Here is a 57357-nt window from a genome sequence, read left to right on the forward strand (position 1 = left end):
TTTTCAGATCAGGCTGCGCCGGAACAGGTGCGCATTCTAGGGATTTAGAATCTCCCGTCAACTACTTTTTGAAAGAAGCCGCATCATGCCTGCATGATCCAGCCCTCTACCCCCATGGCAGCCTGGCGCAGAGCCTCGGAGCGGGTTGGGTGCGGATGGCAAATCAGAGCGATGTCCTCGGACGATGCGGCGAACTCCATGGCTACGCAATACTCGCCGATCATCTCGCTCACACTCGGCCCCACCATATGCACGCCGAGGATCTCGTCTGTGCCCTCATCGGCCAGCACCTTCACGAAGCCTTCGGTTTCGTGGTTGATCTTGGCGCGACTGTTAGCCGTGAATGGAAACTTACCGACGCGGTAGGCACGCCCTTCTGCCTTGAGTTGTTCCTCGGTCCTGCCGACGCAGGCGACCTCGGGCTTGGTATAGATGACGCTGGGGATAACGTCATAGTTCACCTCGGCAGCCTTGCCGGCGATCTTCTCAATGCAGGCGATCGCCTCGTCTTCTGCTTTGTGCGCCAGCATCAGCCCTGAAGTGACATCACCGATCACCCATATGCCCGGGATAGATGTCTTGTGATGCTCATTGCTCAGCATGCCGCGCTTGTCTGTAGCGAGACCCACGATCTCCAATCCCAACCCCTCGGTGTATGGGCGACGCCCGATGGCTACAAGCACATAGTCAGCCTCCAGCACCTGAGCCGAACCACCTGCGGCCGGCTCGATACTCAGCTCCACCCCTTTGCCTTTCACTACCGCACCGGAGACCTTGCTGCCCAACTTGAAGCTCATACCCTGCTTGCTCAGCGAGCGTTGCAGCGTCTTGGCCGTCTCGTCATCCAGCCCGGGGCAGATGCGATCCAGATACTCGACCACCGTCACCTCGCTGCCAAGCCGGCGCCAGACAGAACCCAGCTCCAGGCCGATGACTCCTGCACCGATCACCACCAGGTGCTTGGGCACCTCCGGCAGCGACAGGGCGCCGGTCGAATCAAGGATGCGCTGGTTGTCGATGGTCACGCCCGGCAGCGGCGTCGGCTCCGAGCCGGTGGCTATGACTATGTCCTTGGCCTGCAGCTCGGTCTGGCTACCATCGGCCGCCGTCACCTGCACCCGCCCTGCCCCGGCCAGCTTGCCCCAGCCCTTGATCCACTCGACCTTGTTCTTGCGAAAGAGAAATTCGATGCCCTTGGTCAGCGCGGCAACGCTCTCGTCCTTCTGCTTCATCATCTGTGGCAGGTTGAGCTTGGGCTTGACCTCGATGCCGAGATTGGCGAACTCCTTGCCGGTCGCTGCTTCATACAGCTCCGAGGCATGCAGCAATGCCTTGGATGGCATGCAACCGACATTCAGGCAGGTACCGCCAAGCGTCTCCCGCCCCTCCACGCACGCGACCTTCAGTCCCAACTGGCCGGCTCGGATGGCCGCGTTGTAGCCGCCAGGCCCACCGCCGATCACCACTACATCGTATGCACTCATGAGGCACTCCTTGTCGAATCAGCGACTGGCCGACAACGGCGCGACGCTCGCGCTGCGGCTCAGCAAATGGAAGGCCGCGAAAGCCGCCGTGGCGAACAGGCCATGGAGAAGAACCATAGGCCAGGACGTACCGTCCTGCAGCAGGCCAAGCAACACGCCGGCCAGGGTGGCACCGATCATCTGCGAGAAGCCCATGAAGCCAGCCGCCAACCCAGCGCGATGGGCGTTAGGAATGACAGCACCCGCCACCGAGGCCGGCAGCACCATGCCGCCCCCCAGAGTGACCAGCACCTGCGGCAATGACAGACCAAGCAGCGAGAGACCAAACAGGCCGTGCACCAGCAGCGTCAACACCGCGCCGCTGCCCACCAGGGCAACGCCGATGGCAACTATGCGTTGCGGGCCCAGCAGCATGATCTTTCTCTGAGTGAACAGCGCACCGGCGATGAGGCCGGAGACGATGGCACCGAAGGTCAGTCCGTATTCCGCGGTGCTCAACCCGAGCAGCTTTATATAGACGGTGGATGACCCAGCGATCACGCAGAACATCGCGCCGTAGGTACAGGCCAGGGTAAGCGCGAAGATGCGTACCGAGCGCCCACGCAGCAGATCGCGGTAGTCGCCGGCCAGCTTCAGCAGGCGCCCTGCCTTCGGATCGAGAGTCACATTGCTCTCCTTATAGAAGAAGAGCACGGCCAACAACGCGACGGCGCCAACCGCCAAGGCGGCCAGCACTGGCGCCTGCCAGCCCCAGTGCTGGGTGAGCAAGCCGCCGAGCATGGGCGCGAGCGCGATAGAGCTGAGCATGCCGATCACTGTCAGCGCCAGAGCGGGACCAGCCTGGGCCTGCCACACATCACGGACCACCGCCCGCGCCAATACCAGTGCCGAACAGGCACCCAGTCCCTGCACCGCCCGCGCGACGATGAACTCGGCGAGATCACTGGCCAGCAGCATACCCCCCGTCGCCAACAAGTAGCCCAGTAGTCCTGCGATCAGCACCGGACGCCGACCGAGGCGATCGGACAACGGCCCTAAAATCAGCTGCCCCAGGCCAAAGGTGGCCACGAATACCGACAACGCGGCCAGGCTCGCCCCTGGCCTGGCCGTGAAGCCCTGCTCCAGGTCAGCCAGCGCAGGAATCAGCAGCTGGGTCGAGATCTCGCCCAGCGCCGTCAGTGTCATGAGCATCAGCAGCAAGGCTCTGGAGGGTTTCGGCATGGCATTTCTCCGATATCGCTAGCGACTCTGCAACGGAGTCAGATATTTATATTTCAACCATAATATGAAATATTGAATGAAGTCCATCATCAAAATCCTGAAGGAGAAGCCCCATGCAAACCACGTCACGCGAACAAACTCTGGAAATTTGGCTGGAAGCCGAGCGCAGCGCCCGCGCCAGACTTGGCGAGCCGGGTACGCTGACGCTGAAGCAGGTGAGCGAGTTGACCGCCCAGGAATTCTTCGACCGCATCGGCAGCGGCGAACTGCCCTGCCCGCCCTTCGGCCATCTGGTCGACTTCGTACCACTGGAATGGGAGCCCGGTCGCTTCTTGTTCCAGGGCACGCCAAACGCCCGCCACTACAACCCGCTGGGCAGCGTGCACGGTGGCTATGCGGCAACCCTGCTCGACTCCTGCATGGGCTGCGCGGTGCATACCCGCCTGCAGCCCGGTCAGGGCTATACCACGATGGATCTGCGCATCAGCTACGTACGCGCCATCACTGCCAACACCGGTCCGCTGCGCGCCGAAGGGCGCATCGTCCATCTCGGCCGCTCCAGCGCGCTGGCCGAAGGCCGGCTGTATGACGTGGACGACCGCCTCTACGCAGTCGGCTCCACCACCTGCATGATTCTCGATTTCCGCAGCTGACCGCCTAAGGAACGGCCTGCCCCCATAGGAAAGTCGGGCCACCTGCTCTTCTACCGATCAGCACCATAGAAATCGGCAATCGTTAAATGACGGTCGACATGTATGCGACCGTTTGAATTACTCCTATCATCTTTCTACGGACGGCGAATCCTCGCCTCCCCCACCACAGGACCTCAGCCATGACCTCCATCGTGATCGCCGGCTACGCCCGCTCCCCCTTCCACTTCGCCAAGAAAGGCGGCCTGATCAACCTGCGCCCCGATGACCTGGCGGCCCAGGTATTGAAGGGGCTGGTCAACAAACTCGATCTCGATCCCAGCCTGCTGGAGGACGTGATCATGGGCTGTGCCTATCCCGAGGCCGAACAGGGCATGAACATCGCCCGCATCGCCAGCTTCCGCGCCGGCTTCCCTGAAACCCTCGGTGGCGCCACGGTCAACCGCTTTTGCGGCTCATCCATGACCTCGGTGCACTTCGCTGCCGGGCAAATCATGCTCGGCGCCGGCGAAGCCTTCCTCTGCGCGGGCGTGGAGTCCATGACCCGCGTGCCCATGGGCGGTTTCAACATCTCGCCCAACCCGGCGCTGATGAGCAGCTTTCCGCAGGTCTACATGGCCATGGGGCACACCGCCGAAGAAGTGGCCAAGCGCTTCGAAATCAGCCGTGAGGAGCAGGAAGCCATGGCCGTCGAGTCCCATGCCAAGGCCGTGCGTGCCCGCGAGCTTGGCTACTTCAAGGATGAGATCCTCGCCGTAGAGACTCCGGATGGCGTGATCAACGAAGACGGCTGCATCCGCCCCGGCACCAATGCCGAAGCCCTGGCCGCGCTCAAGCCGGCCTTCGGTGGCAGCGTGACTGCCGCTACCTCCTCACCACTCACCGACGGCAGTGCCGCGGTACTGGTGTGTACCGAGGACTTCGCCCGCCGCCACAAGCTCGACATCCTGGCCCGCATCAAGGCCGTTGCCGTCGGCGGCTGTGCTCCGGAGATCATGGGCATGGGCCCGGTGGTGGCAACCCGCAAGGTGCTGGAGCGCGCCGGCCTGAGCATCGACGACATCGACCTGGTCGAGATCAACGAAGCCTTCGCCAGCCAGTCCATCGCCTGCGTACGCGAGCTGGGCCTGGACATGGCCAAGGTCAACATCGATGGCGGCGCCCTCGCCCTCGGCCACCCGCTGGGCGCCACCGGCGCGCGCATCACCGGCAAGGCCGCGTCGCTGCTCAAGCGCACGGGCGGCCGTTATGCCATCGCCACCCAGTGCATCGCCGGCGGCCAGGGCGTGGCTACGCTGCTCGAAGCAGTCTGACGCCCAACTGGGGCTACTCAGCAATCAAAGCGATCCGGGATGGAATGTCCCGGATCGCTCGTTGTAAGCCCCAGATCCCAGCCATTCCAGCTCATTTCGCAAGCTCGAAAACTCTCCCCCCTGAAGGACGCGGCGGACTGCCGCGCCCGCTCTCGTCGATCCGAGTGTAAGATTAAGGTCAGCATTCCAATTCCTGCCTGGAACTGACTTCTTATGCGCTACCCCGAAGACCACAAAGCCAAGACCCACCAACGCATCATCGACGAAGCCGCCCTGCGCTTTCGCCGCGACGGTGTGCTGGCCACCGGGCTGCAGCCACTGATGAAAGCCCTCGGCCTGACCCACGGCGGTTTCTACGCCCACTTCAAATCCAAGGACGATCTGGTCGAGCAGGCGCTGCAGCAAAGCGCCGACCAGCTCAAGGATGGCCTCAACGACCTCGACCAGGCAGCGCAGCCGCTGCAGGAACTGATCAAGCGCTACCTGTCCGCCGGCCACTGCCAGTCACCAGGCCTCGGCTGCCCGCTGCCGACCATGTCCGCAGAGTTGGGCCAGCGCGGCCAACCCAGCCCGGTCACCGATCGGATCGTGCGCGATCGCCTGCAGATGATTGCCGGCAGTCTTCCCGGCGAAGATGCCGAGAAGCAAAGCGCGTTGATCCTTTCGGCAATGGTCGGCGCCCTGGTGCTCTCGCGCAGCGTCACTGACCCCGAGTTGGCGGAGCTGCTACGCGCCGGTACCCGCGACTTGCTGTTGCAGCAAACCGAGGCCTGATTCGCGCCCACAAAAAAAGCCCTCGCGGTCTCCCGCGAGGGCTTTTTACTTTCCGACCTCAGCGCTTGTAGCGCGGCGCCGCCTGGTTACGCGACAGGTTCGGCCCCAGCGCGCCGCGAGCGGCGACAAAGGCCTGCCAGTCGGCGGCATCCGGCAGCGAGGGGATGGTAATCAGCTCACGCTGATCGAAACCGGCCAACGCCGCATCGACCATCTCGCCAACCTCCATGATCATCTCCGGTGGCAGCTTGCTTTCATCCATGCCACTGCGCTCCCAGATCTCGGTGCGGGTCACACCCGGCAACACGGCCTGCACCTGCACGCCCTTGCCCGCCAGCTCGCTGTTCAGGGTCTGGGTCAGGCTCAGCACATAGGCCTTGGAGGCGCTGTACACGGCGTTGAACATCTCCGGCGCCAGCGCCACCACCGAGGCAACGTTGATGATGGCGCCGCGTCCACGAGCGCTGAACTGCTTGGCAGCCACAGAAGCCAGACGGGTCAGCGCGACCACGTTGAGCTGAATCAGCTTCTCGGCCAGGTCCAGATCGGCCTCGGCCAGGGTGCCGTTGGTGGCGATGCCGGCGTTGTTCACCAGCAGGCCGATCTCGGCGTCGTTGTACAGGCGCTCTTCCACCGCGCTCAACTCGGACTTGTCGCCCAGGTCAGCCTTGAGCACATCGACCTTCACCCCGTACTCCTGGCTCAGGCGACCAGCCATGGCTTCCAGACGTTGAATATCGCGCGCGACCAGCAGCAGGTCGTGACCGCGACGCGCCAGGCGCTCGGCGTAGGTGGCACCGATGCCTGCAGATGCGCCAGTGATCAGCGCCTTGCCCAGTTGTTTGCTCATCTTCGTCTCTCCGCTTCTGTGTGGTTGGCCAGCACGTGCTGGATTACGGTCGTCATATTATATTATAGGCGTAATCAAACAAACGCCTTTTCTCAATGGCCACGATAGAAGCCCACAGCGAAACGCGACTTATGAATATAAAAATAGTCTAAAAAAGTATTTATCTATTCCATTTTTATCAATTAGCTTTGCCCTACCGGACCACCGGACAACCCCAAGAAGAACGACATCTGTCCAGTGGCTCGACCTTCCCCGGAACGGTACGCGCCCGCCCGAGGAGCATCACCATGAGCATTCCCTTCGCCCGCCGCCTGCTGGCGGTACTGACGATTTCCAGCCTGAGTCTGAGCGCCCAGGCCGCCGACTTTACCGTTGCCTACCAGACCACCGTCGACCCGGCCAAGGTTGCCCAGGCCGATGGCGCCTACGAGAAAGCCAGCAAGTCCGAGATCGACTGGCGCAAATTCGACGGTGGCGCCGAAGTGATCACCGCCGTGGCCTCCGGCGACGTGCAGATCGGCTACGTCGGCTCCAGCCCGCTGGCTGCCGCGGCCACCCGCCAGCTGCCGGTACAGACATTCCTGATCGCCACCCAGATCGGCGCCGCCGAGGCCCTGGTCGCCCGTGACGGCAGCAACATCACCAAACCGGAAGACCTGGTCGGCAAGAAAGTCGCAGTGCCCTTCGTCTCCACCGGCCACTACAGCCTGCTGGCTGCGCTCAAGCACTGGAACATCGACCCGGCCAAGGTGCAGGTCCTCAACCTGGCGCCGCCGGCGATCATCTCCGCCTGGAAGCGCGGCGACATCGACGCCACCTACGTGTGGGACCCGGCCCTGGGCGTGGCCAAGGAAAACGGCAAGGTGCTGATCACCTCCGGCGAGCTGAGCGAGCTGGGCGCACCGACCTTCGACGCCTGGATCGTGCGCAAGGACTTCGCCGAGAAGCACCCGGAAGTGGTCCGCGCCTTCGCCAAGGTCACCCTTGATGCCTACGCCGACTACCGCAAGGACCCAAAAGCCTGGCTGGCCGACAAGGACAACATCGCCAAGGTGGTGAAACTCTCCGGCGCCAAGGCCGAGGACATCCCGCTGCTGCTGCAGGGCAACGTCTTCCCGCTGGCCGCCGACCAGGCCACCGCCCTCGGCGCGCCGACCACCCAGGCCATCACCGACACCGCCAAGTTCCTCAAGGAGCAAGGCAAGGTCGACGCCGTGCTGCCGGACTACGCGCCCTACGTCAGCAACCAGTACGTCACCAACTGAGCATCGGGCCCTCGCCCGCGATCCTGCCAAGGCCCGCGGGCGAGGTTCGGCGGCGGCAAGGAGGCCGCCGCCGGATGCACCCACATTAAAGAGAAAGACATGGCCCTACTCGAACTGGAGCGCATCGGCGCACAGTACCCCGGCGCGGCCGAACCGGTACTGCAAGACATTTCCCTGACCCTCGGCCCCGAGCAATTGCTGGTGGCCCTGGGCCCTTCCGGCAGCGGCAAGACCAGCCTGCTCAACCTCATCGCCGGCTTCACGTCCCCCAGCAGCGGGCGCATCAGCCTCGACGGCGTGCCCGTCACCGGCCCCTCCGCCGAGCGCGGCGTGGTGTTCCAGGACGACGCCCTGCTGCCCTGGCAGAACGTGCTGGATAACGTCGCCTTCGGCCTGCAGCTGGCCGGTGTGCCACGCGTGCAACGCGAGGCCAAGGCCCGCGAGCTGTTGGCCCTGGTCGACTTGGCCGGCTTCGAGCAGCGGCGCATCTGGGAACTCTCCGGCGGACAGAAACAGCGCGTCGGCCTGGCCCGCGCCCTGGCCGCCGAACCACGCGTTCTGCTGATGGACGAACCCTTCGGCGCGCTGGACGCCTTCACCCGCGAGCAGATGCAGGAGTTGCTGCTGCAGGTCTGGCGGCGCACCGCCAAGCCAGTGCTGCTGATCACCCACGACATCGAGGAAGCGGTATTCCTCGCCACCGACCTGGTGCTGCTGGCACCCAATCCGGGACGCATCGCCGAGCGCCTGCACCTCGACTTCGGCAAGCGCTACGCCGCTGGCGAGAGCGCCCGCGCCATCAAGTCCGATCCCGACTTCATCGCCACCCGCGAGCATGTGCTCGCCCAGGTCTTCGCCGAGCGCCAGAGGAGGCACGCATGAGCAGCTACGAGTTCGTCTACGCCAAGAGCGAGACCGAGCAGCACACCGCCCGCGCGCCGCGCCGGCTCAGACTGCTGGCCCTCGGCCTGATCAGCATCGGCAGCCTGCTGTGGGCCTGGTGGGCGGTGACCGCCGCCGGGCTGATCGAGCCGCTGTTCCTGCCCAGCCCGCAGACCGTGCTGGCGCGCGGCTGGAAACTGATCACCGAGGGCTACCTGGACGCCAGCCTGTGGCAGCACCTGGGCGCCAGCCTCGGGCGCATCGGCCTGGCTCTGTTCTTTGCGGTGCTGACTGCCATCCCGCTGGGCATCGCCATCGGCCGCAACCGCGTGGTGCGTGGCCTGGTCGATCCGCTGATCGAGTTCTACCGGCCGATTCCGCCGCTGGCCTACCTGCCGCTGATCGTCATCTGGTGCGGCATCGGCGAGCTGTCCAAGGTGCTGCTGATCTACCTGGCGATCTTCGCCCCCATCGTCATCGCCACCGCCACCGGCGTGCGCAGCGTCGACCCGGCCAAGCTGCGCGCCGCCCAGGCCCTCGGCGCCACGCCGGGCCAGCTGATCCGCCATGTGGTGCTGCCCAGCGCCCTGCCGGACATCCTCACCGGCGTGCGCATCGGCCTCGGCGTCGGCTGGTCGACCCTGGTAGCCGCCGAGCTGATCGCCGCCCAGCGCGGCCTCGGCTTCATGGTGCAGTCGGCGGCGCAGTTCCTGGTCACCGACGTGGTAATCCTCGGCATCCTGCTGATCGCCGTGATCGCCTTCGCCCTGGAACTGGGCCTGCGCGCCCTGCAACGCAAGCTGGTGCCCTGGCACGGCCAGGCCCACTGATTCGGAAGTAGCTGCATGAGCCTCAATATCACGCCCCTGAGCCCGGCTCTGGGCGCCATCGTCGGCGGCATCGACCTGCGCCGTCCGCTGACTGACGCCGACCAACTGGCTATCGAAAAGGCCCTGCTCGAGCATCAGGTGCTGTTCTTCCGCGCCCAGCCGATCGAGCCGCCGCAACAGGCGGCCTTCGCCGCGCGCTTCGGCGACCTGCACATCCACCCGATCTACCCGAACATCCCCGAGCAGCCGGAAGTGCTGGTGCTCGACACGGCCGTCACCGACGTGCGCGACAACGCCATCTGGCACACCGACGTGACCTTTCTGGAAACCCCGGCCCTCGGTGCCGTGCTGGCCGCCAAGCAGCTGCCGGCCTATGGCGGCGACACGTTATGGGCCAGCAGCAGCGCCGCCTTCGAGGCGCTGTCGCAGCCGCTGCAACGCCTGCTCGACGGCCTAACCGCCAGCCATGACTTCACCCGTTCGTTTCCGCTGGAGCGCTTCGGCAACACGCCCGAGGCGCTGGAGCGCTACCACCAGGTGCAGCGCCAGCATCCGCCGGTGACACACCCGGTGGTGCGCACCCACCCGATCACCGGGCGCAAGGGCTTGTTCGTCAACGAGGGCTTCACCACGCGGATCAACGAGCTGGAACCGACCGAGAGCGATGCTCTGCTGCGTTTCCTGTTCGCCCACAGCACCCGTCCGGAGTTCAGCATCCGCTGGCGCTGGCAGGAGAACGACGTGGCCTTCTGGGACAACCGCATCACCCAGCACTATGCGGTGGACGACTACCGCCCGGCGCGGCGGGTGATGCATCGCGCCACCATCCTCGGAGACAAGCCCGCTTAGAGCCTGTCCACGATCTCCTGGCTCGCGGCCATACGGCGTTAAAAACGCCCTCAGAATGCTCATTTACCATTCGTAAACTGCGCTTCCTCGGGCATTTTTGCCTTGTCTGGCTCTAATCCAGAAGCTCGTAAACAGGCTCTAGGGCTTGTTGGCGTCCGGCGCCGCATCCTCGAAGCGGTCCACGGTGCGCAGGCTGCGGAAGCCCCACATCCAGCCACCGACCACGCCGAGGGTGCACAGGCTGCCCAGCACCGCCGCCGGCACCGCGCCGAACCAGGCGGCGCTGCTGCCGGCGCGGAACTCGCCCAGCTCGTTGGAGGAGCCGATGAACAGCATGTTCACGGCATTCACCCGGCCGCGCATGGCGTCCGGGGTGGAGAACTGGATCAGCGAGGAGCGGATGTACATGCTCACCATGTCCGCGCCGCCGGCCACCATCAGCGCGAGGAACGACAGCCAGAACAGACTGGACAGCGAAAACACCAGGTTGGCCACGCCGAACACCGCCACCGCGATGAACATGCGCATGCCCACATGGCGATTGAACGGCCGCATGCTCAGGTAGAAGCCCACCGTCACCTCGCCAATGGCCATGGCGCTGCGCAAGATGCCGAGGCCGGTCGGGCCCACGTCCAGCACCTCATGGGCGTACATCGGCTGCAGCGCCACCACGCCGCCGAGCAGCACGGCGAACAGGTCCAGCGAGATGGTGCCGAGGATGATCGGCCGCGAGCGGATGAAGTGGATACCGGCGGTGAAGCGCGTCCAGGCCGTGGCCTCGAGCGGCTTGCTCTCCTCACGGAAACGTACCTGGACGAAGGCCAGCATCAGCACGCCGGCGGCGAAGAACAGCAGGCACAGCGCGTAGGTCAGCTCGCCGCCACCGATGGCGTAGAGCACGCCGCCCAGCACCGGGCCGGAGATGGTCGAGGCGCGCACGATCATGCTGTTGGCCGCGATGGCCGCCGCCAGGCTCTCGCGCGGCACGATCTGCGGCAGCAGGCTGGACAAGGCAGGCCCGGTGAAGGCACGGGCGCAGCCGTAGGCCACCAGCACACCGTAGAACGCCTCGACCGGCCCGTGGATCAGCGACAGCCACAGCAGCACCGCGGCGCAGATCGCCTCCACGCCCCAGCTCAGGCCGAGGATCCACTTGCGGTCGAAACGGTCGATCAGGTCGCCCGCCGGCAGCAGCAGGAACAGCATCGGCAGGAACTGCGCCAGGCCGACATAGGCCAGGCTCATCGGGTCGCGGGTCAGGTCATAGACCTGCCAGGCCACCACCACCGCGAGGATCTGCACGGCGAACATGGCCAGCACACGGGCGGCGAGAAAAGGCAGGAAACCGGGCTGGCGATAGACGGAAAGTTCGGCGGACACGGCGCAAGTCCCGAGGCAGATAAGGAAACGGCGCAATCTACTGGATAAAAACCTGTCCGAGCAAACAACTCTCGGGCACATGCATATATCCAGATTTCACTTATGGAATAGCCCCCAGTCAGAGGGCTATAAAAACCGCCGAGTCGCTAGCGGCTCAGCTCGTAGGCGCACATGTTGACGGTGGAGGCCAGGTTCAGCGACTCGATGGCACCGCAGCCGGCGATGGTGAACGGCTGGGCGCCGAGGGCACTGAGCTGCTCACGCGGCACGCCACGGGCCTCGTTGCCGAACAGGTAGCAGTCGAAGCCCTTGAAGCTGGCGGACTGCAGGCTTTCGCCCTGCATATCCAGGCAGGCGATGCGCGGGAAGCGCTCGACCAGGGAATCCAGCTCAACATCCAGCTCCAGCGGCGCATGGAAGATGGCGCCCATGCTCGAACGCACGACCTTGGGGTTGTATGGGTCGACGCTGCCGGGGCTGAGCAGGCAGCGGAAGCCGCCGAACCAGGCCAGGGTGCGCAGGATGGTACCGAGGTTGCCCGGGTCCTGGATCTCATGCAGGTAGATGGCGCGCTCGCCGGCAGCCACCGGCGCGGCGCCTTCCGGCATCGGCACCACGGCGACTATGCCTTGCGGCGTCTTGGTGTCGGACACCTGCGCCATCTGCCGCTCGCTGATCACATGGGTCTTGAACGGGCTCTGCCAGTGCTCGTGGGCGGCGGTCACGTACAGCTGGCTGCGCTGCAGCAGCGGGTTGTGCGCGGCCGCCTTCTGCAGCTCCAGCACCAGGTGTTCGCCCTCCACCAGGAAATGGCCGAACTCGGCGCGGTACTTCTTCTGCTGCAGCTTCTTGATGTCGTCGAGTTTCATGCTCAGAGGCTCTGCCCGGACAACATCGACTTGGCCACCGCCTCGGCGACCTTGATGCCGTCCACGCCCGCCGAGAGGATGCCGCCGGCGTAGCCTGCGCCCTCGCCGGCCGGATACAGGCCCTTGAGATTGAGGCTCTGCAGGCTCTCGTTGTCACGGGTGATGCGCACCGGCGAGCTGGTACGGGTCTCGATGCCGGTGAGGATCGCGTCGTCGCGGTCGAAGCCACGAATCTGCTTGCCGAATGCTGGCAGCGCCTCGCGGATCGCCTCGATGGCGTATTCCGGCAGCGACGGCGCCAGGTCGCCCAGGCGCACGCCGGGCTTGTAGGACGGCTCTACCTCGCCGAACTCGCTCGACGGTGTGCCGCGGATAAAGTCGCCGACCAGCTGCGCCGGGGCGCAGTAGTCGCGCCCACCCAGCTCGTAGGCGCGCGACTCCAGACGCTCCTGGAACTCCACGCCGGCCAGCGGGCCGCCGGGGAAGTCCTGCTCCGGGTTGATGCCGACGACGATGCCGGCGTTGGCGTTGCGCTCGTTGCGCGAGTACTGGCTCATGCCATTGGTGACCACGCGCTCCGGCTCGGAGGTGGCAGCCACCACGGTGCCGCCCGGGCACATGCAGAAGCTGTACACGGCGCGGCCGTTCTTGGCGTGGTGCACCAGCTTGTAGTCGGCGGCGCCAAGCTCCGGGTGCCCGGCGTACTTGCCCAGGCGGGCCTGGTCGATCATGCCTTGCGGATGTTCGATGCGGAAACCGATGGCAAAGGGCTTGGCCTCGATGAACACGTTCTGGCGGTGCAGCATGCGGAAGGTGTCGCGCGAGCTGTGGCCCAGCGCCAGCACCACATGACGGCTGCGGATGGTCTCGCCATTGGCCAGCACCACGCCTTCCAGTTGGTCGCCATCAATCACCAGGTCAGTAACCTTGCTCTCGAAACGCACCTCGCCGCCCAGGGCGATGATCTCCTCGCGCATGGCGGCCACCACGCCGGTGAGGCGGAAGGTGCCGATGTGCGGCTTGCTCACGTACATGATCTCGTCCGGCGCGCCGGCACGAACGAACTCATGCATCACCTTGCGGGCGTAGAACTTGGGATCCTTGATCTGGCTGTACAGCTTGCCATCGGAGAACAGCCCCGCGCCGCCTTCGCCGAACTGCACGTTGGATTCCGGGGTCAGGACCTTCTTGCGCCACAGCGCCCAGGTGTCCTTGGTGCGGGCGCGCACATCCTTGCCGCGCTCCAGCACGATGGGCTTGAAGCCCATTTGCGCGAGCAGCAGCGCGGCGAACAGGCCGCAGGGACCGAAGCCCACCACCAGCGGGCGCTCGCCCAGCTCGGCCGGCGCCTGGCCGACCGGGTAGTAGTTGGTGTCCGGGGCCGGGCGGATGTGGTGGTCATCGGCAAAGCGCGCCAGGACCGCCGCCTCGTCGCGCACCTCGAGGTCGATGATGTAGATGAAGAGGATGACGCTGTTCTTCTTGCGCGCATCGTAGCTGCGCTTGAACACGGTGAAGTTCAGCAGGTCGGCCTCGCCGATACCCAGGCGTTTGACGATGGCCTGGCGCAGTTCATCGGCGGAATGATCGAGTGGCAAGGACAGTTCGTTGATGCGAATCATGGCGGTAATCCTGGCCGGTCGACCCGGCAAAGGAGGCAAAGAAGAAGGGTAAGGCGCCAATTGTAGCCGCGGCCACCCTGCCCTGTCAGGCCGCCAGCTGAGCCGCAGGCCCCGTGGATTTAACCTGCGGCGCACTATCAGCTTATAATTGCCGCCACTTTGCGGCCCGCTGCCCGTGCAGCGGCCCGCACCCCACCTGATTTTCCGTGCCTGGCCCCCTCATGAAACGCTCCAAAAGCAGCAGCCGCTGGCTGAACGAACACGTCAACGATCCTTACGTCAAACGCGCGCAGAAGGACGGCTACCGCTCGCGGGCCAGCTACAAGCTGCTTGAGCTGAACGAGAAGGACAAGCTGATCCGCCCCGGCATGCTGGTCATGGACCTGGGCTCGGCGCCCGGCGGCTGGTCGCAGGTGGCCGGCAAGATCGTCGGCGAGAACGGCCGCGTGATCGCCAGCGACATCCTGCCGATGGACCCGCTGGACAACGTCGACTTCATCCAGGGCGACTTCACCGAAGATGCCGTGTTCCAGCAGATCCTCGCCAAGATCGACGGCCGCCAGCCCGACCTGATCATCTCCGACATCGCACCGAACATCAGCGGCGTGGCCGTGTCCGACCAGGCTGCCTCGATGTACCTGGTCGAACTCACCCTCGACATGGTGCGCCAGGTGCTCAAGCCCGGCGGCAACTACGCGGTCAAGGTATTCCAGGGCGAAGGCTCCGAGGCCTTCCTGAAGGACGTGCGCAGCTCGTTCGAGAAGGTGTCGATCCGTAAGCCTGAGGCCTCGCGCCCGCGCTCGCGGGAGGTCTACCTGGTAGGCAAAGGCTTCAAGGGCTGAGCCCAGCCACCATGATCGACCCGAAAGCCCCGCTCATCAGCGGGGCTTTTTCTTGTCGCTCATTCAGCGGCCAACCCCTGCAGGTAGCTCCAGGGGTAGATGCCCTTGTCGTGACCATCGCTGAACACCAGCTGCACGCCGTAGCCCTGCTGGCTGATGGCGCGCAGGCGCACTTCGCTCGGCGCCGCATCGATGCGTCCGTGCAGGCGCGCCGCGCGGCACTGCGAGCAGGGACAGGCAGCGCGCAGGCGGGCGTGGCTGAGCTGGCTGACCTGGCCATCCGGCCACTCCAGCCGCAGCTGGCCGGCGGCGCTGCGCAGGGCGCTGGGCGCGTTCATCAGGCCACTCCCTGCAACTGGCCAAGGGCGATGCGCACGGCCTTGCGTACCTCGGGGTCGCCGTCGTTTTCCGCCGCCTGCAGCGCCGGCAACGCGGCCGGGTCGGCCAGTTCGCCCAGGGCAAGGGCCGCTTCCTTGCGCAGATTGCTGATGCTGTGGCCGAGCAGCTCGATCAGCGCACTCAGCGCGCCGGCGAAACGCAACTTGCCCAGGGCTCGGGCGGCGCGCAGGCGCACCTGCCAGTAGCCATCGGCCAATGCCTCGACCAGCGCCGGGCCGGCATCGCCCTGGCCGACCTTGCCGAGGGTAGTGGCGGCCTCCTCGCGCACCTGCCACTCGCGGTCACGCAGGGCGGCGCGCAGGGCCGGCAGCACGCTGGCGTCGCTGGCAAGGCCCAGGGCACCGGTGGCGGCGCGGCGCACTTCGGTATCCGGGTCGGTGCTGGCCAGGCTGGCCAAGGCTGGCAGCGCCTCGCCGCGCTTGAGCCAGCCGAGGATGCCGACCGCCTCGCGACGCACGAAGGCATCGCCATCACCCAATGCGGACAAGGCCAGCGGCGCGGCCTCGGCCAGGCGCAGCTCGCGCAGGGCACGCAGCGCGCTGGCACGGACGAAGGCATCGGCATGGCCGACCCAGGGCAGGATCACCCTGCCCGCCTCGGCGCTCTTCAGCTCGGAGAGGCTCTGCGCCGCAGCAGCGCGCACGCCCTCGTCAGCATCGGCCAGGGCGGCACACAGGGCGGCGACCACCTCGGGCTCCTCCCAGGCTTCCAGCAGGCGCGCGGCCTCGGCACGCACCTCGGCGGCGGGATCGTCACCCAGGGCCTGGGTCAGCCAGGGCAAGGCGTCTGGGTCTTCCAGGTCGGCCAGTTCGATCAGGGCGATGCGGCGCACGCCGGCGTCGGCATCGGCCAGGCGCGGCTGCAGGTCGAGGATGTCCGGGTTGTCGGTAATCAGGTCGGCGATGGATAGCGTGGTCATAGGGCGATTCGCAGTGGCGGATGTTCGGTGGTGGGCAGGCCCAGCGGCGTGAGGCGCGGCAGTTCGCGGCCGTCCTCGTGGCGCAGCAGCTCCAGGCAGTGGCGCTTGAGGTGGACGAAGCCGGGGCTGGTCAGCAGGTTGGCGTTGCGCGGGCGCGGGAAGTCCAGGCGCAGGTCCTCGATGAAGCGGCCCGGGCGTGGGCTCATCACCAGAATGCGGTCGGCGAGGAACAGCGCCTCGTCGATGTCGTGGGTGACGAACACCACGGTGGTACGGATGCGCGTCCAGATATCCAGCAGCAGCTCCTGCATGCGTGCACGGGTCTGCGCGTCCAGGGCGCCGAAGGGCTCGTCCATCAGCAGCAGGCGCGGCCGGTTGATCAGCACGCGAGCGATTTCGGCGCGCTGCTGCATACCGCCGGAGAGCTGGTTGGGCCAGCGCGCGGCGAAGTCCTGCAGGCCAACCAGGCGCAGCATCTCGGCGGCCTGGCGATGGCGCTCGACCTTGCCGATGCCCTGCATCTTCAGGCCGAAGGCGACGTTGTCCAGCACGCTGCGCCAGGGCAGCTGGGTGTGATGCTGGAACACCATGCCGCGCTCCGGCGATGGGCCGGCAACTGGCGCGCCATCCACCAGCAGGCTACCGCCGGCCGGGCGCAAATGGCCGGCCAGGGCGCCGAGCAGGGTCGACTTGCCACAGCCGGACGGGCCGAGGATGCACACGAACTCGCCCGGCTCGACGGCGAAGTCCAGCGCCTGTACCGCCTCGAAGGCGTCGCGGCCCTGGCCGAGGCGGATGGACAGCTGGCGGCCGTCGATGCGGCCAGGCTCGGGGGCTTTCTCGTAGACGCTCATCGCTGTGCTCCGCTGCGGTACCAGGGCGTGGCCAGGCCGCCGAGGCGCTTGACCAGACCGCTGCTGGCCATGCCGAGCAGGCCGATCAGCAGCATGCCGACGACGATGTCCGGGTAGTTCTGGATGGTGTAGGACTCCCAGGTGTAGTAACCGATGCCGAACTGGCCGGAGATCATCTCGGCGGTAACCAGGCAGAACCACGAGGTGCCCATGCCGATGGCGAGGCCAGTGACGATGCTCGGCGCAGCGCCCGGCAGGATCACCTCGCGCAGGATCGCCAGGCGCCCTGCCCCCAGGCTGCGTGCCGAGGCGACCAGGCGTGGGTCGACGCCCTCCACCCCGTGCACGGTGTTGAGCAGGATGGGGAACAGCGCGCCAGTAAAGGTGATGAACACCATCGACAGCTCCGACGAGGGAAACATCAGGATGGCCAGGGGAATCCAGGCCACCGCAGGAATCGGCCGCAGTACTTCCAACGGCGGCAACAGGCTGTCCTCGGCCCATTTCGAGCGGCCGATGATCAGGCCCAGCAACACGCCGATCACGGCGGCGGTGAGATAACCGGCGAACACCCGGCCCAGGCTGCTGCCGAGGTGCGCCAGCAACTGGCTGGAGTGCAGCAGCTGCCAGGCGGCGCCGAGCACGGCGCTGGGCGTGGGCACGTAGGTGAAGGTGAGCAGGCCCAGGTCCAGCCGCGTAGTGGCGGCCACCTGCCAGAACAGCAGGCAGGCGGCCAGCGAGGCTAGGCGCAGAGGCCAGCGGTACAGATGGTTCATGGGGCTCTCCAGGTTATGGACCTCCCTTCCCCCCTCGGAAGAAGGGCCGGGGATGAGGCTCTATCTGGCAAAACCGCCCTCACCCCAACCCTCTCCCGGAGGGAGAGGGAGTCGTTCAACCATCAAAGGCTGGCAACGGCCTGCTGGTTGGCGCTGACGAAGTCCAGCGCGGTGCCGCCGTGCTGCTGGGCGTAGGCCTCGGCCTGGTCCTTGAGCAGGAAGGCGCTCAGCTCACCCTTGCCGTTGCGCACGAACCAGGCCTGGTTGGCCAGCAGCTTGATGCCGCTATCGGCCGCCTGGGCGTAGATGGCGCGGATGTCCTTGCCCTCCTGCTCCAGCGCGGCCAGGGCCTTGAGTGCGGCTTCCGGCGAGCTGTAGTGGCGCACCTTGTCCTCGCCGCGCACCCAGATCTGCGCCAGGCGCGAGACATCGGTGATCGGTTTGCCGGTCAGCGCATCGTTGGCCTGCAGCGGCAGCGGCTGGTAGTCGGCCAGGGCCTTGTCGTAGTCGCGGCCGGCCTGCTTGAAGGCGGCGCGGATGTACTGGTCGTCGACGAACTTGTCCACGTCCAGGCCGCGGTCGGTCTTCTTCAGCAGCTTGAGGGTATCGATGGAGGTGGCCAGTGCCTTGCGGTATTCCGGCTTCCAGGTCAGGTCACGGGTCTGCAGGCCGAGCGGACCGTGGAACAGGTAGTTCACCTCGGCCTCGATGCCGGTGACCTTCTCGATCAGCTCGCTGTACTTCTCCGGCGACTCGGCGAACAGGCGGTCGGCCTCGAGGCTGGCACGCAGGTAGGCGGTGACCACTTCCGGGTACTTCTTGGCGTACTCGGCATCCACCAGCGCACCGTGGAAGGTCGGCGCGTTGGCTTGCGAGCCGTCGTAGATCTTGCGGGCGAAGCCTCGGTTGGGGAACAGCTCGGCGAACGGCACGAAGTCGGCATGCGCCTCGATGCGGTTGCTGCGCAGGGCCGAGCCGGCAATTTCCGGGGCCTGGGCGATGATGCGCACGTCCTTCTGCGGGTCCCAGCCTTGCGCGGCAACGGCGCGCAGCAGCATGCCATGGGCGGTGGACGCGAACGGCACGGAGATGGTCTTGCCCTTCAGCTCGGCCAGCGACTGCACGCTGGAGGATGCCGGCACCACAATGCCGTTGCCGCTGCCGCGGGTGCTGCCGGACAGCACGCTGAGGAACAGGCTGCGCTTGCCGGCGTCGAGGTGGGCGACGCCGTTGAACGAGCCGGGGAAGTCGGCCATGGCGCCGAAGTCCAGCTTGCCGGCGACCATCTCGTTGGTCAGCGGCGCGCCGCTGGTGAAGTTCTTCCACTCGATCTCGTACTTCACGTCCTCGTACTTGCCGTCCTTCGGCAGGTACTTGTCGAGCAGACCCAGCTCACGGATGAGCAGGCCGCCGGTGGCGCAGTTGATGGTGGTGTCCTGGGTGCCGATGGCGACCCGGATGGTCTCGGCATTGGCGTGAACGGAGGCGATGGCCAGGGCGAGGCCGGCCAGGGTAGTACGCAAGCGCATGGGTGTTTCCCCTCGAATCATGAGTGTTGGAATCGTCTCCGCCAGTCGGTTGGCTGGTGGGAAACGAGGGGGTGGTGCATCAGGCGTCCGGCGGTGGCCGGTGGCATTTCTTGCTCTTGTGGATCAGCGCAGCAGGTAGGGAATCTCCACCTTGACCGCGCCGGTCGGGCAGTCCTTCTCGCAGGGCATGCAGTACCAGCACTCGTCGAAGGCCATGTAGGCCTTCTGCGTGGCCGGGTTGATCGCCAGCAGGTCCATCGGGCAGACCTCGACGCACACGGTGCAGCCCTTGTGGGCGATGCACTTGTCCTCGTCGATGGTCACCGGCGCATTGCTGCGAAAGAAGATTTCCTGGGGCTGGTAGGCCATGTCACGGTTCCTCGGAGCCTATGGCTCTCTCGTTTCTGCGGCCCCTGCTCGGGGCCTGGCACGCGGTTCGGTCAGGCAGCGTCGCTACGCACCCGCAGGCGCTCGTAGGCGTGTTGTTCCTCGTCGTCCAGCGGGATCAGGTAGGGCTCCACCGGCTTCTTGAAGCTGGTCATGGCGCCGTCGTCGCCCTTCTTCAGGTGGCAATGGGCAAACCACTCGGCGTCGTTGCGCTGCGGGTGGTCGACACGGTGGTGGTACAGGCCCCAGCGGCTCTCGGCGCGGAACAGCGAGGCGCGCGCAGCCATCTCGGCGCAGTCACGGATCACGCTGACTTCCAGGGCGCGCATCAGCTCATGCGGGTTGTTGGCCTTGAGTTGGTCGAGGTCGCGCTGGATATCGGCGAAGCGGGTCAGGCCGATCTCCATCTTCTTGGTCACCTTGGGCGGCTGCAGGTAGTCGTTGACCATGCGCCGCAGCTTGTACTCGACCTGGGCCGGCGGCAGGCCGTGCTCGCGATTGAGCGGCGCATAGACCCGCGCCTGCTCGCGCTCGACCTGCTGCGCATCCACCTCGGTGAAGTCACGCCCGGCGATGTACTCGGCGGCGTTGACCCCGGCGAACCAGCCGTAGGTGAAGGCGCCGAGCATGTAGTTGTGCGGTACTGCGGCCATGTCACCGGCGGAGTACAGACCCTTCACGCTGGTCTCGGCCTTCTCGTTGACCCACACGCCCGAGGCGCTGTGGCCGGAACAGAAGCCGATCTCGGAGATGTGCATTTCCACCATGCCGGTGCGGTAGTCGGTGCCACGGTTGGCGTGGAACTGGCCGCGGCTGGGCCGCTCGTTGCTATGCAGGATCTCCTCGATGTTCTGGATGGTCTCCTCTGCCAGGTGGTCGAGTTTGAGGAACACCGGGCCGTTACCACCCTCCAGTTCCTGGTGGAACTCCCACATCATCTGCCCGGACCAGTAGTCGCACTCGATGAAGCGCTCGCCCTTGTTGTTGGCGGTGTAGCCGCCGAGCGGGCCGGTCACGTAGGCGCAGGCCGGGCCGTTGTAGTCCTTGATCAGCGGGTTGATCTGGAAGCACTCCAGATTCGCCAGCTCGGCGCCGGCGTGGTAGGCCATGGCGTAGCCGTCGCCGGCGTTGGTCGGGTTCTCGTAGGTGCCCATCAGGTAGCCGGAAGATGGCAGACCCAGGCGCCCGGCGGCGCCACAGGCGAGCACCACGGCCTTGGCGCGGATCAGGTGGAAGTCTGCCGTGCGGCAGTCGAAGCCCATCACGCCGTTCACCGCACCCTCGGCATCGGTGAGCAGGCGAGTGGCGATGACCCGATTGGTGATCTCCACCCGCGCGCGCTTGAGCTGGCGGTACAGCACCTTCTTGATGTCGTGCCCCTCGGGCATCGGCAACACGTAGGCGCCCATGTGGTGGACCTTCTTCACTGCGTAGTCGCCGGTCTCGTCCTTCTCGAACTTCACGCCCCAGCGGTCCAGCTGCTCGATAGTCTCGAAGCTCTTGGTGGCGTAGGCGTACACCGCCGCCTGGTTGACGATGCCGTCGTTGGCGATGGTGATTTCCTTGGTGTACTGCTCCGGCGTGGCGTGGCCGGGGATCACCGCGTTGTTCAGGCCGTCCATGCCCATGCTGATGGCGCCGCTGCGCTTGACGTTGGCCTTGTCCAGCAGCAGCACGCGCAGCTCGCGATTGGCCTCCTTGGCCTTGATCGCGGCCATCGGGCCGGCGGTACCGCCGCCGATCACCACTAGGTCGTATTCGCGCTCGATCGTGTTCATGCGTGGGAGCCCTTGTTGCGGTCGATGCGCAGGCGGTACTGGAAGGCGTCGCCGCGGTAGTAGAGGTATTCGAAGTCCAGCGGCGTGCCGTCGGCGGCGTGGGTCAGTCGTTCGATGCGCATGATCGGCGCACCCTCCTCCACGCTCAGCGCGCGGGTCAGGTCGGCATCGGCCAGTACCGCGTCTATGGCCAAGTCGGCGTGGCCGAGGGCGATGCCGCAGTCGTTCTCGATGATCAGGAAGATGTCGCGGGCTACCAGGTCGGCTTTCTCCAGCTTCTCGCCGACGGCGCGCGGCACGTAGGTGACTTCCAGCGACACCGGCTCACGATTGACCAGGCGCACGCGCTTGATCTCGGTCACCGGCGCGCCCTCCTCCAGCCCCAGACGCTCGGCGACGCGGGCATCGGCCGGCAGATGCTTGAGGCTGTGCAGACGGTTGATCACCTCGTAGCCCATCTGCGACATGGACTCGGCCAGGCCCTGCAGGGTGCTGACGTTCTGGAACGCCTTGGGCTTGGCGACGAAAGTGCCCTTGCCGTGGATCTTGAAGATCAGCCCTTCCTTCTGCAGATCCCCCAGCGCCTGGCGCACGGTGATGCGGCTGACGCCAAACGCCTGGCCCAGCTCGCTCTCCGAAGGCATGCGGCTATGCGGCGGATAGGTACCGTCGAGGATGCGCCCACGCAGCAGCTCCTTGAGCTGGCTGTACAGCGGCACGGGGGACAGGGGAAGCAGTTCGGCCATGTTCTCGTCTCTGATTTCTACTTGTCATAACAAGCTGTGATGAGAAGATAGCGAGCATAAGAGAAGACTTAAAAATACTTTTATTGCATAAGCATATGGCTCGAAGCGGCCTACACCGGCTCCAGTTGCAGATGCACGCTGAGCGTCACCCCACGCTCCGGCGGGCTGGCGGTGACCAGCTCACCCTGCAGCATTTCGATCAGGCGGCGGGCGATGGTCAGGCCCACCGGGCTGTTGCTCTCCATCTGCCGTGCAGTTTCATCCGCCAACTCCGCCAGCGAATAGATGCGCAAGGGGTCGGCCTGCTCGCGGGGTGAGCCGCTGACCTCCAGGCGTACGGCGATGCGCTCACCTTCTGGCTGGGCCTGCACGCCCAGGCGCACCTTGCCGGTGGCGGTATTGCGCAGCGCATGCAGCAACAGGTGCCGCAGCGCCTCACCCAGGCGCTGCGGGTCGGTCAGCACCGGCTGCTGCGCCGCCTCGGCGACCCTCAGCTGCAGCTCCAGCCCTCTCGATTCGACCTCCGCATGCAGACTCTGCGCGACATCCCTGACCAGCTCGTCCAGCCGCGTCGCCTCGAGCCGCACCCGATCGAGCCCCTCTTCGACACGGGCGATACCCTGCAGCTCGCCCACCAGCCGCAGCAGATCGCGCGCCGTGCCGGCGGCGAAGCGCAGCGCCTCGCCATCCGCCTCACCCAGCTCGGCACGCCCCAGCACCATGTCGAGCATGCCGCAAAGCGCCTGCAGCGGCAGGCTGAACTCGTGGCTGGCGCTGACCAGGAAATCCAGCTTCTTGCGATTGCCCAGCTCGGCCTGTTCCTTGGCCGCGCGCACCGCCTGCAGCTGGTCCTGCCGCTCGGTGATGTCGGCGCTACCGCAGACCATGCCGAGCAGATTGCCGGCCGCATCACGGTAAGGCGTTCCCCAGTGATGAAGGATGCGGCGCCGGCCATGGATACGCACTTCGATGTCGCGAGCGAAGGGCTTGGCCGCGGCGATGGCCTGCAGGAAGAAACCTTGCAAGGTCGCGGCATCGGCTGGCGCGTACCAGTCCACGTCAACCGCCCGCGTACCCCGCACGGCCTCCATCTCCACCTCGTACAGGCGCAGGAAGGCCGCATTGGCGTATAGCAGGCGGCCACCGGTATCGCGCACGTAGAGTGCGGCCGGCACGCCGTCGATCATGGCCTGCAGCAGGTTGTGCTGCTCATCGTCAATCGCTACAGGCGCCGTCGCGGGCTGCGCGCCGTGCCCCTCGACCAACTGGTTGCGCCGGGCGAAATCGATCAGATCCGGCAAGGTGTGCAGGTTGAGCTTCTGCTGCAGGCGCGTGCGATAGGTGCTGACCGTTTTCTCGCTGATGGTCAGCTCCTGGGCAATCGCATGGTTGTTCAGGCCGCTGGCGAGGAAATACAGCACGCTCAGCTCGCGGTTGGACAGATGGGCAACCCGCTGCGCCTCGCCCTCCCGCAGCTCCGGCAAATTGACGCTGCCCAGCAACTGGCTGGGAAAGTAGCTGCGCCCACGCAACAGGGTCGATACGGCCAGGCTCAGCTCCTGCAGGTCGTCGTGCTTGCTGACGAAACCAGCCGCACCCGCCTGCAGAAAGCGCCCGGCGATGTGTTCGGAGTCCTGGGAGGAGAATCCCAGCATCGGCACCTTCATGCCGCGCGCATGCAGGCGGGCCATCACGTCGAGGCCGTTCAAGCGCGACAGCTCGATATCCAGGATCAGCAGATCCGGCGCCAGCTCCAGCACCTGGCGTACGGCGTCGACACCATCCTGCGCCTCGCCCACCACCTGATGCCCCTGCCCCTCCAGCAGCAGGCGCACGGCATGGCGCGTGACGGGATGCCCGTCGGCAATCAGTACTCGGCTCATGGGCCGCCCCCGGAGAAGTCCATTCCCGCTTTTACGCTAGAGCATTCCCGGCGCGCCGGGTAATTCTTGTGGGAAATTTCCTACAGAAGACTCAAGGCTTTCCGATCTTCGCCCCAGGGCCATCCGAGAAAAATCCAGTCATCGCCACGCGCAAAGCGCCGGCCACGACCAGGACTCGAGGTGGACATCATGAACAAATCGCCCTCGCAACAGCATGCCAAGCACCCGCCCTTCCTTCCTACCGTGCTGGCGGTAGTCATCACCGCGGTGAGCAGCACGTCGGGATTCGCCCAGGATTACAACAGCCCCGAAGTCTTCCAGCCCTGGGGCAGTAATCCCACCAGCGAACTGCACGATGCCCACTTCGAGGTGGATGCCAGTAACGCGGCCATCACCGTGCAGGGCATGGACTTCAGCATCGACCACAGCGATGTGCACAACGCTGGCAACGGCGCTGGCGTGCAACTGGACCTGTGGGACGCCAGCAAACATGTCGACCTGGACACCGTGCACATCGAAACCGACGGCAACGGTGCCGGCCTGCTGGAGAATGGCGGCCAGGCCAGCATGAGCGACTCCAGCGTGATTACCCACGGCGCCGGCGCCGCGGGCCTGGATGTGCAAACCGGCGGCAAACTCAGCTACAGCCACGGCAGCGCCGAAACCGAGGGTGACAACGCCGCCGCCCTGCATGCCCACAACAACGGTACCGTGCAGCTGGAAGATGCCCAGCTGAGCACCCACGGCGAACACAGCGCAGCGGTGCAGATCGACAACGACGGCAGCCTGGTCGTGCACGGTGGCACGCTACATACCGAGGGCGCCGACAGCGCCGGCATCAATGCCAGCAATGGCGCGCAGCTGCAGGTCGACGGCGTGCAGATCGATACGCTGGGCGATGGCAGCTACGGCATCCACATCTCCAGCAATGGCGCCGACTACCACATCGACGACTCCAGCATTCACACCCAGGGCGTCGGCAGCATTGGCGTCATGGTCAACAACGCCAGCGGCGCAGCCGTGCTCGACAACACCCAGGTCAGCACCGACGGCACCGGTAGCCACGGTCTGTACACCAGCCAGGGCACGCACATCGACCTCACCGCAGGCAGCCGCGTGCAAACTCTTGGCGACTCGGCCGACGGCGCCTGGACGGCAGAAGGCGGCAGCATCGATATCATCGACAGCAGCCTGAGCAGCGCCGGCAAGGATTCGTCCGCCGCGCACGCGCTGGCCGCCGGCAGCCTGGCGATCGAACGCAGCGAACTGCATAGCTCCGGCGAACATGGCGCAGCGCTGCATCTGGACAACGGCGGCCGTGCCACGGTCATCGACAGCCAGATGACCAGCAGTTCTGGCTCCGCGCTGCTGTTCAGCCAAGGCAACCAGTCATATGGCTCCGCAGAGGTGGACCTGAGCGGCAGCCTGGTCGAGAGCGAAGGGGCGCTGGTCCGCGCCGAGAGCGGCAGCGTCGGCAATCTGCGCATCGCCGACAGCGAGCTGCACAGCGGCAATGGTGTCGGCTTCGCCATCGCCCAGGGCGCCAAGCTGCAGGCAACCCTCAGCGGTTCCAGCCTGGACACCGGCGCCAGCGGGCTGCTCGCCGAGGTGCTCGGCGACGGCAACCTGAAACTGAGCAGCTTTAGCAGTGACTTGCGCGGCGATACCCAGCTGCAGGACGCCAGCAGCGGCACGCTCGACCTCGACCTGCACAGCGCCACCTGGCGCATGAACGGCAACTCCAGCCTGAGCAATCTGGACCTGGAGAACGCCCACGTGGTCTTCAACTCCGCCAATGGCTTCCACACCCTATCCATCGCTGGCGACCTCACCGGCTCCGGCAGCTTCCAGATGAACACCGACCTTGCCAGCGTGCAGGGCGACCTGATCAGCATCGGCGGCCACGCCGAAGGCCAGCACACCCTGGTAATCGCCGACAGCGGCCGCGAAGCAGACGGTACCCAGTTGCTGGTGGTAGAGACCCATGGCGGCGCCGGCCAATTCGGCCTCTACGGTGGCCATGTGGACGCCGGCGCCTATCGCTACAGCCTGGAACAGAAGGGGCAAGACTGGTATCTGGTCGGCGCGAACAATGGCACCGGCCCGGTGGACCCCATCGATCCGATTGACCCGGTGGATCCTACCGATCCAGGCACGGACCCAGGCACGACCGATCCGGATGGCCCCGGCGGCAATACAGGCAAGCCAGGCGGCTCCGGCAACGGTGGCAAGCCATCGCAACCGGACATCCTGTCGAAAGGCTCCAACGTTGCCCTGGGCATGCAAAGCGCTGCCGCCAACCTCTACTACAGCGAGCTCGGCACCCTCACCCAACGCCTCGGCGAGCTGCGCCTGGGTCATGACCAGGGCGGCGTGTGGGTACGTGGCATTGGCAAAAGCCTGCACATGAACGAAAACCACAGCCGTGCCTATGACCAGAACCTGAGCGGCGTGGAGATCGGTGCAGACCGTGCCATCGCCCTTGAGCATGCCACGCTCTATGTCGGTGGCATGGTCGGTGCCAGCCGCTCGGACATGGACTTCGGCGAGCGCAGCTCCGGCGACATCGACAGCCGCATGCTGGGCGCCTACGCCACCTACCTGCGCGACGACGGCTGGTACGTCGACAACGTGATCAAATACAACCGCCTGGACGGCAACACCAAGGTGGTGAGCAACGTCGGCGACAGCGTGAAAGGCGACTACTCGGGCAACGCCATCGGCGTGAGCGTGGAGGTCGGAAAACAGATCGATCTCGGAGACGGCTGGTTCGTCGAACCCCAAGCCCAGCTCGCGGCCACCCACCTGGAAGGACCGCAGTACACCAGCAGCGACGGACTGAAGGTGAAAGCCAGTGACACCGATTCGGTGCAAGGACGCCTCGGCGTACGCGGCGGTCGCACCATGCAACTAGGCTCCGGCATGCAACTGCAAAGCTACCTTGTCACTTCCTACATCGACGAGTTGGCCGGCGATCAGAGCGTGACCGTCAACGGTCACAAATTCGACAACGCCCTCCCCGGCTCCCGCACCGAGATCGGCATCGGCAATGCCCTGCAGATCAGCCCACAACAGAAAGTCTCGCTGGAAGCCAGCTACGCCAATGGCCACGACATGGAACAACCCTGGGCGGTAACCCTGGGCTATCGCTACCTCTGGTAAACGCAGGACAAACAAAAAGGCCAATCATTCCTGACTGGCCTTTTTGTTGGGATTATTTGGTCGGGACGGAGTGATTCGAACACTCTACCCCTTGCACCCCATACAGGTAATTATCCTTCCAAAAGCGTCTAAACAAGTTCAACAAATCTTCGAAAAGCCCTTATTTTACTGGCCTGCAGCCGCTTTATCGTTCAAAATCGCCCGAAGCAGTTCGAGGAAATCCGATCTTAATTGGCAACGAATTGGCAACCACAAATCTCAATTGGCAACCAATTGGCAACGGGAAACCGAACATATGGCCAAGATCACAGACCGTCAGATGACAGCCAAACCTGGCGCGAACGACAAATGGCTGAGCGAAGTAGCCATCTGGGGGCACGGCAGTTTAGTAGCCCGCATCACCCCAAGCGGCGAGCGCCTTTTCTATTTCCGCTACACCAACAGCAGTGGTGAGCGCATCACTTTCCCCATCGGGACATATAGCCGCGATGGCAGCGAAGGGACTATGACACTCGCCGAAGCGGGTCAACGGGCTAAAGAGCTCGCTGGGCTTCATAAGTCAGGTGCCAGAGATGTAAGAGAACACCTCGCGGCAGAGGAAGCAGCGAGGGTGGCAGCACGTGATGCCGAGCTTGTACGGATTGCTGCAGAGAAATGCGCGCTGGAGGCCGCTCAGGCTCGGCAAGCTGCCAGAAAAACTGTCCAACATTTGTTCGACCACTGGGCCAAGGTCGACCTGATCAACCGTAAAGACGGTGGCTCAGAGGTGCGCCGCATGTTCGAGAAAGATGTGCTGCCATTTCTCGGGAAAATGGCCGTCGAAGATGTGAAAAAAGGTCACATTACCGAAGTAACGGACGCCCTGCTTGCTCGCAGTGTCAACCGAATGGCGAAGATGATCTTCAGCCTGATGCGCCAGATGTTCCGATTCGCCGTAGATCGGGATCTGATTGATCACGATCCGACTGCGAGCATTCGCAAGGCCAAAATTGGCGGCAAGGACGTGGAGCGAGATCGCGTATTGAGCGAGGAAGAGATCCGCGCATTAGCAAGGCTCACTCCGCAAGCCGGCCTACTCCCCTCTTCAGAGGCTGCAATTTGGATTGCTTTGTCTACCTGCTGCCGCATCGGAGAACTGCTAAGTGCCCGATGGGAAAACGTCGACCTTATCAAAGGCAACTGGCACATCCCTTCAGAGCAAAGCAAAAACGGTAAGGCCCACAACGTAACCCTCTCACCGTTCGCCATCCAGCAGTTCAAGGCTGTCCTGGCAGTCAGCTCTGCCAGTGAATGGTGTTATCCCAACACCCAAAATAGTGGCCCTGTCTGTTCAAAGACAGTGACCAAGCAGCTTGGAGATAGGCAGCGCCTGCCCGGACAAGGGATCCTGAGCAACAGAAGCGCCAATGCTCAGGCGTTACTCCTCCCTGGAGGAAAGTGGACACCACATGACCTTAGACGAACTGGCGCCACGATCATGACAGCCCTTGGCGTCCTTCCTGAAGTAGCTGAGCGCTGCCTTAACCACACCGAGGAAAACAAGGTTAAGCGCATCTACCAGCGCCATAGCTATGCGAAGGAGATGGCGGAGGCATGGAAGACCCTCGGTGAGTATTTAGGCCAAGTAGCTTCCAGTGCTTCGTTTACAGAGAACTCGCACCCTTCGGAGTATCGCAGCACATCGCAAGGGGCAGGAGATCGCCCTTTGTAGAGGGCGGCTAAGGCATTACACGTGACGAGGTAAGAACACTCAGGGCTTCCCTCCACTTGAGGATGTAAAATGGATATGAACCAACTTCTGGCACGATCAGCAGAGCTCGAAGCTCGCGTCGCAGATTTCCTTGGCCTCCCCCTATTTGATGACTCCAACCGCCTCCTGGCTGTTCGCTCGGTTGCAAGCCTCGGCTTCGAGCACGCACAGAGCCTGAAGTACCTAACCGCGGCTGGGCTCTGCACATCAGCCTCGGCTCTCCTGCGTGTGCAATATGAGTCGCTGGTACGCGCGATCTGGATGCATCACTGTGCGACCGATCAAGACGTGGAGCTCATTTTGGCCGAGCTGACGCGCGAGACTGCTAAGCAGGCGAGCAAGATCCCTATGCTCAGCCGGATGCTTGATGAGATCGAGGCGAAAGCACCTCACGTACCAGTGGTCGGCTTGCGCGAGTTCAAGCATTACTCTTGGAAGCCCCTGAGCTCATACGTGCATGGCGGCATCCACGCAGTGAACCGGCATGGGAGGGGCTTTCCAGTTGAGCTTGCCCTCATGCAGATCCGGCACTCCAACGGTCTGTTAGGGCTAGCCGGCAATCTGCTGCTGATCATCGCCGGCTTTCCCGCCGACGCAGGGATCATGGGGAAGATTTACAAAGAGTTCGCCGACTGCCTGCCACCCGCCGAACCGCCCTGCCCGCGCACGACTGAGCCTGCGCACTAGCAGACACTCAGTGACATCAGGGGTACAGAGATTGGACTGAAAATCCCAGTAACGCCCTTGCTTTAATTTCGATTGGTAGCCAATTTAGCTTTCACTAAACATTCAGTAACCCATCAAGGCGCCGCAATCTGAAGACCCCTTGTTATATCTTTCTGGAAGTAGAGGAACTGCGTTCTACAACATTGACGGAAAAGGTAAAGCGCACTTACCAGAAGTACAGCCACGCTAGTCGAGGCTTGGCAAACCTCGATCACTATTTAGCATAGAATCCTTACAGCGGAGATCACGAAATTGCCCATTACGATAGAACCGATCAAAAACATAAAATACAACAAAAAACGAGCATCCCGACAAGAAATCTACAACTGCCTGACACGAGTCGTCATAAAATTATGGAGCGGTGAGAGCCATCGCGACATAAGTAAAAAAATTCTAGAACTAGAAAAAACCGAGAAAATAACAACGAAAAACGCTTTGGCATGCTGGTCAAACCACCCGCCCATTTTCAAAGAGGAAAGCAACAGCGAAGTTAGAGAAAAATTATTAGAGAGTTATTTATGCGCAACACTATATTCCGAGCACACAAGAGACTGGAACGAACTCGAAATTAATGCAAGCTTACTGAACTACGCACTGTACCACCTAGGCGCCCTAGAATGGCAAATTGAATTATCAGAGATTACGAAAAGGAATAAAAAAAGGGCTAGCTCCGGAGGTAAGGCCAAGAGAAAAAAATCTATTCTTGCTCAAGAGGAAATTGCAAAATTGCTTACCTCACCACCAGCTGGAGGCTGGCCATCCATAGAAAAAACTGCTGAAATTTTAAGGCCGAAAATCGAAAACCTCATAGAAGAGTTCGAACTGGAAAAGTACACTGGCGATGCTTTCAATTTCATAAAAAAAGAAATATCCGGAAACAGCAAAAGCATATACTCAGAGCACAAATCAAAAAACAACCGCGAAATCCAAGGCAACCACTAACGCCCTTTTAATTTGGTATCATCATACCTGCGCCGAGACTTTGACCTAGTGGAAACACCAACATATTTCACACCATCCTCTCGCCATACATCAATTTTATCAGACAAAATATCCAAAGCTATTTCCAAGTCCACTTTCTTCCTTGTCGAATTAGGACCATGATTTTGCAAATCACTCATACGAACTTTAGTTACACCTCCATCGAACCTCTCATATAGCCAGAGCAGCAACGTCTCTGCGGCCCTCTCTTCTTTTGTAGGGGAAGTAAATAGCAACTTGAACTCGGTAGAGCACCAGAGGCATAGCTCAATAGCATCAAGCAAGGATTCTTTTGATATTTCGACACTTCCAAACTCAAAATAACTGAGCACCGCTGCCACGCGTGAAACATTATCCGCAAGCTTAGAAGCATGATCAGCAACTCTATCAAAGTAGCCCCCGGGAGCAATTTCTCGCTCTACAAAATTAAAAAAATTTATCCATGCAATGCTAGCCTCCCTAGAAAATTCCAACACCTCTCGTCCCTCGCCGCACTTATAACCATTGATACCCTTTTCTAAAATTTCTTTTATCCGTCTATCAAACTCATCCATCGCCGTCCAACTCTGCTCAGGACTACTAATAAATCTATTGCCTCTAGTTGACTTCGGATTAGCCACAATGAATCGCGCCCACAAGCCTGAAGCCCTCGCTTCCTCCCCCCGACGCTTCAAATAGTCACCGAACAAATCCCCCTGCACCATAATCCCCACTGTCAGGCGGGCATTCGATATATGGGTGCTCCCAGAAGAAACACGATCGACCACGACATTCTCTCCACTCCAAAATGCATTTTGCTTTGGAAGATCATTAAAAGCACGACCGCTAAGAATCTCTTTACCCTCACTGGTAATCAGACCTGCGTATGGATAAATTTGTAGCCCACTGAGCAGCGCCGGAGAGGTAGAGTCCTTATATAAAAATCTAATAGCACTAGGCACATGAGGCCGACTTTCTTCGTGACAGATAAGGCATTTCCTCAACTCTTCGCTCTCAGATGCATCTTCAGCCCTAGCCAGACGCCTCACCAACTGCCGTCTTTTCTCGAGCCAAACATCGTTTTCCAAATTATAGGCTGCCAAACCCTTATTCGATCTTTCTATTTCCTCACTTTGGATCTCTCTAAATATCTTCAGAAATTTGTCTTGTACAAAAGACTTTCTTTCACCAGAGTCGCCGAGAACTAACGTCATTAGGGAGACAGGTGTGACTTGACCTATGGGTGTTCGCACATCAATAACCCCTTGCACTGCCAGAGAGACGGCAGATAATGCCGAAATATAAACAAGCGGACGTGGTGCCTGAGTATTATCCTCCACCTCATTTACCGCCATTGAAAATAGCTTGGCATTTGAAAAGATCGGAAATCCCTGTTGCGCAGAAATAAATGAACGCTGTAGTTTTATGTAGTCCTTATTCACTATAAGATTCTCGAGCTTATATAATATTTTTGGATAATTCGATCCGGTTACGTAACCAGGCATCTATGTCATCCTGGACCCAGCCGATAGCAGCCCCGCCTAAATAAATCGGCCGAGGAAACGACTCGTCATACCTTGGGGAGCGAGGATTCATCCGGTCATAAATCGTCGACCGTGACAATCCGATTCTCTCGCTCAACTTCTTGAGCCGGAGAATGCGAATATCTGATGCACCTATGTCTGCCATGTTTTTCACCTGCGCGCTCATTTCTAACGACAGAGCCAGGTTAAAGGTGTTCATCAGCCACCTCACCTGTAGTGCTTAGATCTACATCGCACGCACAAGCAGGTGGATTGACAAGTCGTAAAACCCAAGAAAGTGGCGATCGGAACGCTACAATCGAAGCTGTGAACCATTGCGATTCCTGCGATTTTTCGCAGGAATCGCAACTGGAAAGAGCGTACTCACATATTTCCCAATCAGCGCCAGCCTCGCTCCGACTCAAAGAAATCTCAATCACACATCACAGCAATGACACCCCCACTATGGAGCCTTCACCCATGTCATTGCATTGCCCTAGATGTGGCTCACCCCAAACCACTACGCGCTACACCGCCATGCGAATCGCCGCGCTCATGGGCATGCTTGGCGGCGCGCTCCGTGGTGCTGGCACCATTCTGCTTAGTAACTCGACTAGTGCCATCAGCAGCCTTACCAAGCCCCCCCACGTAAACCTCAGCGCTCTTTCATCTGCCATTCTCAGCGGTCTTGTCGGTGGCGCTGGCGGCTGCGCGATGGGGGCTCAGCTTGGCGAAAAGCTCGACCGCCATGTGTTGGCCAACAACCTCTGCCTGCGCTGCGGTCACCGCTTCAATCAGCCGGTCTGATCCGGCCGCCCTCTTCTCTCGCTCATCTCTGATTGCTGGTGCTGCGCTATGCGCAGCGCTTATGCCGGCTATTGCATAAGGAATCTCAAATGGCTCACCTCATCGAACAAATGGCCTATGTCGGCGCAACGCCCTGGCATGGCCTGGGCAACAACCTGCCTCGCAAGCAGCCTATCGAAGTCTGGCAACGCGAAGCTGGTATGGACTGGCAGATCCAGGAGTCGCCTGTACATTTCAAGGCCGACACCATCGGATCACTCGGCACCATCCACTCTTTCCCGGAGCAAAAGGTGCTTTATCGCTCGGATACCAAGGCACCACTCTCTGTCGTCTCCAGCCGCTACCACACCGTGCAACCGCGTGAGGTATTGGAGTTCTACCGCGACCTGACCGAGGTCTCTGGCTACGAGCTGGAAACAGCGGGAGTACTCAAGGGCGGCCGCAAGTTCTGGGCACTCGCGCGTACGGGACAAAGCACCTCAATCAAAGGCAATGACCAGGTCAACGGCTACTTGCTACTGGCCACGTCCTGCGATGGCACCTTGGCGACGACTGCAACTCCGACCACCGTTCGCGTGGTGTGCAACAACACCCTGACCGTCGCATTGGATGGAACCTCCCGCGCGATCAAAGTGCCGCACAACACCCGCTTCGACTCCAACCCGGTGAAGAAGCAGCTCGGCATTGCCGTCTCACAATGGGATGACTTCATGTACCAGATGCGTGCTCTGGCTGAGCGCAAGGTGCAGTGGCATGAAGCGCTAGGGTTCTTCATGAACGTACTGTGCGACACCAGCCCTACCGGTGCTCTGCCCGAGGTACTGCCGAATGAGCGTGCGCTGCGCAAAGTGCAGGAGCTATACGACGGCCGAGGTCGCGGCAGCCAGCTGGACTCGGCGCGAAGCACCGCATGGGGCCTGCTCAATGCAGTGACCGAGTACGTCGACCATGAACGACGTGCACGCAGCACCGAGTACCGCCTCGACTCAGCCTGGTTTGGCCAGGGCGCGCAGATCAAACAGCGTGCCCTGAATGCGGCCCTGCAGATGGTCGCCTAACGCGTCTTCATCCATCCCATAACGCCCGATCAGCTACTGCTGCTCGGGCGTTTTGTGTCCGCAAGGTGAACATCCATGAAAGCAACGTCATTGAACGGCGGCACCGACAAGAAACGTCCCGCCCTGCGCCTGATCAACACCAAAGAACTGCCCCGAGAAGACTGGTTGCAGATTCGCAAGCAAGGCATCGGCAGTTCAGATGCTGCGGCAGCGGTGGGTCTCAATCCGTACAAGTCTCAGCTGGAACTGTGGCTGGAGAAAACCGGCCGCGATACCACGCTGCCAAAAACCGATCGTCATGATGAGGAGAGCCCAGCTTATTGGGGCAACGTGCTGGAACCCATCGTGGCTTGGCATTACAGCAAGCGCACGAAGCACAAGGTACGCCGTATCAATGCCGTGCTGCAGCATCCCAACCTAGAGCTGCCCTGGATGCTGGCCAACATAGATCGCGAGGTGATCGGTGCCGACGATGTACAGATCCTTGAATGCAAAACGGCCGGCATAAATGGGGCACGCCTCTGGAAAGAAGGCGTACCCGAGTATGTGCAGTTGCAGGTGATGCACCAGCTCGCCGTTACCGGCAAGCAGACAGCTGATGTCGCAGTGCTACTCGGCGGCCAGACACTGGAGATCCATCGCATCGAACGGGACGAGCAAATGATCGCCCGTCTGATCGAGCTGGAGCGCCGCTTCTGGCACTACGTCGAAACTGATACGCCACCGCCTGCAGATGGCAGTGCGTCAGCTGAACTAGCGTTGCGTTGCCTGTATCCCCAGGACAGCGGCCAAGTCGTTGAGCTCAGCGGCCATGCGGGGCTAGCGGCGGCTTTCCTGGAGCTGAAGGCCGTGCGCCAATTTATCTCCGACAAGGAGAAACGCGAGGCAGAGCTCAAGCAGATGCTGCAGCAAGCCATGGGCGATGCCAGCCGTGCAGAGTTCTCCAGCGGCTATGTGAGCTGGCGAAAATCCAAGGACAGCACCGTGCTCGATGTCGATCGGCTGCTCAAGGAAAAACCCTACCTGCAGGCGCGCTATCCCAAGCTCAAAGAAGGCAGCCGGCGATTCCTGATCGGTTGATCACCCTCCTCTCTCTCAAATCTTCCCCCTTGGCCAGCCCGTGCAGCTTGCGCTGTGCGGTTGGCCTTTTTCATTTCCAGGAGAACTACCATGCTCAAGGGGCTCGCAATCACTCCGCCTGTTCTAGGGCGTATTTCCATTGGCAAGGTCATCGAGAAGAACGGCAAACGTCTGCCGGAGAAGGATGACCAATTCACCATTACCTCTCAGGTGCAGACCAAGGATGGTTGGCTGCTGCATCCGCTCAACGATGAACTACGCCAGGGTAAGGACGATAAGCTGCGCAGCATTCCCGTGCGGTTGCTGTTCAACGAACCGGAGCTGAATTTTCGAGCCGACTACACCCTGTTCGACCGACAGAGCGGACGGCCCGTTTGTGTCGGCAACGGTGAGACCTGCAAACGTGTCACCCAGGACGGCATGCAGTCGCTGCCCTGTCCTTCTCCCGCTGCCTGCCCGCTGGCCAAGGGCGGCGCGTGTAAGCCCTACGGGCGACTGAACGTGGTCATTGGCGACGACGATCTACTGGGTAGCTTCGTGTTCCGTACCACCGGCTTCAACAGTATTCGTACCTTGTCGGCTCGCCTGCATTATTTCCAGGCCATTTCCGGCAATCGCTTGGCCTGCCTACCACTGGAACTGCGCCTGCGTGGGAAATCGACTCGGCAAAGCCATGGCACACCGATTTTCTATGTCGACCTGACGGTACGCAGCGGCATAGACATGGCTGAAGCGCTGCAGACCGCCAATGTTCTTGATGCTCAGCGACATGCAGCAGGCTTCGACCAGGCCGCACTGGATGAGGCGGCGCGTCATGGCTTTGGTAACGGCGCCTTCGAGGACAGCGAGGAGGACAGCCTCGCGATCGCCGAGGAGCTTTACCCCGCCGTGGAAAGCCCATTGGCAACTCCCCAGGCTCGTCAGCTTTCATCCACAGCCAGCCTGACTGAGAAACTGGACGCGCAAGCCCAGCGCCAAATCTCACTCACTAATCACCATCTAGGAGCCAATAAAGCACCTGCACAAGCTGAAGGCCAGTGAGCCGAGCGGTACCTACCTGTGAGGAGGAAATGTAGATGAAGCTACTACGAGTCGTTGCTGCAGCGTTCCTATTCGTCGCCATTCTCACCGGCTGCCTGGTGCTTCTGCTACTGGTGATTCTGATGGTGCGCTTTCCGCCGCTGCTGATTGCCGTGGTGCTGGCCTGCTGGATCCTCAGCAAGCTGCTGAAGGTGCTGGATATACCGGATTAGGAACAGATCGAGAACACCACTACATCCAAGCAGTAATCCCACCATGTTCAGCAGCCAGACAAGCACTGGCTGCTATTACCCTATTAGGAGACTGAACGATGAACAGACAGTGCTTAATCTGCGAATCTAAGGCCGTAATACCCCGTGACGCGGCCAGGGGCCTTGCGCTGTTAGTCGGACTGATCGACGGAGCGATTCAGAGAACCCAGCGTACACACGAGAGACGCAGCCGTACTGATCTTCTCAGCGGACTGGCAGCAATTATCCCGGCTTATTCTGCAGCACGAGATGCGGCTGAAGATGTCGCCCGCTATCACTTTGCGGGCTTCGATTGTCTGTGCTTGCGCTGTGGGGCTTTGTTCGACATAGGCCTCGAGAATCAGGAAGACCTCAACCGTGGCTGAGGCGACCCACCAGACGCTCCACCATTTCCAGTACCAGCGTCCGGTCGTCCGCCTTCAAGGTAGTCAGTAGGTTCTGCAGGCGCCGCGCCTGGTCTTCCGGTCGCGAGCTACCCTCAGTCAGCAACTCGGCTGTCTCACAGCCGAAGATCGATGCCAACTCAACCAGCCTCTCCACGGTGGGCATGACAATCCCGCGTTCAATACGGGATACAGCCTCACCACCTATCCCCAGCCTCTCTGCGACCTGTTCCTGCGTCAGCTCGCAAAACACTCGCTGCCTGGCAATCGCCAAGCCAATCACTTTAGCGAGATTAGTTTGTTCAGACTTCGGCATCGCACCCTCCAGGCCAACCTGAATGGTCGAATACCACCCTCTTGACATGAAGGGCCCCAGAGGTTGTTATCCACCCCTAAAGGTTGATATCAATCCAGAAAAGTCGACTCCACATCCTAAACACACGAGATCCTTCCATGACACAACTGACCTTTGAGGATCTGGCCACCGCCAAACTCTCTCAACTCATCAGCCGCAAGGAGTCTTTCGAAGTAGTAGGCCTAGGCGGAAAGCTCATGGAATCCATTCGCTTAGTGGAAAACAAGATCGAATCAACGGGCATGACGTGCCGCGTTTACACGGTTGGTCGAGTGGGGTTGATAGCAGGCAGCTTCGCAGGTGGCATCACCGGAGCTCTTGGATTGCTCTCAGCCACAGGAATCGCATTGCACAACCTCGTGACCATCAATCCCGACTACGAAATAGAGAAGTACCCGACCTACAACCGAATCGTGGTGCGTTACAAAAAGAAGAAGTAACGCTTCACGACGGTCAATCACTGCACGCCCAAGCCTGGGCTCCCCACTCTCAAACGAAAGGAATTCGATCATGTTAATGACCGGAAAAAGTACCCTATTCCTCGGCCTCGCTGCCGCACTCTCAACCACGGTAGTTGTCGGTTACTACGCGACCGCTAAAGACGCGCAAGCCGCTTACGTTGCAGGCGAAAACGTCTATGTCTGCCCGAAGGTTAAAAACAAGAACAGCACCTTTGATTGTCGAGTGGCTGGAGAGGCCACACCGCGCTTCAAACAGCTCCCATTCGTCGACCGGGAAACCGGGGAACGCTACCTGGAAACCGTTCACGGCTATCTGCCCGTGTATTGCTCTGATCTAGGTTGTGCGGTTGTGAACGACTGGGATGGATTTAAACAAGGCACCCTTGTTGGTCGAGGAGCAAAGGCTCACTACCTCATCGATTCAGGTTGGTACCTGGACTTCAACTCCGATGGCGACACCACAGCCTATCGAAGTGACGTCGGCCCCCAGCAAGGTCAAGATGCCTATGCATCGAGCAAGGCTCTTCCAGCCAACTACGGCAAGGAGTCCTGTTACGACGAAGAGGTAGCAAGCATTCTGGAAGACAACCCAAACTTCCCCATCAGTTTCGACATGATGAATGAGATCCGGGTTGGCTGTGGACTACCTAAAGAGGAGTGACATGCCCTGCCGTAGGACATTCCAGTCATAGCTGAAGATGCCTGCCTCCTGGGGCAGGCATTTTATTTTTCTTAAAGAAGAGACTTTGAGACATTCGGAGCCGGAGGCACATCTGCTCTCTGATCGGCAGTTGCAGCCGTTCGAGAATTGCCCGAGGCGATCTGATGAACACTCGGTCGGTAGGTACGTGGCGCTAGCCGATCCATAGCCCATGCTCGCTTCAAATCTGATGAAGCACGACCACTGACTACTCCATTGATCACTCGCGCTGTCAAAGGAACTGCGGCGTACCCTTCACAATTTCCCTTTACACTGCAACCCAGCTTGAAATAGGCTGAAAAGGTGCCCATCGAGGCATAAAAATGGTGCTTGAGTCAACCGAACTCAGCGCTGGCACAACCTGTGCCCTGACCAGGCGGGAACCTGGATATGACTCATCATCGGTATGGAGTCCTTATGACACAATCCGCTCTAATTGCGGCAGCGTTCGCTCGTGCGCAATCATTTCTTACCAAAATAAGCAAACGACATGAAGGCATCTGGCAGCAGGTTGACGGTGTCCGCCAGCTCGCTCATGAGCATGGGACCAAGTGGGACCGGCGTTGCTTCATCCCCACCAGATTTTTGAATCACGAGTTTCAAGACCCCTTCCCTACGCGCGGTCGTTACAGCCGACCAGGCAAACTGGAACAGAGTAAGCGCTTACGTGACATCGATGTCATTGCCGGCCTAGCCTCTTGGCGCCTCACGAAAGGGATATTCGTGATGAGCAATGAGGACGTTACGGACGCCTGCGAGACCGGAATTCCAAGCGATCCTGATCCCAAAATGTTCCTTCACTTTCCTCAACCATGTATCTACGTGCCTACACCGGGCTTTTCATGGCTAGGAGATCCCTTGTCGGGTTTCTTTGCCTATCTCGACGACTATCTCAATGGAGAGTTGGGACTGATTATATTGATGGACCGTGACGAGCCGGTTTTTCATTCGCTGACCGATGTCGTCCATGTGCGGATCGAATACCAGATTCACAAGGTGCGTGAACCCATGAACTCACGTGCTGACATCATTCGAAACTGGAAGAAAGGCGCGGCTGGGTGGGGAATGGACAACGATGACCGAAACTTATTCCAGGCAACGGTTTTAGGGGATTACTGGAAGCGCCCACCACTTCCAAATGAGAACCAAAAACACCCTGAGGAACTCCTCGAAATCCTGAAAAGCACCCTGGAGGAAGATATCCTTCCCATCGCGGGCTTGCTTTATAGGCTTTGTACCATAACAGCTCAGGTACCCCCTGCAAGTAGGCCTTTTGCTCCAAAGCCCAGGCGGACGCCATCTGGATTCCAGATGATTCCTGCACAGGAAATCACCGCCTGGGATGTTGAAACTCGAACCCGCCAACTTCGCAAACGCCCCACCTCATCTGAAGGTGGTGACGAAAATCAGGGCGGCGGCACTGGCCAATCTAAGCGCACGCATGCTCGAAATGCTCACCTTCGGAAGCTCTCCAACGGGAGGCAGGTACAAATCCCATCGACCGTTGTAAACGCTGCAGCGACGTCGCCGGACGATAGGCCCATAACAGCTGTCATTGTGCCTCCTCTCAACCATAGCTGACTCCGCTCTGCAAAAAGTGCCAGTACTCGCCACGAGTACTGGCATTACCTGATCGATCCCGGCCTGTAAGGACAGGCTCGAAGCGGCCAATAGCAGTCTTTCCATAGCGCCACGCAGTGGAAATTCAGAAATTAGCCGCCTCTCATGTTGGCGAGTTCGTCCACCACTAACTGCATCGGTAGTTCAAAGAAATCAAAAAGCGCATAGAGAGGCGATAAAAGGGGGTGAACAATCTCCGGCAGGTTCGGATCTATCGTCTGTGCGTCAACGTGTGTACTCAAAGTGATCGTGTCTTGGCGGGCAACTCTGCCTTCCCAAACGTGGCGGCGGTTGGTGATGCTTACCAAGGATCGACCGGCGAGCCCTTCGTAATGGACAACAAACCTAATCGTGGCTGGGCCCTCAAAGAGATTGGCGGCGAGGCTTCTCGCGTGCAGCAGAGCTTCGCCAATCCTCCAGACCGGTAGGGTTATATCGAAAACAGTAGCGGGGGGAACTGGGGCGCGTCCCGGTAGCTGCGCATCCATACCATCTTCTTGAAAGCCACGAAGGATGAAGGCCAAGCCATCTGGATGGATCCGCCAGAAGTCAGAGTGCGCCGCATCTCGATCTTCTACCGAAGTTTGGGGATCACCTCCCAACCAGCACTCGACAGCGCCGCCAAATGGGTAAGGCTGAATTCCGGCCCGCGTCGGATACCAGAACGGTGGCCAGCCTGTGTGTCTCGCAACGCTCGCTCTAAGTAGCTCGGGGAATTGTGCTGGGGCGATTTGCCTGCGTTCGCCGACTATTTCGTAGGCGACGCTGAAGCGCCCATGGGGTAGGCGAGGCCCAACTCTTTCAGGGAGTGGCTCGATGAGTCCCCTCCAGCGTTCATGGCTAGACATTATCCATTCATCGAGCCTGGCAGGCTCAGGCGGTTGCTCCACCTGTGGAACAGATCCAGATATCAAGTCTCTGATCTGATCGAACATCTCGTCGCGCCGATTCCGAAGGCATCGAGCTAGGAGGTCATCCCAATCCTGCGCACTTTGGGGAACTTCGCTACGAGGGCCCGGCTTTCGAATATAGATCGCGTTGTTCTGAACGGTGTTTCCATTTGGCCCGGCTCTGCGTGCTCTAACAGGCACGCGATGCCCGCCGGGAACGATCACGATAGGAAAGACGGCACCCACCGGATTTGTAACGATATGCACCGCACAGTGAAACGGTGGATCACAGTAGTTTTGCACGATGCCGTTAATCAGGTCTTGGCTGTAACGATCTAGTGTGGCAGGTCGCCCTTCTGCTTCCACTATGCCCGCATCAGTTTCAACGAGACCGAGCATGATAAACCCACCACCGTGGTTAACGAGGGCGAGAACAGCCTTTGCGAAAGTCGCCTTGTCATCGCTTGAATCTTGCAGATCGAGCCAATTCTTGATCTCGCAATCAAGATCCTCTCGTGGGTCAACCAAGAGGTCGGCTAGACGTTCGCGGGAAACTGTCATATAGCAACATCCTTGCGCACTGTTCAGAAATGCTACCCGTATTACGGTAATTGTACTGGCTCAGCAGCGTCTATCTATATACACCGCTGACGTCAGCTCTTGGCCCAGAGTGTGCAAAACATCTGGACAGAATTGAAGTGCGCGCATCTACGCGAAATCTGGAACTTATCGGCACGTTAGCAGATATGGATTTTTCGTAGGCGCACATTTTTCAGCCTGAAATTTGATGCCTGCCATGCTCGAAAACGTTTTTACACAGCCTCGGCCGGAAACAACTTCTCGTCACCAGTTCAATCCACAGCCAATAGCGATCGTTAGTTAAAGACCTCCACTTGCTACGTGAAGGTATTCCCCCAATGCCGAGTGATGCAAAATTTTGTAAGCCCCTCCTCAAGCACACGCATCACCCCTTACTACTTCCAAACCCTTTCTGGCGATCACCGTAGGACTTAGTAGCCATCTTGCATAGGTAGCTAGCTCGATAGAACAGCGCTGGAAGCTCATCCACATCACCACGACGAACGCGCCGGTCCACACGGTATTCAGCATTGTCCGGGATCTCCACTAGACCTCTGGCCTGACTCACCGACAACCCCAGCGCACCAGCCCAAGAAGCCTCTATGCGACTGACTATGTTTCCTCCCTTTGAACCCAGCCTCCCTATCGTGTAGTAGGCGTCGCGATTGACCAGGATCAGCAGATGGTAGTGCTGCCTACTGCCCCCTGTTTCTTTCGACCAGACGTACCGTACCTTGCAGCCATGAGCGAAGCCATTACGCTCACGCACTTTGTTCTGGTGATACCTAATCTTCTTGGCGAACGACTCGAAGAATCGGCTAATGACTTCGTTCGTATAGGCGTGAGCAGGTAGATCAATGCCGCGGGGCAACCGAAGATCCACTCTGAAAGCCAACAGCCTCGGATACTCAGCCAAGGCTAGGTCGATAGTGCGCTTGAGGTCAGACAGATACTCCCGGACGAAAGGCCCCTTGTTTCTCATCAGGGGCAGGCGCTCGAAGGTCTCATCGTAGTGCAGGTGGAGGTTGTTGTTGCCGGGGTGACGCAGGGGGTACTGCTGATCGGGATCAGTGTACGTCTTGGTAAGGTCGAACATGGCTATGAGCTCTCAGTGGTTGAGTTTCATAACCTGTGAGAGCTGTGTTCTTTTTTACCGACACCTCACCTATACACCTCTCGGTGTGGCGCATTGGCCTCGGCGCGCCTGCTGTTCAATTGATTACTCGGCGGACAGAGTTCTTTGTACGCAGCGCGGTGCTGGTGCTTTAGGAAGTGGCTGCGTGTACAGCCACAGGTGTGGGACTTGATCAGCACTGATGCTTGCTGCTGATCACGCAGGTAGATTCTTAGGATAGGAATAGCTAGTAAAAGCATAATACCCGCACCGAAACTGCAACTCCCTTAAAACCGGGGCAAATTCAACTCAAAAGCCCCCAAAACACAGGCATTATTGCTATATCCGAATTCCGGAGATAAACCAGGCATAAGCGTCGTAATCGCGTCCTTGAGATGCCATCGTCGACTTACTCAGGCAGTGACGTACCTCTTTGACAGTAACTGCTCCATAGACCCTATTCGCCCATAGCCCACTGATCATCGGATGCTAAGCGCCCATGTTCACGAGGTCCCACAATGGGCCCCGATGCCAAGATTTAGAAAGTCTATCTGTACCAAAGCCCATCGACTTTCGTAAATCCATCAGCGGTGGCCGCCTAGGTTTGATATTCAGTCACCGAGCTCGGGCTTCATGAGGGCACGGATTTCGTACAGCTTACTGCTCACGTCATGAAGTTTATTAATGAATTCATCCAGAAAATCGTTGGTGACTTCAAAGTAGCGATTTTTTTTATCCAAACGGCGGTGCAGAATCTGCTGCCTGGCCTTATTGGTGATTGGATAGGCATGCACGATGTCCGAACGCTGGGTATTCAACGCTTGGAACATATCAGCGGCGACGCGTCCAATGGGCTCAACTTCCGGCTTACAAACCTTAGCTTTCTCTACGCTATTGCGGAATTCGCTCAAGATAATGCCACCTGTTTTTGCCTGAAGCGCTGTACGGTCCACGAGCGGGTCAAGGTGGTGAGCTACTTCGGACATAAAACTGCTTATGGAAGCAAATCCATATAGCGCAACCCCTAGCCGGTAAATGTATCCATCGTCAGCAGGAAGCGCGAGACGCGTAAGTCCTCTGATGGCTTTAGTGTCCAGATTGATTGTCATTGCGCGTACTCCAATTTCCTTATCAGGCACAGAAAATGCGGGGGGGCTAACTCTGTGAAGCCGGGTCGCATTCAGTAGAGGAAGAAATTCTTGAGCTTATGGTGCAGCCAGCTGAATACCTAGATCAGGATTTGCAGCTTGCGATAGAAGACCACGGTGTCGCCCCAAAAGCCCAATCGTTCGCGTAGCCGCACTATCTCGCTATTCACCGTTTTGTAAGCATTGGTATTAGTCATACCTGCTGCAACCATGTTCTGTTGAACCTTACTCAATCGACGGTACACAGCGATCTCGACTGCGTGACGCCTGAAATGAGGCCGGTTGAAAGCGCGATGCTTGCCGAGCAGCAGCAAGCAGGCGCCGAAGCCCGCCAGAAAGATCTGCCACATGCTGATCTCAAGCCCCTGAGATGCCGAAACTCCGCAAGCTGAGGCGCCTGCCAGCAGGCTATCGCAAATAACACAAGCCACATGGCAATGGCGAACAGCGCGTGGCTTGTTGGAGGGTAGTGCAATATTAGTTTTAGATAGAGCGAGAACGGATCATAGCAACTCCTGGATGAAGGCTGTCCTGACCTGAAGGCTAAGATTCAAAATAAGCATCCAGTCTTCAGCAGACTCCATCCAACCCTATGGCTGCAGAAGGTGGACGCCTGAGCACACGATTAATCCTCGGGCTTGCTATTTGAAAGCACGTATCCGGCAATGGTACCAAGAAGAGCAGCAAGAGTTTCGGTTTGAAAATTCGTCAGTATTGCAAGAATCAGAATTGTTGGGATGAAAAGAACAATTCCAACTGCCTTGAGAGAGTTGGGGCCGAAACCCTGACCTTTGGCTTTGACGCGCTTATAAACAATATTCAAGCCATAAAGCATGACCAGTGCTGCAGCGGAGACAGCAATAAAGTGCATCCATGTAAACTCCGGTTGCGGTAACACTAGTGGCTCCTTTTAGATGTGCAATAAAGATCTCGATGCGCAATCCTAGCCTGAATCCATTCGCATACCTCACTTTCGACCCAACCGACGCTACGGCTAGTCAATGGAACCGGCTTTGGAAACGTACCGGCGCCTATAAGCTTGTAGATGGTCGACCTGGCCAAGCCTGTTGAGCCGACAACATCTCTCAAACGAATGATCCTAGTTAAAGACTCTTTATTAACCAAGAGCTACTCCAGAAAATACGCGAATACCCTCCTATCAAAGGCCAACCTGTAATAGAGAGGGTTATTCACTTAGCGCAGAGCCGGATGAACAGAAAACGGCGAAACCATATCAAATATCGCAGCGATCGCTCTCCAACCTAAATAAACCAAACCAGGACAATTTTGCATCGAAACAGCAAGGCAAACAATGTCGCTCAAATCGCCAGCTGAACAACTTCTTTTAAAGACTTAACATGCCCCATCTTGTGCAATCCAACCTCAATCAAAGAGGCAACGCACCGAACAGGATCCCACTCCAAATTGCATTCAAAAACAAACTGCTTCAACAGCGCCTCATAAATATCCATGTGCTCCCCAAAAAGTGTGGGAGCATTGAACTCCTGCCCGTCAAGGTCAGAAACACTAGCATTTCCCAGCCCATTAATATCTTTAAGCGCAGTTGAAATAGCAAATCGACAAAGAATATTTGGCGTAAGCCCCGTCTTAGATTTCAAGTATTTCAACTTGGCACTGGACGCGGATGAAATTTTAAACTTATGCGGAAATGAATTCATACGTCCTCCTTGCTACGCCAAAAATATCCTTCTTCAACTCGAGTAGAACGAGAATCAGGTGAGTAAACCAAGTGATAAGAATGCGATATATTTGACTTCAAACCCTCATAGAAAGCGCAATCAATCTCTGTATCAGTAGAGAGAATAATTACCTGATGGCTAGTTTTCGGAAAATAGTTCTCTACCAATTTTCTTCTATGCACCGAATCCAATCGCCCCAAAGGAGTATCTATCACTACTGGTAAACTTCTTCCTGAAGTACGCGCCAAAGCCTCTAGAATAGAAATAGCGAATATCTGTTTCTCTCCGGCCGAGAGTTCACTTTTGCGGATGACCATGCCACTTTCATCAAGGAGCTCCACCTCAAAAGTAGCTGGGTCTACTGAGATAGAAAGATGACGGTCCTCCTTTCTAGCTAGCCTGTTGAAGGAGGAGTAAAACTGTTCCTGGAGCTCGCGCAACTTTGTTTCACGAGCTTGCTTAGAGAACTCCTTTAACACATCACGTGCTTGCTCGGCCAGTGAGAAAACTTTCCCTTTCTCAGCTGATTTCACCGCCTCGGAATGCAACTCATCGAGCCGTCGCGCCACAAATGAGAGCTGGTAAAGAAGCTTTTTGACATCGTCGGCCATAGCAGCTTTCAGAGCTTTGAGCGCCCCCAACTTTTCTTGATGAACTGCCTGCTCTTTAAACAGAGGTATCAATACATTCTCATCGGGAGCTCGGGCCATGTTCTCGCCAAGCGAGTCGATATGTGAATCTATATCCTCAAGCTCTGTAGATAAGACATTAGCTCGGTCTTTATCAATTTTCAGCGCTCTATTTAGCCGATCTTTAGTCGCTGCAATACGAGAGTCCGAAGCATCATGAAGAATAGATACAGTATCTTTAGCCTTTTCCAGAGCCTCACTAAAAGTCTCTAGATAAATACCTCTTATAGCCTGCTCATTACCAATCAACTGAGGAATATTCTTTTGCATTGCCTGAGCAAATATAGGCTCTTGGCCTTTAATGAAATCTGCCAACTCCTTAATATTACGAGCCTCACGCTCAGAATTCATTTGACTCAACAAATTACCGGCAAGCTTTCGAGAAATTGCTAAAGGCAAAAGCCCAGTTGCAAGATCGTGCAAAGAATCCTCAATGACTTTCTTTCTAGCGATAAGCACCTCAAGCTGTAAGCTTTCTTCTTGCTTAGAGGAACTCCAAGCCCCGCCTCTAGCCTTAATCTGCAGATCGAAACTAGAAATAACCTTCTCTGTTTCTACAGTTTCGATCTTGAGTTGCAGAAGACGCTCTCTTACCAACTCAATTTTAGCTTTGATAGTAGAGTACTCATTAAGAGCCGTAGCAATTTTTTCCTGCCGCTCTTGAGTAGCCCCCTTAGCCGCCCGAGTTCTCACTAGAATAGAGAGGTCCGAATCAAGCCGATCGATAATATCTAGTCCTAGAAGCTTGTTAATCGAATCCCGGAGAGCTCCTCCAGTAGTTTCCTCCGCCAGACTAGAAATTTTCTCACCATCAAAGAAGAAGAGCTCAGATACACCAATAGGGATAAGCTCATTCAAGAAAGACTGAGCTTGCTCATATGAAAGCTCCGCAAGATCCTGGCCGTCCCTAGAGATAATCAGCCCTTCTTTAACCTTCTCGGAACGATCAAAGCTCCAATCTCTTTTAAGATGATAAGTAGATATAACCCCATGCTGCGCATAGCGGAAGGTTAACTCAAGAGCCGCTCTACTCGGCTGAGCGATCGCAAGAGGAGCCCGATGGATGCACTCTTTCAAATATTGATGATACTCAGAAATCGTAGCACCAACACCAAGCACTCCTCGCCCATATAGAGCCAACTTAAGTGCAGAAAGGATAGTGGTCTTGCCACCTCCGTTCAGCCCACCGAACAGGACAATTGGTGCCGGCTTACCTCTTTTCAGCTTTGGAACGAGGTCAAAATTATGCAGACCACTGAAAACCCGAAAGTCAAGGACGGAAAGCGAGTCTATGATCATTACAATAGACCCTCGATTTCACGTTTCAAAGCTTCAAATTCCTTACGGTAAACATCTTGATCGCGAGGAGCGGAATGCCTTTCCAGCGCAGCCTCTAACCCGCCCCAATCCTGCTCTAAAACGCGCTGGAGGTCATCGAGAATTCCTTTACGCCGAGACAACCCTGAAAACGACAACTCCGAGTCAATTAGTTTCATAACCAAAGCAGCGGGGACACCTTTTGTACGTTCCAGGTCAGCAAGAATGGCTGCATCCGGCTCGGTGAAAGCACCGGCGTCATTCTTAATCCAGTCAATATGATCTCCCGGATAAACCTCAGAATAAATTTTGGGCAAGGAGTCCAGCCAATCGGGCTCATTTGGGTCCTTAAGCCACTGCTGCCGTATGATCTGCAGCTCATCCCGTCCAATTAAATCTATGTCATGACCACTGGCACGAATATTCCTCTCAATCTGCAGTAACTCCTTGAGCCAAGACTTCCGATAGCTCATCCAGTAAGGCCCTGGCACATGTTTTGTAGCAACATTATCGTCGCTATCAATCGCCCCACGCGCAAACGTCACCTTACCAGTCCGGCGCTTGTAGTTCCGATATTCAGTTTTATTTTCCGGTAGCGAACTAAAATGCAAACTATTCCTAAAGTCTAAAAGTGGACGCATCCACTCCTCGCCGGTGCTTACAAGTCCTTCAATAGCTTTATCTTGCGTAACCACCGTGCAAGTCCAGCAACCAAATCGGGAGCTGCCGCAAGATGGCGTATTGGTATCAATAACCAGAGGACATTCTCCGGCGTTCGATCCTTTGTACAAGTCAAATAGAACCCTATTAGAGCCGCCCCACGGGCGAGGGGCACTCATCAAATACTCCCAAACTTCTTCTGATGACCAATACTCAATTGGCATATACGTATATGCATTTGGTAGAGAAGAGTGTCGTCCCAACGCAGAGCCATCAATACGATGCCGCGCAATGACCTGAGCACGAGTTGAGCTCTCCTGGCGCCTCGAGCCAAGAACAACAACCACTTCACCAAACTTAGCGACTTTATCTTTGATAAACTCACTAACAGGATCAATCTTCATCCGCTCAGTGCACCAACGGAATGCTTTTGTTGGCGCAGGATATCCTTTCCCTAGAAGATTAACCCAAAAAGTCTCATCGGCATCCGGCATTACTGCATGGGCAGTCATCGGAATTTTGTCTTTGGGGGCTTGATGATTGATTGACTCAAGCGCACTGCGAATCATGTCAACTACGACAGGAGTTTCAACTCTAGTATCAGAAGAGACAACATATACATGCTTATGCCGCTCCTTCTCAGGCAAAAGTTTTAAAGCCGCGTACACAAGAGAAAGTATAACTGTTGAATCCTTACCACCACTAAAGCCAACAACCCAAGGGCGAGTATCAGCCCTGTAGATATGCTGCACCTCTCGGATTAGATCTACGAGCGGCCTGTCAGCAATAACTGTTGCCTCTAGAAACTCTTGATGACTACTATAAAGAAATTGTTCTTCACTCATATCTTTTCAACTTTCTCTCGATTTCTTGCTCAGAAGTTGAGAGTGGTATACCCAACTTCTGTTTTATTAGGTTCGCGGTTAAAGCAACATTAGTAGTAGCCTTAGAAATTCGGCCATGCACCATTGCTCTACCTTCCCACTCTGAGTTCGAGCGAGACCAGTCGATGTTTCTTATATTCTTAAGGATCTGCGTCCATTCAGACTCCTGCCGAATGATCAAATCAGCTCCGACAATCCCCATAGCTTGCAGCATTACCCCATGAGCATGGATATAGTTATCTCGGAGATCCGCTGTCGATAAGTCTTTGTTCTTTGCTCTAAGCCAGTCGGGCATATGACTAGCAATTGCACTCCAGTATGCAGCTGAAAGCTCTTTTTCATTCAGAGCGACATGATCATGCTTACCCTTTTTTAGCAATGTCTTAGATGCGTTTTTTATAGCGCTCAGCGTGAAAAGCTTAGAGCTCCGATGAGAAAGGCTAGACTTCTCAAGCTCCGTCATTCGCGAAAACACATCCACACTTTTAACAAGATAGCGAGCAAGATCTGAAATATGGTCACGGTGATCGTAAAGCGTGCTGATGGAATCACTCGGACGGACAGCATGCTTATTGAGATCAGCAAACATTTGCTGACTTCGCTGAAGTCCTTCATCAATAAAAAATAAAACTGGGATATTGTCATATCCCAGTTCCGGGTTGTCCTGAATAGCTTGCTCTATAGCAGCTCGTCGATGCTGTCCATCGTTAATCAATATTTGGGCGTCCATAGGTATGGATAACGTCCCAATATTCTGCCCGCTCCCCGTATCCGAGAAAGGATCGAATTGGACAGAAGCATTTACGGAAGCCGTGATTGCAGAAAGCGTGTAATCCGCTTTGTTTTCAACAAGGTACGAGGCGATTTCTGGAACCCGCGCAAGGTTAAGCTTCCTTTGAGCCCTCAAATCAGCCGGAACATTTTCTTCATTGAAAACAAAAATCCTTGGAACTAGCCGCATCGGACACATGGCGATATAGCAAGGCCTACCGGCCTGCATCCCACGTACACAAGGAAAGGTGTGGACATAGCTACTCATACGCAATACGTCATCCCAAGGTTTTGTACGTTATTTTCCACAAATTTGACGTACATTCAAGCCGCATGATCTATCGAACCTAGCAACATGGGCAGAATCTCGGGTCCAAATCAGCCGGATCAAGGCTCGTGCAGCAGGAGAGTTTTTGTTACAGAAGCCGCCAGAGCGGCTGATTGTCACTTTAGCGCTGGAGGCTGTATCCAAGCGACGAAAGACTCGACAGAGGCCGGCATCGTTGCGTAGAGCCGAAACAGAAATTTACGACCCTGAAAAGGCCCACGTAAGCGCTCTACACCTACGCCCTACAAGGAGCAGACCTAAGCTGAGATTGTCCAGAGAAAAATTTGACGCGACCTTAGAATCAATTCGCCTAGCGCTATCTCATCCGACATAGAGGCTGCCATCACAAAGCGCGTACGCGGGGGAAAGTGATGACGCATACATTCGTATACTGATTTAGGCGCAGAACGTAAAATGGAGAAATAATTATACAAATCAAAGCGACATACAAAACTGAGCTAAACAAGTCTCTCTATATACCCTCCAATATATTTATCAAAAATTGGCCCTATCAAGCCCTTCAGGTTTGGCGGTTTTAAATCCTGGAACGCACCGTCGAATTCTGCGTATAAATCTGGATCACTAAACTCCTCTATCAGGCTTTTTGCATTACCGAATAGCACGTTAAAGTCCTGCGCGTTAATATCAAGGATTCCATGTGCCAACCTAGAGCTATTCCGAACAGAAAGCAAAGTTCTTGCGCGAATTACCCAGTCATTAAGATCGCAAGTATTAATACTTGTACTAACCTTTCCGCGCTCAATTAAATCGACCAGCGAGCCGCAGCCCGATATGTTTAGCCTTCCAACATAAAACTCTCCATTTGTGACAGACAACTCTCCCACTCCACACCGAAGAGTCTGGGCTTGTAAAATAAGCTCAAATGCCCGAACAATCGCCATCACACTACAGGACTCCATACCTAGCGATCTGTAAGTGAGTGCTGAGCGATAGAACCAACCTGAAGTTGAAGAAAATAGGAAAGGCCAATACTGGCTACTATAATCTAATTTGGAGTTGCTAGTACCCAGATAACAACCCTTAACAAGAGTTTCTATTCGCGACAATCGCGCGAGCATAGGCTCCTCGCCTACTCTGGAAGACTGCTGTGTATCTGTTAGAAACCTCCAATGCTCAACAATGGCCGGAGCAATCTCTAAAGACCTGAGAAAACCCGACGAAACAAATTTCTCAGAGAAAACCCTGTCAAGGTAAAAATTCAATACCAAATTCGCCTTGCTCAGGGAAGACTTAAACGAAATTCCGACCTCTCCGAGCGCATCTAAATCAGGAGACTCCAGAAAAGACCGAAATGTCTTTAAATCATCTTTTTTAACTCCCCCCCCATCTATCCACTGAAATATTGAGTACAGCAGATAAACGATCCCCCCCCTACGAGCCCTCTCTCCAAGCATCTGATCCGACTCCTCAAAGCAAAAGTACTCAGGAGCAGAACTGTGCAGCTTGGTTGAGTATAAAAACAGAGCAGCCAAGAAGAATCGCTGGGAGCTTCTACCAAAAGGAACTTTTAAGCGACATATATGGCGGGCTCCCGCAAATGCAGGAGCCTCTCCAACATAGAAAGCAGGAAGAAGAACCACACTATCCGTAAAATCTATTTCTCCGAACCCATCCTCTAAGTGCATGGAAAAATAGTCTACGTCATCGAACCCTGCAAGATCCAAAAGCTTCACTATCAGATCTCTTCAGACTCGATACTTTCGTCTAGCGTTTGCTTCTCTAGTAAGTCTCCCTCCACACCTAAGGAACTTCGAAGATCTTTCTTCGCTTCAACAAAATAAGCTTCTATGTATTCGTTCACAGCATTATCGAAGCTCTTATTGATGCCGCCCTCATCAACGCGGCTTTCTTTAACAGCTCGCTCTGCAGCCCTCTGCTCCAACTCTTTAAGACGGAGATCATCTCGTTGCTCATGAGTCAGGGAGTAGTCTAGTTCATAGCCTTTCTTAAAGGCTTTAGCTCGCTCTTCTCTATAGCGTGCCAAAAACTCGCCAGCAGCATTAAATCCACGATCAATTAGAGCCGGGGTAATTAACTCTGATTTAACGCTTGTAAAGCCTGCTTTATAGACAGCATCTCTAGCATCTTTCACCAAGAGATACGACAACAAAAGATCACGCAATGCGAACCGAGTTTCCTCTCGAGTTCTAATTCTTCGCTGATCAAAAGCGGTATATTGCAAGTAACTTTTATCAAAATCAAAAACAGATCGATCCTTCTCAAATACATAATTAAGCAACGCAATGGCTGCAGCAAATGCATTGGCCGGAGTCACCGCATACTCCAAACCAAAGCGCACGAAGATACCGGCCACATTAAAGAATGCACGCTGGAATAGCGCATATCTTACTATGTTTAGGTTCTCATCTGAGCGACGACTCTCAATTGCCTCTTCGAACTGCAACCAGCGCTTTTTGTAATCCGGATCTTTTTCATCAAGAGGCTTGTACTCCAATAAATGCTGAAGTACTGCTTGTGCACAAACCCCAGATCGTCCCCCCCTCTTCACCTCATCTTTTAACTTCCCAACCTCATCGAGGAAAATACCATGCAGCCGTTTGAATGGCACAGACTCGAAGAAAAGAGAAATTAAAAGCGGAGAGAGATGGTCTTTTATCCTTAGCTTGAGAGCATTGGATTGAGCATATGAAAACTTATCCCACTTGATTCTTGGATAGTATTCATCCGCATCTGCCCCATCCGGAAACATATCCTGAGCGCCTTCAGTAAGCCCCAGGAGATAGTAGACAAGCATATCGGCCTTGAAATTATCCTCCAAAGACCGCTGCAGAACACCAATACTTGTTAAAGAATGAACCTTGTTAACATTGAAAGACTGCTTCTTACTTCTTGTATTCCATTCCACACACGCCAACCCTTCTTTACCATATTTGGTAAGCACAGAGTCGCAAAATACCCGACAAGCAATATCCCCCAAACTTTTGTCCGAAAGAAGAATATTGAAATGACCGCCAACAACGGTCATAGTAGAGTTCACATCAACAAACAGATTTCTAAAAACTCTCGGTACAGATGGAATATTTACTTTATCTGCGTTTTCGTGAGAGTTCGGCGCATACATTACGCAAACAGGAACAACCAGATCCCGCACCTTATCCCGGTGCTCCTCCCATAACCTTTTCAATGCTCGAAGTCGATGCTGACCATCAATAACAATGAGCATTACCCCGTGAGGATTAAGCTCAGATGTTCTTAACGAAAGAATAGCTTGTTTCGACTTGATTTTCGGCGAATCCGGCTCCGTGCTTAATGCTAATCCATCCGAGCTAGAGGTCTCTTTACCATATAACATAAAGTGTCCGGCCCATGACTCACCAACAAAACCAGGCCTAGGAACAACCCTACTGCGAGCTCCGTAGAACTCACGAATTTTTTCGTCACTTACAGGAACAATTGCCGCTAACAAAGGAGGGAAGAAAAGAGGACGCGTAGCAGCAGTCGTTTCGTCCTGCTGAAGATAAGGAATGATATCCTCTTCTACGCGCTTCTCATCTATATCTCTCTGCATCAGAAGATCAAAATTCACATCATCCATTTGTACATCGCGGGCAAATTTTAGATATTTGTTTGCCTGAGACATTGGCATCGATGCCATAAAAAATTCTACGGGGTATGATCCAGAAGATATGAATCGACCGAAATTACCGATCAATTCTACATCGTACTCTCTTTCATCCTGCAAATCTTCAAAATCCATGCCAATGACCTCTATTTAACGCTAAGAATTGGACCCAACAAATATATTAAATGCCGCTCCAACATTCGAACACTACTTTCGGTTTCAGATGGAGTGGTAATTGGGATACATAGCAGTCTAATATCTGCCCAAGATAGATTGCTGGCCGACAGTCGACCTCCAAACGTCCCCTCCCGTGCCGAATGATAATTCTGCTTATGCTGGAGATAGCGTTCTTTTAGCCCCTGCCTAACAGTCATACCGCAATATAAAGGGGGAAGAATTAGGCAAGTTTTCTCTGCCATTTCTAAATATTCAATGAATTCATTATCTTCAATACTATCGATGTCGCTCCATAGCTCTAAACTCTGAGAGCGAGGAATCGAGCCAGAGAAAACTTTAACATCACCGCTATATGTTCCTTTAACCGAAATATCACCCGACAAAATCAGATCACTTCGCAACTTGTCCAAGCGACTGAGCTTTGCTTTTAATGCAATTCTAGCCTCTAACAGGCGCCCCTCTGAGTAGCTATCCCCAACATATAAACCAAGCCTAGATCTTTCAAATGGATTATATAAGAAGGCATAAACACCTGCTCTATTGGGGATCCTATCTTCTTCCTCAGGCTTAAAAAATTGAATTGAGCTGAGCATACTCCCCCACGCCATCTTGAACATCACATACGCAAATATTCAGCCCAGCATAACTAGTTGCCTATGCAGACCTCATTCATTGCTAGCATAGCGGCTTGCCTTCGGTTCCTGTAAAGGCTTCTACCTACTGAAATCAAAGTAATTAAGGCTATACGGTACGATACACCAAACTCGGAGCAAGACTGTAGTAGATCTACAGATTGCAAGCACCGACGCTATCGACCAGAAAGCACGTCGAACACGCGGGACGCATACTCCCACGAGGCAAGGAGGTCGCTGCCATAGACTGGACTTTCCCCTATCAAACCGGACACTGCCCTCCCCGCTAAGTTGATGCCTCAGCCGAGCGCCTGAACTCCCGAGGCGAGCGGTATTTCAGGGCGCCGTGCGGGTGTTCCTCGTTGTAATGCTCGAAGGCGATGGCCAAGTTGTACAGGGCTGTCGTTCGATCAGGTTGGGGCATATGGCGGATGTAGTCGCGCTTCATGGTCTTCACGAAGCTCTCCGCCATCCCATTGCTCTGCGGGCTGTATACGAGTGTTGTCAGGGATAGCAGGCCGATCTGTCGGCAAAGGCTCGGGTCTGTTCGGCGGTATAGGCCGACCGTTATCGCTCAGCCATTGCACCGACGATGCCAGTAGCGCGTCGCCGAAGCGTTGCTCGAGGGCTTTCATCACGTCGCGGACGGGCTGGCCACCCAACTGATGGCTTCTCGGTCGCAACAGTCCAGAGTGAAGGTCACGCGCCGTTTGTCGCCATTCTCGTCGCGGAACTCGAAGCCATCTGAGCACCAATGGGTTTTGCTCGTATCTACAGCAACACGACCTTCGTGACACCGCGCCACTCCCGACTGCTCGCGCCAGCGTTCCAGCAACACGTCGTGGTCTCGCATGACGCGGTACACCCGCTTCACATTGATCGGCCGCTGGGCCTGCTGCTCATGCTGCCGACGCAACAGACCCCAAATCCGGCGATAGCCGTAGCTGGGCAGCGTGCTGACGGCATGCTTGATCTGCTCGACCAGGGCCGCATCGTTGAGCATTCGACGACGCGGCTGCGGCACGGGAGTGGATTGCTTGAGTCGAGCCGTCATTGGGAGCGCGCCACACCGAGACTTTCACTGACGCCTTCACTGGTCGTCCCCCGGCAACAAGGGGGAGTACGCAATCCATTGCGCCGAGCCCCACCGAGACGCTTTGTCCGGGCTCGAGGCTCTCGCGCACCATGGCCAGTTTCTTCTCGACACTCCAGCGGCGACGCCGCTCCTGGCCGAGCACTTCGATGCTTTTGTCTTTGCTGGTAGTCATAAATACAGTCGTTTGCCTATTCCTTATGGTAAGGGGGGGAACGGTGTCCTGTGCTTCAAGGGGCTCGTTCATAGACCAAAAGCCTCCCACCTACTAGTTTGCGCAGCAAGGCTACCCCCCAAAGCAGCACAAATAACAGTACTCACGCCTCAGGAGCAGAAATCCGAGGAGATGGGAGCCAATCAAAAGCGATCTGGCGCTGGCGTGATGCTAGACAAGCATTTCCGCTGATAGCACCCAAGTCCCGCTGAGCGTCTTGCTGCTAGCTGGACAATGCTGTGGCGATGTTTGCCGGGCTGCAAACATCGCCACAGCCTCAGCGCCCGCAAGCACGGTAGTCGCTCCTAGAGAGACCTGTGGTGATTGGCTACTTCGACGAATGCAAAACCGTCTGCGCAAGGAGATATCAATTGGCAACCAATTGGCAACCAGAATGACCACCTCTGAGACACCTACAAAAAAAATAAGCATAAAAAAATCCAGCCACCGCTAAGTGGCTGGATTTTTTAGGGTTTTTTGGTCGGGACGGAGTGATTCGAACACTCGACCCCTTGCACCCCATGCAAGTGCGCTACCGGGCTGCGCTACGCCCCGACGATGCTTCCGAGTTACCGGAAGCGGGGAGGACTTTACAATAAGCTGCTGAATTGTGGAAGTTTTTTTTACCGCTGAGGGCTTACTTGCGAAGCACCAGCAGAACATCCTCGAGCTCGGCAATCATCTGCCGGATCAGCTGCTTGTACTGGGTGGTATCGTCCTTTGCTTCGTCGCCGGAGAGACGCTGACGCGCCCCACCGATGGTGAAGCCCTGGTCGTACAAGAGCGCTCGGATCTGGCGGATCATCAGCACGTCTTGGCGCTGATAGTAGCGACGGTTACCTCGCCGCTTCACCGGATTGAGCTGAGGAAACTCCTGCTCCCAGTAACGCAAAACATGAGGCTTAACGGCACAGAGATCACTGACTTCGCCGATGGTGAAGTAGCGTTTGCCAGGGATAGGCGGCAGCTCGTCGTTATGACTTGGTTCCAGCATATGCCTCTACTCTGGCCTTCAATTTCTGGCCCGGACGAAAGGTGACAACACGGCGAGCCGTGATCGGGATTTCTTCGCCTGTTTTGGGATTGCGGCCCGGGCGCTGACGTTTATCGCGCAGGTCAAAATTGCCGAAACCAGACAATTTGACCTGTTCGTTGTCTTCCAGCGCGTGGCGGATTTCCTCGAAAAACAGCTCCACCAACTCCTTGGCTTCCCGCTTATTCAGGCCAAGCTCTTCATACAGACGTTCCGCCATCTCAGCTTTCGTCAGAGCCCCCATACGCTACTTCCTTAACGTGGCGTTGAACCTTTCTTCCAGCGAGGTGATGATGTTTTGCGTAGTTGTATTCACCTCATCGTCGTTAAGAGTGCGCGATGGATGTTGCCAGGTCAAGCCAACGGCAAGGCTTTTTCTATGTGGATCAATGCCTTTACCGTGATACACGTCAAACAGTCTGAGGTCCGTCAGCCACTCGCCAGCGGCCTCGCGGATGGCAGCGAGCACGGCTTCGGCCGGTTGCTCGCGATCCACCAGCAGGGCCAGGTCGCGGCGCACCTCGGGGAAGCGTGACAGTTCGCTG

Annotated in this window: 55 protein-coding genes, 1 tRNA gene and 1 pseudogene (1 of these 57 only partly in view); 20 read left to right on the forward strand and 37 right to left on the reverse strand. The window is 57.8% G+C overall.

All coding sequences use genetic code 11. From position 1 onward, the window contains the following. Positions 1-83: 83 nt before the first annotated feature. The gene (gene lpdA / locus PTT45_RS00010) at positions 84-1484 is read right to left on the reverse strand and encodes a dihydrolipoyl dehydrogenase (protein WP_273810626.1); all 1401 of its coding nucleotides are present in this window, start codon (positions 1482-1484) and stop codon (positions 84-86) included. An 18-nt stretch (positions 1485-1502) separates the two neighbouring features. Beyond that, positions 1503-2705, reverse strand: a complete 1203-nt coding sequence (locus PTT45_RS00015) for an MFS transporter (protein ID WP_273810627.1) — start codon at positions 2703-2705, stop codon at positions 1503-1505. 113 nt (positions 2706-2818) lie between these two features. Between PTT45_RS00015 and PTT45_RS00020 the strand changes: the two genes are divergently transcribed. The 3 genes from PTT45_RS00020 to PTT45_RS00030 all read left to right on the forward strand — a co-directional run bounded on the left by PTT45_RS00020 (position 2819) and on the right by PTT45_RS00030 (position 5442). Then, a complete protein-coding gene (locus PTT45_RS00020; protein WP_273810628.1) occupies positions 2819-3358 on the forward strand; it encodes a PaaI family thioesterase in 540 nt (179 codons plus the stop codon). A 179-nt stretch (positions 3359-3537) separates the two neighbouring features. After that, the gene (locus tag PTT45_RS00025; RefSeq protein WP_273810629.1) at positions 3538-4668 is read left to right on the forward strand and encodes a thiolase family protein; all 1131 of its coding nucleotides are present in this window, start codon (positions 3538-3540) and stop codon (positions 4666-4668) included. Between the two features lie 213 nt (positions 4669-4881). Next, positions 4882-5442 (forward strand): TetR/AcrR family transcriptional regulator, encoded by a 561-nt coding sequence (locus PTT45_RS00030; RefSeq protein WP_273810630.1) that lies wholly within the window; start codon positions 4882-4884, stop codon positions 5440-5442. 58 nt (positions 5443-5500) lie between these two features. Here the strand turns inward: PTT45_RS00030 and PTT45_RS00035 are convergent, their stop codons facing one another. Next, positions 5501-6292 (reverse strand): SDR family NAD(P)-dependent oxidoreductase, encoded by a 792-nt coding sequence (locus PTT45_RS00035; RefSeq protein WP_273810631.1) that lies wholly within the window; start codon positions 6290-6292, stop codon positions 5501-5503. A gap of 287 nt (positions 6293-6579) precedes the next feature. Here PTT45_RS00035 and tauA point away from each other — a divergent pair, with 287 nt between their 5' ends. The 4 genes from tauA (at position 6580) to tauD (ending at position 10118) form a co-directional block, all read left to right on the forward strand. Then, complete coding sequence (gene tauA / locus PTT45_RS00040; RefSeq protein ID WP_273810632.1) at positions 6580-7557, forward strand: taurine ABC transporter substrate-binding protein; 978 nt, start codon at positions 6580-6582, stop codon at positions 7555-7557. Between the two features lie 99 nt (positions 7558-7656). After that, positions 7657-8439 carry a taurine ABC transporter ATP-binding subunit gene (tauB, locus tag PTT45_RS00045; protein ID WP_273810633.1) on the forward strand — a complete coding sequence of 261 codons (783 nt, stop codon included), beginning with the start codon at positions 7657-7659 and terminating at the stop codon, positions 8437-8439. Beyond that, on the forward strand, positions 8436-9269 hold the full coding sequence (tauC, locus tag PTT45_RS00050) for a taurine ABC transporter permease TauC (RefSeq protein WP_443218133.1): 834 nt from the start codon (positions 8436-8438) through the stop codon (positions 9267-9269). Before tauB ends, tauC begins: the two co-directional genes overlap by 4 nt. 15 nt (positions 9270-9284) lie before the next feature. Continuing rightward, positions 9285-10118, forward strand: a complete 834-nt coding sequence (gene tauD, locus PTT45_RS00055) for a taurine dioxygenase (protein ID WP_273810634.1) — start codon at positions 9285-9287, stop codon at positions 10116-10118. A 138-nt stretch (positions 10119-10256) separates the two neighbouring features. Here the strand turns inward: tauD and PTT45_RS00060 are convergent, their stop codons facing one another. The 3 genes from PTT45_RS00060 to PTT45_RS00070 all read right to left on the reverse strand — a co-directional run bounded on the left by PTT45_RS00060 (position 10257) and on the right by PTT45_RS00070 (position 13989). Next, the gene (locus tag PTT45_RS00060; protein WP_273810635.1) at positions 10257-11498 is read right to left on the reverse strand and encodes an MFS transporter; all 1242 of its coding nucleotides are present in this window, start codon (positions 11496-11498) and stop codon (positions 10257-10259) included. 146 nt (positions 11499-11644) lie between these two features. After that, positions 11645-12367: a TrmH family RNA methyltransferase gene (locus tag PTT45_RS00065; RefSeq protein WP_273810636.1), complete on the reverse strand. Its 723-nt coding sequence runs from the start codon at positions 12365-12367 to the stop codon at positions 11645-11647. Positions 12368-12369: 2 nt separating this feature from the next. Continuing rightward, positions 12370-13989: an NAD(P)/FAD-dependent oxidoreductase gene (locus PTT45_RS00070; RefSeq protein ID WP_273810637.1), complete on the reverse strand. Its 1620-nt coding sequence runs from the start codon at positions 13987-13989 to the stop codon at positions 12370-12372. A gap of 221 nt (positions 13990-14210) precedes the next feature. Between PTT45_RS00070 and rlmE the strand changes: the two genes are divergently transcribed. Further along, positions 14211-14831: a 23S rRNA (uridine(2552)-2'-O)-methyltransferase RlmE gene (gene rlmE, locus PTT45_RS00075; protein WP_273810638.1), complete on the forward strand. Its 621-nt coding sequence runs from the start codon at positions 14211-14213 to the stop codon at positions 14829-14831. A gap of 59 nt (positions 14832-14890) precedes the next feature. On the opposite strand, the gene PTT45_RS00080 is transcribed toward rlmE, so the two are convergent. The 9 genes from PTT45_RS00080 to PTT45_RS00120 all read right to left on the reverse strand — a co-directional run bounded on the left by PTT45_RS00080 (position 14891) and on the right by PTT45_RS00120 (position 24102). Further along, positions 14891-15169 carry a DUF971 domain-containing protein gene (locus PTT45_RS00080; RefSeq protein ID WP_273810639.1) on the reverse strand — a complete coding sequence of 93 codons (279 nt, stop codon included), beginning with the start codon at positions 15167-15169 and terminating at the stop codon, positions 14891-14893. Continuing rightward, positions 15169-16149, reverse strand: coding sequence for a HEAT repeat domain-containing protein (locus PTT45_RS00085; RefSeq protein WP_443218134.1), 981 nt, complete (start codon positions 16147-16149; stop codon positions 15169-15171). The genes PTT45_RS00080 and PTT45_RS00085 overlap by 1 nt, the downstream gene beginning before the upstream one ends. Beyond that, positions 16146-17003 (reverse strand): ABC transporter ATP-binding protein, encoded by an 858-nt coding sequence (locus PTT45_RS00090; RefSeq protein WP_273810640.1) that lies wholly within the window; start codon positions 17001-17003, stop codon positions 16146-16148. The genes PTT45_RS00085 and PTT45_RS00090 overlap by 4 nt, the downstream gene beginning before the upstream one ends. Continuing rightward, on the reverse strand, positions 17000-17779 hold the full coding sequence (locus tag PTT45_RS00095; RefSeq protein WP_443218135.1) for an ABC transporter permease: 780 nt from the start codon (positions 17777-17779) through the stop codon (positions 17000-17002). The genes PTT45_RS00090 and PTT45_RS00095 overlap by 4 nt, the downstream gene beginning before the upstream one ends. 122 nt (positions 17780-17901) lie before the next feature. Further along, a complete protein-coding gene (locus PTT45_RS00100) occupies positions 17902-19308 on the reverse strand; it encodes an ABC transporter substrate-binding protein (protein WP_273810641.1) in 1407 nt (468 codons plus the stop codon). A 123-nt stretch (positions 19309-19431) separates the two neighbouring features. Beyond that, positions 19432-19677, reverse strand: coding sequence for a 4Fe-4S dicluster domain-containing protein (locus PTT45_RS00105; protein WP_043310664.1), 246 nt, complete (start codon positions 19675-19677; stop codon positions 19432-19434). A 71-nt stretch (positions 19678-19748) separates the two neighbouring features. Next, positions 19749-21473, reverse strand: coding sequence for a fumarate reductase/succinate dehydrogenase flavoprotein subunit (locus tag PTT45_RS00110; protein ID WP_273810642.1), 1725 nt, complete (start codon positions 21471-21473; stop codon positions 19749-19751). Then, positions 21470-22219, reverse strand: coding sequence for a GntR family transcriptional regulator (locus PTT45_RS00115; RefSeq protein ID WP_273810643.1), 750 nt, complete (start codon positions 22217-22219; stop codon positions 21470-21472). Before PTT45_RS00115 ends, PTT45_RS00110 begins: the two co-directional genes overlap by 4 nt. 110 nt (positions 22220-22329) lie before the next feature. After that, a complete protein-coding gene (locus PTT45_RS00120) occupies positions 22330-24102 on the reverse strand; it encodes a response regulator (protein ID WP_273810644.1) in 1773 nt (590 codons plus the stop codon). 189 nt (positions 24103-24291) lie between these two features. On the opposite strand from PTT45_RS00120, the gene PTT45_RS00125 reads away from it, so the two are divergent. The 4 genes from PTT45_RS00125 (at position 24292) to PTT45_RS00140 (ending at position 30682) form a co-directional block, all read left to right on the forward strand. Further along, positions 24292-27264 carry an autotransporter outer membrane beta-barrel domain-containing protein gene (locus PTT45_RS00125; RefSeq protein ID WP_273810646.1) on the forward strand — a complete coding sequence of 991 codons (2973 nt, stop codon included), beginning with the start codon at positions 24292-24294 and terminating at the stop codon, positions 27262-27264. 295 nt (positions 27265-27559) lie between these two features. Continuing rightward, positions 27560-28975: a tyrosine-type recombinase/integrase gene (locus PTT45_RS00130; RefSeq protein WP_273810910.1), complete on the forward strand. Its 1416-nt coding sequence runs from the start codon at positions 27560-27562 to the stop codon at positions 28973-28975. A 69-nt stretch (positions 28976-29044) separates the two neighbouring features. Further along, complete coding sequence (locus tag PTT45_RS00135; RefSeq protein ID WP_273810648.1) at positions 29045-29701, forward strand: DUF6988 family protein; 657 nt, start codon at positions 29045-29047, stop codon at positions 29699-29701. 291 nt (positions 29702-29992) lie between these two features. Beyond that, entirely contained in the window at positions 29993-30682 is a 690-nt protein-coding gene (locus PTT45_RS00140) for a hypothetical protein (protein WP_273810649.1), read from the forward strand. Here the strand turns inward: PTT45_RS00140 and PTT45_RS00145 are convergent. Together PTT45_RS00145 and PTT45_RS00150 are read right to left on the reverse strand one after the other, a co-directional pair. Then, positions 30679-32142, reverse strand: coding sequence for a YfjI family protein (locus PTT45_RS00145; protein ID WP_273810650.1), 1464 nt, complete (start codon positions 32140-32142; stop codon positions 30679-30681). The two genes, PTT45_RS00140 and PTT45_RS00145, sit on opposite strands and share 4 nt — an antisense overlap. A 16-nt stretch (positions 32143-32158) precedes the next feature. Next, a complete protein-coding gene (locus PTT45_RS00150) occupies positions 32159-32443 on the reverse strand; it encodes a helix-turn-helix transcriptional regulator (RefSeq protein WP_273810651.1) in 285 nt (94 codons plus the stop codon). Between the two features lie 260 nt (positions 32444-32703). Between PTT45_RS00150 and PTT45_RS00155 the strand changes: the two genes are divergently transcribed. The 5 genes from PTT45_RS00155 to PTT45_RS00175 all read left to right on the forward strand — a co-directional run bounded on the left by PTT45_RS00155 (position 32704) and on the right by PTT45_RS00175 (position 36421). Continuing rightward, entirely contained in the window at positions 32704-33030 is a 327-nt protein-coding gene (locus PTT45_RS00155) for a hypothetical protein (protein ID WP_273810652.1), read from the forward strand. An 89-nt stretch (positions 33031-33119) separates the two neighbouring features. Next, positions 33120-34088, forward strand: a complete 969-nt coding sequence (locus PTT45_RS00160; RefSeq protein WP_273810653.1) for a DUF932 domain-containing protein — start codon at positions 33120-33122, stop codon at positions 34086-34088. A gap of 75 nt (positions 34089-34163) precedes the next feature. After that, positions 34164-35168: a YqaJ viral recombinase family nuclease gene (locus PTT45_RS00165; RefSeq protein ID WP_273810654.1), complete on the forward strand. Its 1005-nt coding sequence runs from the start codon at positions 34164-34166 to the stop codon at positions 35166-35168. 90 nt (positions 35169-35258) lie between these two features. Continuing rightward, a complete protein-coding gene (locus tag PTT45_RS00170) occupies positions 35259-36209 on the forward strand; it encodes a recombination directionality factor (RefSeq protein ID WP_273810656.1) in 951 nt (316 codons plus the stop codon). 35 nt (positions 36210-36244) lie between these two features. Continuing rightward, on the forward strand, positions 36245-36421 hold the full coding sequence (locus tag PTT45_RS00175) for a hypothetical protein (protein WP_273810657.1): 177 nt from the start codon (positions 36245-36247) through the stop codon (positions 36419-36421). Between the two features lie 390 nt (positions 36422-36811). Here PTT45_RS00175 and PTT45_RS00180 read toward each other — a convergent pair whose 3' ends face one another. Beyond that, positions 36812-37159, reverse strand: coding sequence for a helix-turn-helix domain-containing protein (locus tag PTT45_RS00180; protein WP_273810658.1), 348 nt, complete (start codon positions 37157-37159; stop codon positions 36812-36814). Positions 37160-37296: 137 nt separating this feature from the next. On the opposite strand from PTT45_RS00180, the gene PTT45_RS00185 reads away from it, so the two are divergent. Then, a complete protein-coding gene (locus PTT45_RS00185; RefSeq protein ID WP_273810659.1) occupies positions 37297-37638 on the forward strand; it encodes a hypothetical protein in 342 nt (113 codons plus the stop codon). Positions 37639-37708: 70 nt separating this feature from the next. Then, the gene (locus PTT45_RS00190) at positions 37709-38320 is read left to right on the forward strand and encodes a hypothetical protein (RefSeq protein ID WP_273810661.1); all 612 of its coding nucleotides are present in this window, start codon (positions 37709-37711) and stop codon (positions 38318-38320) included. Positions 38321-38821: 501 nt separating this feature from the next. Here the strand turns inward: PTT45_RS00190 and PTT45_RS00195 are convergent. Continuing rightward, the gene (locus PTT45_RS00195) at positions 38822-38962 is read right to left on the reverse strand and encodes a hypothetical protein (RefSeq protein ID WP_273810663.1); all 141 of its coding nucleotides are present in this window, start codon (positions 38960-38962) and stop codon (positions 38822-38824) included. Between the two features lie 123 nt (positions 38963-39085). Here PTT45_RS00195 and PTT45_RS00200 point away from each other — a divergent pair, with 123 nt between their 5' ends. Beyond that, on the forward strand, positions 39086-39940 hold the full coding sequence (locus PTT45_RS00200; protein ID WP_273810664.1) for a hypothetical protein: 855 nt from the start codon (positions 39086-39088) through the stop codon (positions 39938-39940). 131 nt (positions 39941-40071) lie between these two features. Here the strand turns inward: PTT45_RS00200 and PTT45_RS00205 are convergent, their stop codons facing one another. From PTT45_RS00205 to pheT, 18 genes and pseudogenes are all read right to left on the reverse strand, one after another. Beyond that, the gene (locus tag PTT45_RS00205; RefSeq protein WP_273810665.1) at positions 40072-41430 is read right to left on the reverse strand and encodes a hypothetical protein; all 1359 of its coding nucleotides are present in this window, start codon (positions 41428-41430) and stop codon (positions 40072-40074) included. A 403-nt stretch (positions 41431-41833) separates the two neighbouring features. Further along, a complete protein-coding gene (locus PTT45_RS00210; RefSeq protein WP_273810666.1) occupies positions 41834-42544 on the reverse strand; it encodes an inovirus Gp2 family protein in 711 nt (236 codons plus the stop codon). Positions 42545-43173: 629 nt separating this feature from the next. Further along, positions 43174-43671: a hypothetical protein gene (locus PTT45_RS00215; protein WP_273810667.1), complete on the reverse strand. Its 498-nt coding sequence runs from the start codon at positions 43669-43671 to the stop codon at positions 43174-43176. 119 nt (positions 43672-43790) lie between these two features. Then, positions 43791-44060 carry a hypothetical protein gene (locus PTT45_RS00220; RefSeq protein WP_273810668.1) on the reverse strand — a complete coding sequence of 90 codons (270 nt, stop codon included), beginning with the start codon at positions 44058-44060 and terminating at the stop codon, positions 43791-43793. Between the two features lie 275 nt (positions 44061-44335). Next, entirely contained in the window at positions 44336-44581 is a 246-nt protein-coding gene (locus tag PTT45_RS00225; RefSeq protein WP_273810669.1) for a hypothetical protein, read from the reverse strand. A 26-nt stretch (positions 44582-44607) separates the two neighbouring features. Further along, positions 44608-44835: a helix-turn-helix transcriptional regulator gene (locus tag PTT45_RS00230; RefSeq protein WP_273810670.1), complete on the reverse strand. Its 228-nt coding sequence runs from the start codon at positions 44833-44835 to the stop codon at positions 44608-44610. 194 nt (positions 44836-45029) lie between these two features. Continuing rightward, positions 45030-45389 carry a DndE family protein gene (locus PTT45_RS00235; protein ID WP_273810671.1) on the reverse strand — a complete coding sequence of 120 codons (360 nt, stop codon included), beginning with the start codon at positions 45387-45389 and terminating at the stop codon, positions 45030-45032. Further along, positions 45386-47398 (reverse strand): DNA sulfur modification protein DndD, encoded by a 2013-nt coding sequence (dndD, locus tag PTT45_RS00240; RefSeq protein ID WP_273810672.1) that lies wholly within the window; start codon positions 47396-47398, stop codon positions 45386-45388. The genes PTT45_RS00235 and dndD overlap by 4 nt, the downstream gene beginning before the upstream one ends. Continuing rightward, the gene (gene dndC / locus PTT45_RS00245; protein WP_273810673.1) at positions 47398-48921 is read right to left on the reverse strand and encodes a DNA phosphorothioation system sulfurtransferase DndC; all 1524 of its coding nucleotides are present in this window, start codon (positions 48919-48921) and stop codon (positions 47398-47400) included. The genes dndD and dndC overlap by 1 nt, the downstream gene beginning before the upstream one ends. After that, the gene (dndB, locus tag PTT45_RS00250; protein WP_273810675.1) at positions 48914-49999 is read right to left on the reverse strand and encodes a DNA sulfur modification protein DndB; all 1086 of its coding nucleotides are present in this window, start codon (positions 49997-49999) and stop codon (positions 48914-48916) included. The genes dndC and dndB overlap by 8 nt, the downstream gene beginning before the upstream one ends. Before the next feature lie 518 nt (positions 50000-50517). Next, positions 50518-51753, reverse strand: a complete 1236-nt coding sequence (locus PTT45_RS00255) for a hypothetical protein (RefSeq protein WP_273810676.1) — start codon at positions 51751-51753, stop codon at positions 50518-50520. A gap of 2 nt (positions 51754-51755) precedes the next feature. Then, on the reverse strand, positions 51756-53798 hold the full coding sequence (locus tag PTT45_RS00260) for a hypothetical protein (protein ID WP_273810677.1): 2043 nt from the start codon (positions 53796-53798) through the stop codon (positions 51756-51758). Positions 53799-53809: 11 nt separating this feature from the next. Next, the gene (locus PTT45_RS00265) at positions 53810-54433 is read right to left on the reverse strand and encodes a hypothetical protein (RefSeq protein WP_273810678.1); all 624 of its coding nucleotides are present in this window, start codon (positions 54431-54433) and stop codon (positions 53810-53812) included. A 325-nt stretch (positions 54434-54758) separates the two neighbouring features. Further along, a pseudogene (locus PTT45_RS00270) lies at positions 54759-55740 on the reverse strand (IS3 family transposase). Positions 55741-56257: 517 nt separating this feature from the next. Continuing rightward, positions 56258-56334 (reverse strand) — tRNA-Pro (locus tag PTT45_RS00275). 82 nt (positions 56335-56416) lie between these two features. After that, positions 56417-56773 carry a MerR family transcriptional regulator gene (locus PTT45_RS00280; protein ID WP_043310659.1) on the reverse strand — a complete coding sequence of 119 codons (357 nt, stop codon included), beginning with the start codon at positions 56771-56773 and terminating at the stop codon, positions 56417-56419. Beyond that, positions 56754-57056 (reverse strand): integration host factor subunit alpha, encoded by a 303-nt coding sequence (gene ihfA / locus PTT45_RS00285; RefSeq protein WP_002553164.1) that lies wholly within the window; start codon positions 57054-57056, stop codon positions 56754-56756. Before ihfA ends, PTT45_RS00280 begins: the two co-directional genes overlap by 20 nt. Positions 57057-57059: 3 nt before the next feature. Continuing rightward, positions 57060-57357, reverse strand: the 3' end of a protein-coding gene (pheT, locus tag PTT45_RS00290; RefSeq protein WP_273810859.1) for a phenylalanine--tRNA ligase subunit beta. 2081 nt of this gene lie beyond the right edge of the window; 298 of the gene's 2379 nt are visible here — the last part of the coding sequence; its start codon lies off the right edge, out of view; it ends in the stop codon at positions 57060-57062.

It is taken from the genome of Pseudomonas sp. Gutcm_11s (assembly GCF_028649395.1).
Taxonomy (GTDB): Bacteria; Pseudomonadota; Gammaproteobacteria; order Pseudomonadales; family Pseudomonadaceae; genus Aquipseudomonas.

Coding starts and splice junctions, on each gene's coding strand:
- PTT45_RS00135 (WP_273810648.1), top strand. CDS start 29,045: ATGGATATGAACCAACTTCTGGCACGATCAGCAGAGCTCGAAGCTCGC.
- PTT45_RS00065 (WP_273810636.1), bottom strand. CDS start 12,367: ATGAAACTCGACGACATCAAGAAGCTGCAGCAGAAGAAGTACCGCGCC.
- PTT45_RS00160 (WP_273810653.1), top strand. CDS start 33,120: ATGGCTCACCTCATCGAACAAATGGCCTATGTCGGCGCAACGCCCTGG.
- PTT45_RS00210 (WP_273810666.1), bottom strand. CDS start 42,544: ATGTTCGACCTTACCAAGACGTACACTGATCCCGATCAGCAGTACCCC.
- PTT45_RS00185 (WP_273810659.1), top strand. CDS start 37,297: ATGACACAACTGACCTTTGAGGATCTGGCCACCGCCAAACTCTCTCAA.
- PTT45_RS00280 (WP_043310659.1), bottom strand. CDS start 56,773: ATGCTGGAACCAAGTCATAACGACGAGCTGCCGCCTATCCCTGGCAAA.
- PTT45_RS00090 (WP_273810640.1), bottom strand. CDS start 17,003: ATGAGCGTCTACGAGAAAGCCCCCGAGCCTGGCCGCATCGACGGCCGC.
- PTT45_RS00150 (WP_273810651.1), bottom strand. CDS start 32,443: ATGAACACCTTTAACCTGGCTCTGTCGTTAGAAATGAGCGCGCAGGTG.
- dndB (WP_273810675.1), bottom strand. CDS start 49,999: ATGAGTAGCTATGTCCACACCTTTCCTTGTGTACGTGGGATGCAGGCC.
- PTT45_RS00170 (WP_273810656.1), top strand. CDS start 35,259: ATGCTCAAGGGGCTCGCAATCACTCCGCCTGTTCTAGGGCGTATTTCC.
- PTT45_RS00235 (WP_273810671.1), bottom strand. CDS start 45,389: ATGAATTCATTTCCGCATAAGTTTAAAATTTCATCCGCGTCCAGTGCC.
- PTT45_RS00070 (WP_273810637.1), bottom strand. CDS start 13,989: ATGATTCGCATCAACGAACTGTCCTTGCCACTCGATCATTCCGCCGAT.
- PTT45_RS00190 (WP_273810661.1), top strand. CDS start 37,709: ATGTTAATGACCGGAAAAAGTACCCTATTCCTCGGCCTCGCTGCCGCA.
- PTT45_RS00165 (WP_273810654.1), top strand. CDS start 34,164: ATGAAAGCAACGTCATTGAACGGCGGCACCGACAAGAAACGTCCCGCC.
- PTT45_RS00110 (WP_273810642.1), bottom strand. CDS start 21,473: ATGAACACGATCGAGCGCGAATACGACCTAGTGGTGATCGGCGGCGGT.
- PTT45_RS00105 (WP_043310664.1), bottom strand. CDS start 19,677: ATGGCCTACCAGCCCCAGGAAATCTTCTTTCGCAGCAATGCGCCGGTG.
- PTT45_RS00125 (WP_273810646.1), top strand. CDS start 24,292: ATGAACAAATCGCCCTCGCAACAGCATGCCAAGCACCCGCCCTTCCTT.
- tauC (WP_443218133.1), top strand. CDS start 8,436: ATGAGCAGCTACGAGTTCGTCTACGCCAAGAGCGAGACCGAGCAGCAC.
- PTT45_RS00085 (WP_443218134.1), bottom strand. CDS start 16,149: ATGACCACGCTATCCATCGCCGACCTGATTACCGACAACCCGGACATC.
- PTT45_RS00080 (WP_273810639.1), bottom strand. CDS start 15,169: ATGAACGCGCCCAGCGCCCTGCGCAGCGCCGCCGGCCAGCTGCGGCTG.
- PTT45_RS00115 (WP_273810643.1), bottom strand. CDS start 22,219: ATGGCCGAACTGCTTCCCCTGTCCCCCGTGCCGCTGTACAGCCAGCTC.
- PTT45_RS00020 (WP_273810628.1), top strand. CDS start 2,819: ATGCAAACCACGTCACGCGAACAAACTCTGGAAATTTGGCTGGAAGCC.
- lpdA (WP_273810626.1), bottom strand. CDS start 1,484: ATGAGTGCATACGATGTAGTGGTGATCGGCGGTGGGCCTGGCGGCTAC.
- tauA (WP_273810632.1), top strand. CDS start 6,580: ATGAGCATTCCCTTCGCCCGCCGCCTGCTGGCGGTACTGACGATTTCC.
- PTT45_RS00030 (WP_273810630.1), top strand. CDS start 4,882: ATGCGCTACCCCGAAGACCACAAAGCCAAGACCCACCAACGCATCATC.
- PTT45_RS00265 (WP_273810678.1), bottom strand. CDS start 54,433: ATGCTCAGCTCAATTCAATTTTTTAAGCCTGAGGAAGAAGATAGGATC.
- PTT45_RS00130 (WP_273810910.1), top strand. CDS start 27,560: ATGGCCAAGATCACAGACCGTCAGATGACAGCCAAACCTGGCGCGAAC.
- rlmE (WP_273810638.1), top strand. CDS start 14,211: ATGAAACGCTCCAAAAGCAGCAGCCGCTGGCTGAACGAACACGTCAAC.
- PTT45_RS00205 (WP_273810665.1), bottom strand. CDS start 41,430: ATGACAGTTTCCCGCGAACGTCTAGCCGACCTCTTGGTTGACCCACGA.
- PTT45_RS00215 (WP_273810667.1), bottom strand. CDS start 43,671: ATGACAATCAATCTGGACACTAAAGCCATCAGAGGACTTACGCGTCTC.
- PTT45_RS00025 (WP_273810629.1), top strand. CDS start 3,538: ATGACCTCCATCGTGATCGCCGGCTACGCCCGCTCCCCCTTCCACTTC.
- PTT45_RS00220 (WP_273810668.1), bottom strand. CDS start 44,060: ATGTGGCAGATCTTTCTGGCGGGCTTCGGCGCCTGCTTGCTGCTGCTC.
- PTT45_RS00225 (WP_273810669.1), bottom strand. CDS start 44,581: ATGCACTTTATTGCTGTCTCCGCTGCAGCACTGGTCATGCTTTATGGC.
- PTT45_RS00120 (WP_273810644.1), bottom strand. CDS start 24,102: ATGAGCCGAGTACTGATTGCCGACGGGCATCCCGTCACGCGCCATGCC.
- PTT45_RS00015 (WP_273810627.1), bottom strand. CDS start 2,705: ATGCCGAAACCCTCCAGAGCCTTGCTGCTGATGCTCATGACACTGACG.
- PTT45_RS00180 (WP_273810658.1), bottom strand. CDS start 37,159: ATGCCGAAGTCTGAACAAACTAATCTCGCTAAAGTGATTGGCTTGGCG.
- PTT45_RS00155 (WP_273810652.1), top strand. CDS start 32,704: ATGTCATTGCATTGCCCTAGATGTGGCTCACCCCAAACCACTACGCGC.
- dndC (WP_273810673.1), bottom strand. CDS start 48,921: ATGAGTGAAGAACAATTTCTTTATAGTAGTCATCAAGAGTTTCTAGAG.
- tauB (WP_273810633.1), top strand. CDS start 7,657: ATGGCCCTACTCGAACTGGAGCGCATCGGCGCACAGTACCCCGGCGCG.
- tauD (WP_273810634.1), top strand. CDS start 9,285: ATGAGCCTCAATATCACGCCCCTGAGCCCGGCTCTGGGCGCCATCGTC.
- PTT45_RS00095 (WP_443218135.1), bottom strand. CDS start 17,779: ATGAACCATCTGTACCGCTGGCCTCTGCGCCTAGCCTCGCTGGCCGCC.
- PTT45_RS00175 (WP_273810657.1), top strand. CDS start 36,245: ATGAAGCTACTACGAGTCGTTGCTGCAGCGTTCCTATTCGTCGCCATT.
- PTT45_RS00100 (WP_273810641.1), bottom strand. CDS start 19,308: ATGCGCTTGCGTACTACCCTGGCCGGCCTCGCCCTGGCCATCGCCTCC.
- PTT45_RS00035 (WP_273810631.1), bottom strand. CDS start 6,292: ATGAGCAAACAACTGGGCAAGGCGCTGATCACTGGCGCATCTGCAGGC.
- PTT45_RS00260 (WP_273810677.1), bottom strand. CDS start 53,798: ATGGATTTTGAAGATTTGCAGGATGAAAGAGAGTACGATGTAGAATTG.
- dndD (WP_273810672.1), bottom strand. CDS start 47,398: ATGATCATAGACTCGCTTTCCGTCCTTGACTTTCGGGTTTTCAGTGGT.
- ihfA (WP_002553164.1), bottom strand. CDS start 57,056: ATGGGGGCTCTGACGAAAGCTGAGATGGCGGAACGTCTGTATGAAGAG.
- PTT45_RS00200 (WP_273810664.1), top strand. CDS start 39,086: ATGAGCAATGAGGACGTTACGGACGCCTGCGAGACCGGAATTCCAAGC.